The following is a 57031-nucleotide window of genomic DNA, read 5'->3' on the forward strand; positions in this document are numbered from 1 at the left end:
GGATCGTTCAGCCGATATTGTCGACCAGAACCAATCCAGCCCCGACCCGCGCTGCAGCACAACGCCCGCGCCTGTCGTACCGGGCAGTGACGGGGTCTTTGGAAACGTTGTGGCCGATGGTGCGCTGGGGTCGATCTGGATCGTCAGCCGCCGGGCACCGGTTTCAGGCAGCCCCACCCGTTTGAAAGTGAAATCGGGTTGCAGTCGATCCTGTGCGGTCAGGGGGCCAGCCAAACCTGAAACAAGCGCCACCACTGCCCATAGCTGCGTTACCGAAGTCATAAGATCGTCCTGCCTGCAATGCATTAATCTGCATTTATTAGCTCTTAGTTAACCACCCTGCGTCGTCGATTGCTACCGTGGTGGAAACAGTCCCCAACAAACGCGGCATATTGGTCGCAAAACGGAATTCAAAGTCCGATCTAAACACGGCAATCTCAAAACCTTTATCAAACAAAACCAATATCTTAAAAGAATTTATAAACAAAGTTAACCGAAGCCAAAAAAAGCACCAGACAGGTCCAAATGATGACGCATTCGGACGGCTATATCTCCTTATCCAAGACGGGGAGCGGGCCAATAAGAGGCCGGTCCGCAATGAGCCGGCAAGGGATGCAAACCAGCTAAACCCCTGAGGAGGGACTATACATGATGAACTTTATCAAAGCTTTCTACAACGACGAAGACGGTGCAGTGACGGTTGACTGGGTCGTTCTGACCGCAGGTATCGTGGTTCTGGGCGTCGCAGTTGGCGCCAAGGTTGCAGGCGGGGCAAACGCCATGGCCGACAACATCGCCGCCGAGCTGTCCGGCACAGCTGTTCCCGACATCACTTTCCCCTAAACCCCGCAAAGTAGACTCTATTGTCTTGCAGAAGGGCCGCATCGTTTCGGTGCGGCCCTTACTGCGCAGTTTGTGCAAATATGTCACCGGATCGTGGCGATCTACTTGGCAATCACCATACCTGTGCCATCGTCATGACATGAAGACCATTCAGGCTGGATGGATAGCAAATGAGGTCGATTGTGAAGAAATTTTTCAATGACGAAGATGGTGCAGTCACCGTAGATTGGGTCGTCCTTACAGCCACGCTCGCGTTATTTCCGGCAGCCATTTTTATCTATTTGTCGGGCGGTGTCAGTGATCTGACCACCAACGTGGTGTCAGCCATCACAGCTGAAGAATAGCACGTCAAAATTCCTTTTTGACGTCCAACGGAACGAGGCAAAGCAATGCGTATAATTTTTGGAATGGTTCTGATCCTTGGCATAGGGCTGGCAGGTTTTGCCGTCTTCATGGTTCAGGGTTACATGGGCGACCAGCAAGCCGCCCTGCAACAAGAACGCGAACGGGCCGCCGAAGTGGTCGAAACCGTCAACGTACTGGCAGCGAAAAAGCAACTGGCTTTCGGTGACGCATTGACGGCAGACGACATTCAATTCGTGAAATACGCCAAGGATTTTTTGCCAGAAGGCACCTTTGCCGACGTTGAAGCGCTGTTTCCCGAAGGCCCGAACGTGGTGCGGAGCTTGCTACGCCCGTTAGAGCCGAACGAGGTCATCCTGCTGACCGATCTGACAGAGCCAGGACAGATCGCCAGCATCACGCAAGAATTGAACCCCTTGATGCGCGCGTTCACCATCCGCGTCGACGCGTCCACCGGCGTATCGGGATTTCTGCGACCGAATGACCGGGTCGATATCTATTGGACAGGTACCGTCGGCGAACCTGGATCAAACGAACAAACCAACGTGATCGGCAGTTCCATCCGACTGATCGCCGTAGACCAGAGCATCGACAGAAACCGGGCGTCAACATCCATTCCCAGCACCGTTACCGTTGAAGTCATTCCCGGCGATGTGGCCCGTCTGGCAGAAGCGCAGTCCAAGGGGCGGCTTAGTTTGGCACTGGTTGGGGACGGCAACGAAAACATGGCCGTCGCAATCGGCGAACAGGCAATCTTTTTGCCGCAGCCGCCAGAAAAGCCTGTTCAGGTCGTTCAGGCCCCGGTTGTTGCACCCACGCCACCGCGCGAATGCTTTACAACTGTCCGTCGCGGCACAGAGGCCGTTCAAGCGCAAATCGCCTGCACAGACTGATATAAATCAAGTGGCCACTCGGTGTAATCGGGTGGCCGCTGCGTGTTCTGGACTGGCAAAAATGCTGTGATGTTGCCGCCAACCCACATGAAGGCAGCACCTCAAGCCATTGATTCTTGCAATAATCGCAGGGGTCGGTCATAGATGGTGTCAATGACGGAATATAATTTCCGCTGGGCGTGATCCGAGGGGCAGGTCACAATGAGCTATCGCAGGACGTTAAAGGCCGTTTTAACAGGTCTGACTTTATTTACGGGTGCGGCACCAATGATGGTGGACGCACAAAATCTTCGTGTTTTACGCGGCGCGCCATCCAGTGCATTGGCGGTTCCGATGAACCGGGCCATCGTGGTGGAAAGCGACGAACCTTTTACCGAACTCTCGATCGCGAACCCCGGCATTGCCGACATCCTGTCGCTTTCGGACCGCACGATCTATTTGCTGGGTAAGGAACCGGGTCGTACGACGATGACCATTCTGGGCGTGGATGGTCGATTGATCAGCAACGTCGAAGTGCAGGTCACCCCTGACATCGCGGAATTCAAGGAACGTCTGGAACAGATCCTTCCGGGTGAACCGATCGAAGTGCGGACCGCCAACAACGGGATCGTGCTATCCGGCACCGTCAGTTCCATTGCACGGCTGGACCGGGCATTGGAACTGGCCGAACGCTACGCACCAGAACGTGTGTCCAACCTGATGAGCGTCGGCGGCACACAGCAGGTCATGCTGAAAGTGCGCTTTGCCGAAATGCAACGCTCTGTGTCCAAATCGTTGTCATCGTCCATCGCTGCGCAAGGCACCGGACTGGGTGGCGATCTGGGGCTGTCCGGCGGCACCGGTGCGCTGGTCGGCGGCAACGCAGTCACCCGTACATTTACAGGGTCCACCCCGGTCACAAATGAAAACAACGGTGCATTCTTGTTTGGGTTCAACGCAGGCGGCGTCGAAGTCGGCATCTTGCTGGAAGCTTTGGAAAGCCGTGGGGTTGTCCGCACATTGGCCGAACCCAACCTGACCGCCCTGTCGGGACAGGAAGCAAAGTTTCTTGCCGGTGGCGAATATCCCGTCCCCGTCGCCCAAGAAGGCGGTCAGATTTCTGTCGATTTCAAACCGTTCGGCGTGGAATTGAACTTTACCCCGCGGGTTGTGGATGGTGACATCATCAATCTGGAACTGGTCGCGGCCGTGTCTTCGATTGATCCTTCTAACGGGTTCACATCTAACGGATTTACCGTCGACGCATTCCGTCGCCGCGAAACATCGACGACCGTTGAAATGCGTGACGGCGAAAGCTTTGCCATCGCCGGCCTGCTGTCTGACGATTTCACCGATCTGAAAGGTCAGGTGCCTTGGCTGGGCGATATTCCGGTGCTGGGGGCCCTGTTCCGTTCTGCGGAATATGCGCGCCAACAGACGGAACTTGTTATTATCGTAACGCCACATCTTGTCACACCGACCCGTGGCGAAGCACTGGCGTTGCCGACAGACCGGATTCAGCCCCCATCGGAACGCGATCTGTTCCTGTTCGGTCGTGTTTCTGCGTCGAATGCGCCCAAAGCGGGTGGCGCGGGTGAAGTCGCGCGGCAAGACTTTTCCGGCTCTTACGGCTATGTGATGGACTGATGGGACATACTGCGATGCGAAGCTCTCTGACCTTGGGCGCATTGGCGCTTACCCTTGCCGGCTGCGCCACTCAGGGCGGCTTTTCCATCGATTCACCCACGGCCCTTGAAACGACCGCGCCCGTGTTCGGCACTGCAACGGCGACAAACCTGCAGGCCATGACGAACCCGCAACAGGCCACTGACGCGCTTGCCCTTCGGTTCGCATCAGAAGTCGAAAGCACCGTCACCTTTGCGTTCAATTCCAGCGTCCTGACACCGCTGGCACAGGCCACGCTGCGTCAGCAAGCAGCGTGGATCATGCAGTTCCCGGAAATTCGTTTCCGCGTCTATGGCCACACCGATCTGGTCGGATCAGCGGCCTACAACGAACAATTGGGCCGCGCCCGCGCCAATGCGGTTGTGTCATACCTTGTTTCTTTGGGCGTCAACCGATCCCGTCTGGAAGCTTTGGTGTCGTTTGGCGAAACACGTCCAGTCGTGCCAACCCAACAACCAGAGATGCGCAATCGGCGCACCGTGACAGAGGTATCCGGGTTTGTTTCGGGATCACCCATGTTGCTGAACGGCAAATACGCGCAGGTCGTGTTCCGCGAATATGTCAACAGCGCGACACCGGAAACGACGGTATCCGAAACACAGGGCGCTGGCGGCGAATAAAGAGCCGCAGCGACCCGAACAGTCGCACAGATGGCAAGGCATCGTCGCCAAATACCGCACAATGACGATGAATTTGACCTAATCTCGCCCAGATTGACCCGCATATCTCTGTTGACGGGATCGTTCCATCACCCAGATGGGACGATTGCCTGAGGCAGGCAACACGCGAAAACGCAAGTGTCATGGCTCAGGCAGTCCCCATAAAAGAGGACGGCAGGCATGATGACAAACGCAGCAGCACAGATCGACAGTTCCGAATTGATCGCATGCACAGTCAGTCGCGACGTGCAGATTTTTGATCTTTTGATTGAAGATATGGAAACCGCCTTGGGCGAACGCTGGGGCGACCTGCGATTCGATGAAGCCGCCGCATTTCTGGGCCAACCCGAAGCGGCAGAGCTTCAATTTCTGGCCGTTGCCATGGATGCCGAAGACGAAGAAGACATTGACCAGATCGCAGGCGTCGTCCGTGCCGCCAAAGAGCACGGGATAAAGGTGATCTTGATCACCGAAGATGTGCGTCCCGCCACGCTGCATCGTCTGTTGCGCGACGGGGGCGACGAATTTGTCCCCTACCCCCTGCCCGAAAACGAACTTGGGTTAGTGATCGACCGTATCATGCACGCGCCCGCAGAAGCGGTTGAACTGGCGGATAAGCCACCCACCCTGAAGCCCACAGGCACGCATTCGGCCGTGGTAATCGCCGTTCACGGCATGGCGGGAGGTACAGGGGCGACCACGTTTGGCGTGAACCTGGCCTGGGAACTGGCCAACGTAATAAAAAAGGGCGACCAGCCGCGCGTCTGCCTGCTGGATCTTGACCTGCAATACGGCAGCACCTCGACCTATCTGGATCTGCCGCGCCGCGAAGCGGTGACCGAACTTTTGTCCGCGACAGACGTGATGGACAGCACGGCGTTCATGCAGGCGCTGGTGACGTATGATCAAAAACTACACGTCCTGACGGCCCCCAGCGACATGGTTCCGCTGGACCTGATCGGACCGGACGACGTATCGCGTCTACTGGAAATGGCGCGGACGAATTTCGATTACGTTGTGATCGACATGCCCGCGACAATGGTGGAATGGTCGCAAACCGTGCTGGAAGCAGCGCACGTCTATTTTGCCACGCTGCAACTGGACATGCGGTCCGCCCAGAACACACTGCGGCTGAAACGGATCTTGCAATCCGAAGACCTGCCTTTTGAGAAACTGCAGTTCATCATGAACAAAGCGCCGGGGTTTACCGATCTATCGGGCAAGGCGCGGGTCAAACGGATGGCCGATTCACTGGGAATCTCGATCGCGGTGATGATGCCCGACGGCGGCAAGCAAGTGTCCCAGATTTGTGATCACGGCACACCGCTCGCTGTTGGTGCGCCCAAGAATCCCCTGCGCAAGGAAATTGCAAAGCTCGCAGGTTCGATCCACGCCCTTAATCAAGCCGATGTGGCTGAAGCCTCCTGAAAGGCAAATTGATGTTTTCCAAGTATAAAAAGCCGGGCGACGTCAAATCCGGGATGATGAAGCCCGCAGCAGGTTCACCTGCTCCGGACATCGCGCCCGTGGCCGCGCCGGCAGCGGCACCCGCGACAGACCGCGTCAGCCTGATGAAGCCACGGGCCGCCCGCCCTGCAGAAGCCGCCCCCGGCGACCGCGATAAAAAGCGCAAGGAACGGATGGGCGAAATCAAGCTGGAGCTGCACAAGGCGTTGCTGGACAACCTGAACCTTGCCGCGCTGGAAAACGCCAGCGAGCAGGATCTGCGCAACGAAATCAACGCCATCGCTACGGAATCGCTGGAAGAAATGGGCATCGTGCTGACGCGCGATGAACGCGTCACACTGTCCCAGGATCTGTATTTCGAGGTGACGGGCCTGGGTCCGCTGGAAACGCTGCTCAAGGACGACACCGTCAACGATATTTTGGTCAACGGCCCGCAGCAGATCTTTGTTGAACGCGCGGGCAAGCTGGAACTGACCGATGTCACGTTCAAGGACGAAAAGCACCTGTTGCGGATCATCGACAAGATCGTGTCTGCCGTGGGACGTCGCGTGGATGAATCCAACCCCTACGTCGATGCCCGTCTGGCCGATGGGTCGCGTTTCAACGCGATGGTGCCGCCTGTTGCCGTGGACGGCAGCCTTGTTTCGATCCGTAAGTTCAAAAAAGACAAATTGGGCATCGAAGATCTGGTACAATTCGGGGCTTTTTCAGAAGAAATGGCCGCATATCTGCAAGCCGCAGTCGCCACGCGGCTGAACGTCATCGTGTCAGGCGGGACCGGTTCGGGTAAAACGACCACGCTGAATGCCCTGTCGTCGTTTATCGATAACAGCGAACGCATCCTGACAATCGAAGACACCGCCGAACTTCAGCTTCAACAGACCCACGTGGGCCGCATGGAAAGCCGCCCCCCCAACGTCGAAGGCAAGGGTGGCGTCAGCCAGCGCGACTGTCTGAAAAACGCCCTGCGGATGCGACCTGACCGGATCATCGTCGGTGAAACCCGTGGCGAGGAAGTCATCGACATGCTGCAAGCCATGAACACCGGCCACGACGGGTCCATGACGACGATCCACGCCAACAGCGCCCGTGACGGCGTTTCACGTCTGGAAAACATGATCGCAATGGCCGGGATCGAAATGCCGATCAAGGCGATGCGAAGCCAGATTTCATCTGCTGTGAACCTGATCGTGCAGGCCAGCCGCCTGCAGGACGGATCACGTCGCATGACCTCGATCACCGAAATCACAGGCATGGAAGGCGACGTGATTTCGATGCAAGAGGTGTTCAAGTACCAGCGCGTCGGCCTGACACCCGAAAACAAGATCATCGGGCATTTCACAGCGACCGGCGTCCGCAGCCACTTTTCGGATCGTTTCAAACTGTGGGGCTACGATTTGCCGCCGCAGATCTTTGAACCCATGGCAGCAGAGTAATCACAATGATTTCAATGGAACCCGTCATCTACATCGTGATTTTCATTGCCGTTCTGGCCGTGGTTCAAGGTGTGTATCTGGTGATTTTTGGCAAATCCATTTCGATGGATGGCAAGGTCAACCGACGGCTAGACATGCTGGAAAAAGGCGGCAACCGCGAACAGGTGCTGGAACAACTGCGCAAGGAGATGACGCAGCACATTCGATCACAGCGCATTCCACTGTATTCCATCCTGGCCACCAAGGCGCAAAAAGCCAACATCGCATTTACCCCGTCGCAGATCATGATGCTGATGGTCGGCGTCAGCATCATGGCGTTCATCGGGCTGTCGGTCGCAACCAAAGTTGAAATTGCAACCCGCGCGCTGGTCGCTACGGGGATGGGCATCGGTGCGGTCTATGTCTGGATCAACGGCAAGGCCAACAAGCGCATGGCCATGATCGAAGAACAGCTTCCCGAAGCAGTCGAATTGATGGTGCGGTCCTTGCGCGTCGGGCATCCGTTTGCCTCTGCCGTGGCTATTGTCGCACGCGAAGTCCCCGATCCGCTGGGCACCGAAATGGGCATCGTTTCGGACGAAGCCGCCTATGGCCGGGACATGGGCGAATGCCTGAAAACACTCGCGGAACGGCTGGACATGCAGGACATGCGGTTTCTGGCGGTTGCAGTCACGATCCAGGCGACATCGGGCGGCAACCTTGCCGAAGTGCTGGAAGGCCTGTCAAAGGTGATCCGCGCGCGGTTTCGCCTCTTCCGCCGGGTCAAGGCGATCACCGCAGAAGCGAAATGGTCCGGCAAGCTACTGTCCGGATTCCCGTTTCTTGCGCTGGTGGGCATCAATCTGGTGCAACCCGGATATTATGACGAGGTCATGGACAAGCCGATCTTTATCCCGGCCTGTCTGGTCGTCGCCGCGTTCCTGATCGTGAACCTGTTCGTGATGAAGACGCTTGTGAACATCAAAGTCTGAGGTGCGCCAATGAATTTTCTGAACACATTGAATGTCATGATCACGGACACGCTTGGTCCGTTCGGTCCCATCATGCTGGTCGGCGTGCTGGGCGTCGTGATGATACTGGCGACGCTGCCGGTGCTTTTGAAAAAAGAAGTCGACCCACTGGATCGGCTGAAAGCATCGACACAAAAAACAGAAACCCTCAAAGCTGGCGACATGAAGCAGCGCCTGCGCGAGGAAAAGAAAAAGGACCAGCTGGAAAAATACGCGACGTTTCTTGAACCGCAAAATGAAGCCGATTATTCCGCAATCAAGCTGAAGCTGCTTCAGGCGGGCTATAAAAGCCGCAACGCCGTGCGCAACTTCTACTTTGCGCAATTCGCCCTTGCCATCATCGGTCTGACTCTTGGCTGTATTTACGCGTTTCTGGATTCCCTGACGAACGAGGAATTGACCGGACAGGCGGTCGCTTTCATGGTCGTGATCCCGGGCGGTGCTGGCTATATGTTCCCGAAATACTGGGTCACACGACGTCAGGCGTCCCGGCGCGAAGCGATCGAAAATGGGTTTCCCGATAGCCTTGACCTGATGCTGGTCTGCGTCGAAGCAGGTCAATCGCTGGATCAATCCATCATGCGGGTCGCCAGAGAGCTGAAATCAGGCTTCCCCGACCTGTCCAGCGAATACGAAATGGTCAGCCAAGAATTGAAAGCGGGCAAGGACAAGGAATCCGTGATGCGCGACATGGCTGAACGTTGCGGCACCCCGGATATCACCAGCTTTGTCACCGTGCTGATCCAAAGCCAGCAGTTCGGCACATCCATCGCAGATGCGCTGCGGGTCTATGCGGGCGAAATGCGTGACAAACGTGTTATGCGGGCCGAAGAAAAGGCCAACAAGCTGCCGACCAAGATGACACTGGCGACGATGATGTTGACGGTCCCTCCGCTTCTGCTCATCCTGATTGGACCCTCGGTTTACAGCATGGGGGAAATTTTGGGGTCGACCGGCGGCTAAGGAACACGCGACATGAACAACTGGCGCAATCTGATGATGGTGGGCGCCATGATGGGGGCGACAGCCTGCGGATCGCTTGATCGTGCTGAACCTGCGGTATTTGCCCCCGGTATTGCGGGCAAGGCACAGACAGACGGTTTGATTGTCGGGCATCGGTTGATGGCTGCGGGTGAACACGAACTGGCGCTGCGCGCCTATACGCGGGCCGCAGCCCAACAGGGATTGAACGTCGATACCTTGTCCGCACTTGGGTCCGCCAATCTGCGTCTGGGGCGGTTGGGTCAGGCGGAAAGCCTGCTGCGCCGCGCGGCAGAGGATACGCCGGATTTCCCACCGGCATGGAACAACCTTGGCGTTTTGCTGATGGAACAGGGCAAATACCCCGAAGCAGCAGAGGTTTTCCGTCGCGCTTTTGCCACGGATGACGGGAATTCAGATGCGATTCGGCAGAACCTGGCCTTGGCGCTCGCAAAACGCGATGGTGCGCTTTACGCTGACAGTCAACAGAACCAGCTTCAGCTGGTCGTCAGGGACGATGGGGTGACCGTCGAACCGCTCTGAGGCAGTAGCAGCAAAAGGACGCAAAATAATGCGCCACCCTATCTTGATCGCCCTTGCAGGGACCCTTGTTTTGTCAGCCTGTGCCAAAAATGGCGAGGCCGAAGTGCAGCGCGCACTTCGGGATTTGAATGTCGTAGACGAAACCAACCTGAACGATGTGATGCTGACGGTCGGTGACCCGGACGCAGCCGTAGATTATTTCGCCAGCGCCAATGCCAATGACCCCGGACGTTCTGATCTGCAGCGCGGTCTGGCCAAATCGCTGATGCGTGCCGGTCGCGCGACCGAAGCGATCAGCGCGTGGCAGAACGTCATCGCCCACCCCGAATCCAACAACGACGACCGGGTCAATCTGGCAGAGGCGCAGATCCGCGCGAACCAGTGGGATGCCGCATCCGCCACGCTGAACGCGATCCCCCCGACGCACGAAACCTTTAATCGCTATCGGCTTGAAGCGATGGTTGCCGATAGTAAAAAGCAGTGGGAAAAGGCTGACTCTTTCTATCAAACCGCAGCCGGACTGACGACGACACCGGCAGGTGTCGTGAACAACTGGGGCTTTTCCAAGTTGACGCGCGGCGATTACGCAGGCGCTGAACGCCTGTTCAACGACGCGCTTCGGCAGGACAGCACGATGTTCACCGCCAAAAACAACCTTGTGCTGGCCCGCGGCGCGCAGCGCCGCTACGATCTGCCGGTCATTCCGATGACGCAGGTCGAACGCGCGCAACTGCTTTACACGATGGCCCTGACGGCGATCAAACAAAACGATATCACCATCGGCAAAGGCTTGTTGAACGAGGCCGTCGAAACGCACCCCCAGCATTTTGAAGAGGCCGCGCGTTCGCTGCGCGCGCTGGAAGCATGATTTTGGAACTGACTCCCTTTGCCGCGCTGCTGTTCCTGATCCCGGCAATTCCGGTGGCGCTGTGGGTCGCCTACAAGGACGTCGCCACGATGAAAATCCCCAACAAGGCGGTGATCGCTTTGTTTGCGGGTTATGCCGTGCTGGGGCTGATCGCGCTGCCACTGGATGTTTACCTGTGGAATTACGTGCATCTGGCCGTGCTGCTTGTGATCGGAATTCTGCTGAACATGACTGGCTGGCTGGGCGCAGGCGACGCGAAATTCATGGCGGCTGCCGCCCCCTATGTCGCTGCAGGTGATATCAGCGCGATGCTGATGTTGCTGTCGGCGGCGATGCTGGGCGGGTTTGTGTTGCATCGTGCGCTACGTTTGACCCCGCTGCGCCGCACCTATCCCCACTGGGAAAGCTGGTCATCGGGCCGTCGGTTCCCCATGGGCCTGCCACTGGCCATCGCATTGACAAGCTATCTGTCACTTGCGGCCTTTGGCTAAGCCGATGCCCCGCGTTGACAGCAATTTGTCCATTATTCGGCCATAAATTTCAGACATCCTTATGCTTAACGAACGTGGGGTCATCGCCCCCGTCAGCAGTCAGGGTCGAATGATGAACATGCAGGCTAACGGCGTCATGGCGCCCCCCCGTCCGAAAACGTTGCAGGACATGCTACTTGCCCTGCCGATGATGCGCGACATCCTGATAAAAACGATGTTCCGCACGAACCTGACAGAAGCCGGTGCCTTGGCCAGGGTGATTTGCCTGCCGATCAACGTCACGCAGGAACTGATCGACATGGCGCGCAGCCAGCTTTTGCTGGAAGCGACCGGTACGATGTCTGCGTCATCGGGCACCGAAATGGGCTATCAACTGACAGACGCCGGGCGCGCCCGCGCAGGCGAAGCATTGAAGCAATCGGAATACTACGGTGCGATGCCGGTGCCATTGCCAGTCTATCACGAACAGATCAAGCGTCAGTCGATCCGCAACATTCAGGTCACACGCGATCAACTGATGGGCGCGATGGGCCACCTGATCCTGCCACCGACACTGATCAGCAACCTTGGCCCGGCCGTCAGCTCTGGTCGGTCGATCCTGATGTATGGGCCACCGGGAAACGGCAAATCCTCGATTTCGAACGGGATCAGGGATGCGATGGGCGACAAGATTTACGTGCCGCGCGCCGTCGAATATTCCGGCCAGATCATTTCTGTCTATGATCCCATCGTGCATTCGGCCGCCGAAGCCGATGAACAGGACCCAAATTCGCTGCGCCGGACCAGCGGTATGTTCGACACACGCTATGTCCGCTGCGAACGCCCCACCGTCATCACCGGCGGTGAACTGTCACTTAGCATGCTTGACCTAGTGTATAATCCCGTCGCCCGAACCTATCAGGCGCCGCTTCAGATGAAATCGACAGGTGGCATTTTCATCGTCGACGACCTTGGCCGTCAGGCTGAACCACCACAAAGTCTGGTGAACCGCTGGATCGTCCCGCTGGAAGAAAACAAGGATATTCTGGCCCTGCAATCGGGCGAAAAATTCGAGGTGCCCTTCGACACGCTGGTGATCTTTTCCACCAACTTTCACCCCAACGCGATTTTCGACAAAGCCGCGTTGCGCCGTATCTTTTACAAGATCAAGATCGACGGCCCAACCCAGTCGGATTTTCTCAAGATCTTTTCGCTTGTGGCCCGCAAGAAAAAGATGCCGCTGGACGAAACGACGTTACTGCACCTGCTCAACAAGCTCTACCCGACGATCGACAACGTCTATGCCAACTATCAGCCAGTCTTCCTGATCGATCAAATCATTTCGATCTGCGAATTCGAAGGCATCCCAAACCAGATGACACCGGAACTGATGGACCGTGCCTGGGCGAACATGTTTGTCGCGGACGAAGATATCGTGCGCTGACTTGACGCCCGCCCACCAGCGGCCCACTTCGGGGGAATGGAATTACCCCCGATCTTTACCGACTGGTTCACGTCCCGTGGCTGGTCGGTGCATCCGCATCAGCAGGACATGCTGGACCGGTCGAATGCCCCCGCCCTGCTGCTGATCGCACCCACAGGCGGCGGCAAAACGCTGGCAGGGTTTCTACCCACGCTGGTCGAACTGGCCGATGGCGCACACCGCGGTCTGCATACGCTCTACGTTTCACCGCTCAAGGCGCTGGCGGCGGATATTCGGCGCAACCTTGGCACGCCGATCGCGGACATGAACCTGCCGATCCGGGTCGAAGACCGCACCGGCGACACCACGGCCACCGCCAAAAGACGCCAGCGCGCAGACCCGCCCCACATCCTGCTGACCACGCCCGAAAGCCTTGCGCTGCTGACATCATACGAAGACGCGCCGCGCATCTTTGCGGGCTTGCAGCGCATCGTGATCGACGAAATCCACGCGCTGGCAGAATCCAAACGTGGCGACCAATTGATGCTGGCCCTGTCGCGGCTGCAAGCCTTGTGCCCCGATCTGCGGCGCGTCGGCCTGTCCGCCACCGTCGAAGACCCCGCCGCCATCGCGTCGCAACTGGCCTGCCACCCCGACCCTTGCGACATTCTGTATGCGGACCCCGGACCCGCCGCCGATATCAGCATGCTTGTCACCGCAGAACGCCCCCCGTGGGCGGGCGGCAACGCACGCTATGCCATCCTCGCCGTGCTGGAACAGGTCAAACAGCACAAGACGACGCTGATTTTCCACAACACCCGCGCGCAGGCAGAGGTGTTTTTCCACAACCTTTGGCTGGCCAACGACACCGATCTGCCCATCGGCATCCACCACGGCAGTCTGGACCGCGAACAGCGCCAGCGGGTCGAGGCCGCGATGGTGCGCGGCGATCTGCGCGCCATCGTCTGCACCGGCAGTCTGGATCTGGGCATCGACTGGGGCGATGTAGACCTAGTGATCCAGATCGGTGCGCCCAAGAACGTCAAACGCCTGATCCAGCGGATCGGGCGCGCCAACCACCGCTACAACGCCCCGTCAAAGGCGCTGCTGGTGCCCGCCAACCGGTTCGAGGTTGTCGAATGCATGGCCGCACTGGACGCCGCGCGCGAAGCTGATCTGGACGGCGATCCAAAGGGCGCAGGCCCGCGCGATGTGCTGTGCCAGCACATTTTGATCCGCGCCTGCGCCGGACCGTTCGACGCCGACGCGCTGTTTGCGGAAATCCGCACGGTTGGCGCCTATGCCGCGCTGACACGGGCCGAATTTGATGATTGCCTCGATTTTTGCGCTACTGGCGGTTATGCGTTGCGGGCCTATGACCGCTGGAAACGGCTGTTGCTGCGCGACGGCTGCTGGCAATTGCGCGACCCCCGCGCTGCCCGTGACATCCGCATGAATATCGGCACCATTCAGGATACGGACACGTTGAAGGTGCGCCTGAAAGGCGCCTACAAACCGCTGGGCGAGATCGAAGAAGGCTTTGCCGCGCAACTGACGCCGGGCGACACATTCCTGATCGGTGGTGAGATTGTCCGCTACGAAAGGCTGCGCGAGCTAAGTGTCGAAGTGACGCGCCGCGCGGACAAGCCGCCCAAGATCGCGACATTCATGGGCACGAAATTCGCCACATCGACCCAGTTGTCGCAGCGCATCCTGCGGATGTTCCAGCAGGACGACTGGCCTGAATTGCCAGACCACACCGCCGAATGGCTGCACCTGCACCGCCAAATCTCTCACCTGCCGCAGGCCGACCGCATTCTGGTGGAATCCTTTCCCCATGACGGTCGTGCACAGACGTGTTTTTACGGCTTTGCGGGGCGCAACGCACAGCAGACGCTGGGCCTGCTGCTGACCAAACGGATGGAAGAGGAAAACCTTGATCCCTTGGGGTTTGTGGCCACCGATTACGCCACGCTGGTCTGGGGATTAAAGCCTGTGACAGACCCGGCGCCGCTGTTCGATGATGTTGCGATGCGCGCGGGATTCAATGACTGGCTGGCTGGCAATGCCGTGATGAAACGGACATTTCGCGCGTCTGCCACTATCGCAGGACTGATCCAGCGCAATCTGCCACAGGCCCGCAAATCCGGGCGACAGGCGACGTTTTCGTCCGACATTCTGTATGACACGCTGACCAAATACGACCCTGACCACCTGATGCTGGACATCACCCGGCAAGAGGCCTTGCGCGGTCTGGTTGATTTTGGCCGGATCGAGGAAATGCTGACCCGGACGGCAGGCCGCGTCGATCACGTGACACTGACACGCCCCACGCCGCTTGCCGCACCCCTGCTGCTGGAAGCCGGGCGCATACCCGTCGCCGGTAAGGGGCGCGAACGTCTGATGGAGGAAACCGCCGCCCAACTGATGCGCGATGCGGGTATCGCGGATCTGTAGCCTCTTGCACATCACGCCAATGGGCGGCAGGAACGGATCATGAACGCCTATGACTTTACCATTTGTGACGACAGGCTAACCGCGCTTCCATCTGGTGCGCTGTGGTGGGCTGCGGAACGGTTACTGTGCGTGTCCGACCTGCATCTGTGCAAATCCGACCGCGTGGCCCGCCGGTCCGGGCAGATGCTGCCACCCTATGAGACACGCGAAACGCTGGCCCGCCTGTCAGCCGACATCGCCGCGAACGAACCCGCGACAGTGATTTGTCTGGGTGACAGTTTCGACGATCTGGATGCCGCGCGCAGCCTGTCCGACGCTGACATCGCCACACTGACCACCCTGCAAGCCGGCCGCGACTGGATCTGGATCGAAGGCAACCACGACCCCGGCCCCGTCGCCTTGGGTGGCTCTCATCTGGCGGATCATCGCGTCGGCAGGTTGGTTTTTCGCCATATTGCCACCCCTGATAAGGGCGAGGTGTCGGGCCATTACCATCCCAAACACGCGATCCCCGGCGCAGGCGGTGCGCGCCCTTGCTTTTTATTCGACGATCAGCGTTTGATCCTTCCCGCTTACGGCGCCTACACGGGGGGTCTGCACGCAAGCCATCCGGTGCTGTCCCGTCTGTTCGGGCCACAGGCCTGCGCCATCCTGACCGGACGGCGCGCGATCTGCGTTCCGGTCAGGCCGTCAGCCCCTCTGGCTCGGCCAGGTCATTGGCGCGGCAACAGGCGGTGACGGTATTGGCCAGCAGGCAGGCAATTGTCATCGGCCCCACACCACCCGGCACCGGGGTAATGGCCCCTGCCACCTGCGACGCACTGGCATAATCGACATCACCGACCAATCCGTCATCGGTCCGGTTGATACCCACGTCGATCACCGTCGCGCCCGGCTTGATCCAGTCGCCCGACACCATCTTGGGTCGTCCGACCGCCGCCACGACGATATCGGCCCGGCGGACGACGTCGGCCAGATTTTTGGTCCGCGAATGCGCGATCGTCACTGTGCAGCTGTCACCCAGCAGCAGTTGCGCCATCGGTTTGCCCACGATGTTGGACCGCCCGATCACCACCGCATCCAGTCCGGATAGCGACCCATGATGGTCACGCAGCATCATCAGGCAGCCCAGCGGCGTGCAGGGCACCATCGCCTTTTGCCCCGTGCCCAACAGGCCCACGTTCGAGATATGAAATCCGTCCACGTCCTTGGCCGGATCAATCGCGGCCAAGACGTATGATTCGTCCATGTGGCCGGGCAGTGGCAGTTGCACAAGGATGCCATGTACCTCTGGATTCGCGTTCAGATCGGCGATCAAAGCGAGCAGATCATCCTGCGCTGCATCCGCGTTCAGACGATATTCGAGCGACAGCATCCCCACCTGCTTGGTCATCTTGCCCTTGGATTTGACATAGACCTGACTGGCGGGGTCTTCACCGACCAGCACCACGGCAAGCCCCGGTGTGATGCCGTGCTCATCCTTTAGACGCGCAACATGTGTCGCAACCTTATCGCGCACCCGGCTGGCAAAGGCTTTGCCGTCAATCACAGTCGCCGTCATGGTATCTCCTTATGGGACGGTTTCGGGGCGCAGCCCCCCTTGCAGTGGCGCAATAACGCCGAAAGGCGTTAGAACAAACCTCCAATTTCGCCTTGCAGCGATGTCTTAAAGTGTCTCCTGCGCACCCGCACAGGCAATCCTGGGATCGGGTTGACGGGTCAGTCCACCTGCCCCCTGTTGCGACAGACCCTAGGCAGAGCCAGTGCGATTACAGGCCCGAATAGCGACTGAATCAGTCGGAAACCGCCCCCGAATTTGAAAACCATTTCACAGCCGACAGCTGGCGCCCTTAGCCTTGCCAAATCCGCTGTGTCGGGACGTGCAGACGCAAAGTGTCCCCCATGTGAAGCGTGCCGGGCCGTTCGACCCATGCGGTCACACCGCGGCGCCCCTTGGCCGCTGCCTTGAACCCTTTACCGTGGCCGGGCCGCTGTTCTTCGATGGTCTTGGACACAAGCGTGCAAGGGGCGTTCTGCATATCGACGGTCAGCGTCGTGCCATCCGGCCCCTGCAGGCGTGATGATGGCGGGATATGACTGAAATCCGCGATCCCCTTGATCACGATGGACGCCCCCAGCCATAGCGGGTCAATCTGCGGCAGGTCCAGATCACGGGCGATCAGATCAAGTTCTTCTGCGCTGACAATCGACACCTGACGCACGTTTCGGATTTCCGTGCCACGTGGGTGCTGGGTCAGAACCCGACTGCAAGATGGTCGTGTCAGTCCTGCGTGAAACTCTGTCTCATACCCCGCAAAGCTTAGCGGCATCCGGTCCAGCGGCTCTGAAACAATTTCCTGTCTGTCGCGATGGGGCACACGCCCCATCCAGACGATCTGGCCCACATGCGCGGTTTGTTCCAGCATCGGCATGGCATTCGTCCTTCATAAAAAAGCCCCCCGCACCATTGATGCGGGGGGCATGTTCGTCAATATCGGCAAGCTATCAAGCGGTCGGTTCGGGTTCCATACCGCCTTCGGCGCGTGGCTTCTTTTTCGTTTTGGGCACCGACGGGATGGCATTGCCACCGGACGGCGGCAGATCATCCGCATCATCGCCACGGTTCAGCGTTTCACCTGCGATCACGCGCGTGATTTCGTTGCCGGTCAGTGTCTCGTATTCCAGCAGACCCTGTGCCAGACGTTCCAGATCGTCGCGCTTTTCCGTCAGAATACGTTTCGCCGTCTGGTAGCCGGTGTCGATCAGTTCCTTGACCTTATCATCGATGATCTTTTGCGTGTCAGCGGAATGGTTCGTGCCGCCACCATAGTTGCCCAAGTAGCTATTCTGCTCGTTCGCATAATCGACATAACCCAGCTCTTCTGCAAATCCGAACTGCGTGACCATCGCCCGGGCGATTTTCGATACCTGCTGGATGTCGGACGCCGCACCAGAGGTGATGTTCTCTTTACCAAAGACCAGCTCTTCTGCGACGCGGCCGCCCATCGCCATGGCGATTTTCGACGTGTACTTCGTCCAGCTTACGCTCAACTGGTCACGCTCGGGCAGCGACAGCACCAAACCCAGCGCGCGGCCACGCGGAATGATCGTCGCCTTGTGAATTGGATCATGCTGCGGAACGTTCAAACCGACGACGGCATGCCCGGCTTCGTGATAGGCGGTCAGTTTCTTTTCATCTTCGCTCATCACCATGGACCGGCGTTCGCTGCCCATCATGACCTTGTCCTTGGCCGATTCGAAATCGGTCATGGTCACAAAACGGCGTCCGACGCGTGCGGCGGTCAGCGCGCTTTCGTTCACCAGGTTTGCAAGATCCGCACCGGAAAAGCCGGGTGTGCCGCGTGCGATGATCCGCAGATCGACGTCAGGACCCAATGGAACCTTGCGGGCATGCACGCCAAGAATCTTCTCGCGGCCTTTAATATCGGGGTTCGGCACCTGCACCTGACGGTCGAAACGACCGGGCCGCAACAGGGCGGGGTCCAACACGTCAGGACGGTTGGTCGCGGCGATGATGATGATGCCTTCGTTCGCTTCAAAGCCATCCATTTCCACCAGCAGCTGGTTCAGCGTCTGTTCGCGTTCGTCGTTGCCACCGCCATAGCCTGCGCCACGCGACCGGCCTACAGCGTCAATTTCGTCGATGAACACGATGCAGGGTGCATTCTTTTTCGCCTGCTCGAACATGTCGCGCACACGGCTTGCACCGACGCCGACGAACATTTCGACAAAGTCGGACCCGGAGATTGTGAAAAACGGCACGCCTGCCTCACCCGCGATGGCACGGGCCAGCAACGTTTTACCGGTGCCCGGAGGGCCGACAAGCAACGCACCCTTGGGGATTTTGCCGCCCAGGCGGCTGAATTTCTGCGGATTGCGCAAGAATTCGACGATTTCTTCCAACTCGTCCTTGGCTTCGTCAATGCCGGCCACTTCGTCAAATGTCACGCGGCCATGCTTTTCGGTCAAAAGCTTGGCTTTTGATTTGCCGAAACCCATCGCACCGCCTTTGCCGCCACCCTGCATCCGGTTCATGAAGTAGATCCAGACCCCGATCAGCAGAACGAAGGGCAGCAACCCGATCAGGAACGACGTCAGGCCAGATTGTTCCTGACTTTGCGCTGTGACGGGGATGTCCTCTGCGATGAGCAGGCTGGTGACTTCGGCATCGCTGGGTTTGATCGTGACATAATCGCGCCCGTCGGTTCCGCGATACCGGACCTGTTCGCCATCCAGCGTCACGCTTGCCACCCCATCGTTTTCAACGGCAGAAACGAATTCGGAATAGCTTTTGGCGTTGTTCATGCCTGTTCCGGGACTGCTGAACAGATTGAACAGCGTCAGCACCAGCAGGAACAGGACGACCCAAAATACGATATTACGTGCGTTGCCCAAAACGAGGCTCCTTCGAAGACGAGAGGTGCGAGACGCGGGAGCGCGGATCGCTGTCGGTTTAAAATAGACGTTCTTGGCTTATCTTCAATGCACAAGCAGCGACTGGGGAAAACTTCCGCTTCTTGTGTCCACCAATCGGTACGGCAGGCCAAAACCCAAAGCAGGACAGGCGATCAGGGCATCACCGTCCCAAATTCCCGGCGTGGCTGTCAGGCACAGCGTCGGGGCCGCGTCGACGGGCCGCACCGGCACCTGCGCCAACCCGGCCTGTCCCAGCGACCGGATCAGCAAGTCGTTTGAATCGCATCCTTTGGCCACCCAACGCCCGTCCCATGGGACATCATCCCCGACGCGCGTGATCAGGTCAGTGACCGCCTGCAATTCGCGACCAATCACCAGCAGGTCGCGTTGCGGAACCACAACCGCGCCCTGAATTGTCGCACGTCCACCCGCCAATACGGTATCCAGCGTGCGTTCCAGCGCCGCCAGCCGCGGCCGATAGCGCACCCCTGCGACATGCCCAATCGCACCGGCAAGCAGCCGCAGCTGCGTTTCTTTTTCGATCCGTGCCAAACCGTCGCGATCCAGCGCGATACAGCCCGGCGTCGTCGGGCGCAGCAACGCCTGCGCCACATCATATGCCCGTGCCGCCAGCGCGACCTGCGCACGTGCCATCGCGTCAGCGGTTGCGGCCAATCGCTGAATGTCCAATCCTTCCTGCCCGATCAGATGGCGCATCCGCACCCGTGCATAATGCGGATCATCGTTGCTTGGATCATCGACATAAGGAATGTTCAAAACCTTAAGATAATGCCGCAATTCGCCACGACCCACGTCCAGCAACGGCCGCACGATCTGCCATCCATCCGCGTTTCGCAGCCGCTGCATGGCGGCCAGTCCATCGACCCCAGACCCCCGCGCCAAACGCATCAAAAGCGTTTCGGCCTGATCGTCGCGGGTATGTCCAAACAGCACTGGGCGGCCTTTGGCCCATTGACCGATGGCCGTCATCCGCGCCTCGCGCGCCGCATTCTGCAGATTGCCGCTACCGTCCCATGTCCAATGCAATGTCTTATGGGCCAGACCCAAGATAGCGCATTCATCTGCGACCATCCGGGCCTCCGCCGCGCTGGCGTCACGCAAACCGTGGTCGACCGTCACGACGCCGACAGTCACCCCGTAGACTCGCGCCCAGGCGGCCGTCAGGTGCAGCAACGCCATGCTGTCACCCCCGCCCGAAACAGCAATGCCCAAGGTTGTGGGGAAATCAGGCCCCAGCGCCTGCCCCAGACTGTCGGCAAAACGCTGCGACAGCAACGTCAGGAACAGCCCAGACTGGTGCGGGTGTTGGCGGCTTCTGACACGAAATCGCTGGCAGGGAACCGCACCCCGACTTCGGCCAAGGTCACGCAGGCGTCGGGCACCTGTCCCACATCACCCAGCGACTGACCCAGCCGAAACAGCGCCTCTGGCGCGAACGTGCTGGCAGGATCGGCGGAAAACGCAGCAAGATATGCGCGTGCCGCCGCCGCACTTTGTCCCAATTGACCCAACGCCTGCCCCAGCAACAGGTTCGCCTGAATTTCCAGCGGTGACCCCGGATAGGTGGTCGCAAAGGCCGACAACCTGTCCACCGCAGATTGATACTCACCTTCGGCCAGCGCCTGTTGTGCGGCTTCGAAATCCTGCTGTTCCCCCAACGCCAGATTGGGGGTCTGCGCGACGGGTGCTTGGGGTGCAGGCGCGTTTGTAACAGAATCCACGCCACCCAAGGACGGCGTGTCACCCAACAGCGCGATATCGCAGGACGGTTCCAGTTCGCAAAGACGGAATTCCAGATCACCGACCCGGTTGGTGCCGTCGACGGTGATCCGGTTAATGCGGAATTCCAGCTCTTCGGTCCGCGACGTCAGACGCTGCAATTCGGATTCAATCGCGTTCAGGCGATCCAGCGGCGTATTGCCTGCCACGCCTTCGGACAGCGCACCTGTCGCGCTCAATTCGCCACGCAGGTTTTCGATGTCGCCGTAAAGCACCGTCAATTCCTGACGGATGTCGGCAAGCGTTGCGTCGTCCTGCGCCAGCGCTGGCCCCGCGGCCAGCGCAAGAACCAGTGCCAGCGCGCGCATCAGCTTAGCTGCCCGATAGAGATGACGGTCACGGCACGGCGGTTTTTGGCATAGCACGCTTCGTTCGAACACACCTCGATGGGGCGTTCCTTGCCATAGCTGACGGTCCGCAAACGGTTCGACGGAATACCTTTTGACATCAGGTATTCACGCACGGCGTTGGCACGGCGCGCGCCAAGGGCCAAGTTGTATTCGCGTGTGCCCTGTTCGTCGGCATGACCTTCGATGATGGCCAGGTAGTCGGCATTGGTCTGCAACCAGTTGGCCTGACCGTCCAGCGTCGCAATACCCTGCGGCGACAGGGTGCTGGTATCGACGGCAAACAACACACGATCACCAACGGTCTGCTGGAAATACTGCGGGCTGCGCGGATCGGATACGCCACCCGATACACCACCGGCATTTTGCCCGGCCACGGGGTTGGTGCCAATCGGGTCCGTGCCGCCGAAACGGTCCGGACGCGTACAGGCCGAAGTGGCCAGCGCCAAGCCGATCAGCGCGATTTTCGTCATCATGTGCATCTTGTCAAAGTCCTTGTTGATCCGCTTTTGGTAAAGCCTAGCATGGCACGCGGTTTTTGTGAATCACGGTTGCAGCGGTCCCCAGGACGGATCAGAAGCCCCACCCACAAGGTCCACAGGTTTCAGGTTCCGGCCAGAGATATCGACCGAATACAACTGACTGGTGCCTTCGGCACCTTGGGTTTCACGGGTGAACATCAGCACACGACCGTTGGGCGACCACGTCGGCCCCTCGTCCAGAAAGCTGGAGGTCAGCAAACGTTCTTCTGATCCGTCAGTGCGCATCACGCCGATGTGGAACCGGCCCGCGTTCTGCTTTGTGAACGCGACAAGATCACCGCGCGGCGACCAGACCGGTGTGCCGTAACGCCCGTCACCAAAACTGATGCGGCGTGGCTCACCGCCGTTGACCGGCATGATGTATAGCTGGCTGCCACCGGACCGATCGCTTTCAAACACGATCTGGCTGCCGTCAGGGCTAAAGCTGGGGGCCGTTTCGATCGACGGGGCAGAGGTCAGTCGCGTCGACGCGCCACTGGCAATGTCGCCGATATACAGGTCCGTATTGCCGCCGTTCGCAAGGCTGTAGATCACCCGCGATCCGTCACGCGAAAACCGGGGGCTGAACGCCATTTCGCCCGGTGCGGTGTCGAGTTGGCGGCTCGTCACCGAACCCACGTCCAGAATGTTGATCCGTGGAAAGCCGGATTCGTAGCTGGTATACAGCACCCGGTTGCCATCGGGCGAAAAGCGCGGCGCCAGAACCAGCGACGAACTGTCGGTCAGGAACTGCACATTCGCGCCGTCGTAATCCATGATCGCCAGCCGCTTTTGGCGGTTATCCTTGGGTCCGGCTTCGGACACGAACACCACGCGGCTGTCGAAATAACCCAGCTCTCCGGTGATGCGGGAATAGGCGGCGTCCGCGACCTTGTGCGCCATACGACGCCATCCCTGCGTAGTGCCAGCGAATTGCAGACCCTCGCCCAGTTCAGCACCGGTAAAGATGTCGTAAAGCCGGAATTTAACCGTCAGCTGGTTTCCGTTGACAGCAACAGCACCCGCGATCACCGCCTGCGCGTTGATCGCGCGCCAGTCGGGATAGGACGGTGGCGTGCCAAACGGACCCATCTGGCTGATAAAGGCGCTGGCTGGAATTTCGCGAAACAATCCCGTGCCCGTCAGATCCTGCGCAACCAGATTACTGATATCTGCGGCCAGACCTTCGGCCCCGGCGGTTTCGGCGGTAAAGACCGGCACCGCAAAGGGCAGCGGTTCAATCACGCCATCCGTGATGGTCAGCCGCAACGGACCGCCCTGCGCCAGCGCCGGAAGCGCTGATCCAAGCGACGCAAGGGCCACAAGCCCCGCAATCACAACTGCCTTCAAAGTCATAGCCTCATCCTCAGCCACGGGCGTTTGCCGCCCTTCTGCGTCATTGTCAGCACGTTAACAGCGGTCATGTTCGGTTTCCATCACGTCTTGGCGATTTCCCGCCTACCGCAGTCGCATGCCCGACGGATCAAAGGTGATTTCCACCTCTTTCCATTGGTCGTATTTTTCCGCTGGCAGATCATATCCGCCCTGCCCCTGACAGCGCAGGATCGCCCGGCGCGCGGCCTGAAACGCGATCTCGGTAGCATTTGCATCACCGCCCATGGCACCGACCTGCCGCACATCGCCCTGCACACGTCCGCCTTGATCAAGGTCAAAGGCGACCGTCATCGTCACCATTGCAGCCTGCGACCCGGGATCAACATTCCAGCAGGCGTTGACCGCGACGCGGAATCCTTCTTGTTCGGCACCCGTCATCGGGGGGCCGGGCGTCAGCGCAGGTTCGGCGGGTGCCTCCACCGCGGCCGCTGCTGCCAGCGCCGCAGCGATCGCATCTTCGTCCGTTTGCGGCGCGGGCTCTGGTTCCGGCTCTGGCGTTTCCTCTGCCAGCTCTGTCTCTGGTTCCAGTGCGGGCGCGGGTGTCGGACGGTTCGGGCGCTGCGGCGGGCGCGGTGTTTCGGTGACGCGACCTGACGGCGCTTCTGCCTCTGTCACGATCTCTGTTGCCGCTTCTTCGGGCGCGGTTTCTTCTTGGGCCTCTTCCACGACGGGGGCGTCGGGTGCGGGTGCGGGGGCCGCTTCTTGGCGCACGACCTCATCGGGGGCCGCATCCGGCGGCGGCGGGGCCACGGGTTGCGCCATCACACGGGCAGACGGGCGCGGGATCACCCGGTCGCTGTCCGATACATTGGGCGCATTTACCACTTCGTCTTGTGGCGGTCCGGGTTCCACTGGCGCCTGTGTGTCGGGGGGCACCGGCAACGCGTCCGGTGCGGGCGGCGGCGGTGCATCTGCGGCGGGCGGTGCCACGGGGTCCGGCGGTGGTGGCGGTGCTGTTTCCGGTTCGGCCACCGGAGTGTCCGGGGCTGTTTCGACGGCAGGGGCCACGGGCGCATCGGGCGCGTTTTCAGACGGGGCGGGCGTCGTTGCGCTGACGATGGCGGCGTATTCTTCGGATGTGACAATCGACACGTCCGAGACGTCGAACGGCAGCGGTTCGGAATCAAACCCCCAGCCCATGATCAACCAGACCAAAAGCGCCCCATGTCCCACCGACGAAACCGTGCTGCCCGGCGTCCATTGCATGGCGTCAGCCGTCCGTTCCCGTCAGGTCCGGTCCGCCGATATCCGTGACCAGACCGATGTTGGTAAAGCCAGCAGCGTTCAGCGCGCCCATGATCTGCGCCACGCGGTTCCAGTCATTCGCACCGTCTGCACGCAAGAAAATACGGTCGCTGGTCCGTTCCGCCGCGATCCCCTGCAAGCGCGGGATCAGATCGCTCGGCTCGACAGGTGTGTTTTGAATGGACAGGCTGCCGCCCGCATCTATGGTGACGGTCAGCGGTTCTTCGTCATCGCTGGGCAATGCGTTGGCCGCCGTTCCCGGCAGATCGACGGGCACACCGACCGTCATCAATGGGGCCGCCACCATAAAGATGATCAGCAAGACCAGCATCACGTCGACAAAGGGCGTGATGTTGATTTCCGCCATCGGCACGGCACGCGACCGCCGCCGCCCCCGACCACTGCCCCCCTGTGCCGATTTCTGAACCCCTGCCCCCATGTCAGCTATCCAACTGGCGCGACAGGATGGTGGAAAATTCGTCGGCAAACGCTTCGTAGCCAGCGATGATACGTTCTGCATCCGCGCTTAGCTTGTTGTAATAGATCACAGCCGGGATCGCTGCCATCAGGCCCAGTCCGGTGGCCAGCAACGCCTCTGCGATGCCGGGGGCCACGACGGCCAGATTGGTATTTTGCGATTCCGCAATTTCGATAAAGGCGTTCATGATCCCGAACACCGTCCCGAAAAGACCGACAAACGGCGCGGTGGCCCCGGTGGTCGCCAGCACGGGCAGACCCTTTTGCAGCTTTGCCGCTTCTTTGCCGATGGCCACGTCCATACTGCGGTCGATCCGCGCCTGCGCGCCTGCAATCAGATCACCATCCTGTTTGTGGCTGCGTCGCCATTCGGTCATCCCGGCGGCAAATATCGTTTCCGCCGACCCCTGCGGCGCGGCCCCGATATCGTCAAACAACTGGTCCAGTGGCTCGCCGGACCAAAACAGGGCGTCGAACGCCTCTGCCTCGCGGCGGGCGCGGCGGTATTGCAATGTCTTGTCAACGATGATCGCCCAGCACCAGATGGACACGACGACAAGCGCCAGCATCACGAGTTTCACAAGGATCGTCGCGCGGGCAAAAAGCGCCCACATCGTGTAGTCGGAGACTGTTTCCATTGGCCTGCTCTGATTGCCGGTCCGCTCGTTGCGGCTCTTGTTCAATAGCGTAACGCAAAATGCCCAGACTTGCCAAGCAATGCGGCGTGATCGGGCGATCCTTCGCGCAACGCCGCGCTTATCCCAAATTCTGCGTGAACGCGGCTTTCAACAACGCTTCGGCGTATTCGTCGGCTGCCGTGCTGTCATATACAACACCGCCACCCACATTCAGCGTCGCCTGCCCGGCTGTCGCACAAATCAGTGTTCGGATCGCCACGCTGAATTCCATCGCACCGTCCGGGGCGATCCAGCCAATCGCGCCTGTATAGCTGCCGCGCGGCGCAGGTTCGAGGTCTGCAATAATTTCCATCGCGCGGATCTTTGGCGCGCCGGTGATCGACCCGCAGGGAAACACCGCCCGAAAGATATCGGCCAAGGTCTGATCGGGCAGCAATCGCGCCGTCACTTCGGACGTCATCTGATGCACGGTGGCATAGCTTTCGATGGCGAACAGTTTGGGCACCTTGACGCTGCCGATTTCCGCGATCTGGCCAAAATCGTTGCGCAACAGGTCCGTGATCATCAGGTTTTCCGCCTGGTTCTTTTCCGAATCCGCAAGCTGTGCGCGCAGGGCGGCATCCTCTGCCGGACCATTGCCGCGCCTGATCGTGCCTTTCATCGGCCGCGTCCGCAGGTTGCCATCGGCGGTCAGCGCGAAAAACAACTCTGGCGACCGCGACAACAGTTGCACGTCACCCAAATCGACAAAGGCCCCATAGGGCACAGGCTGCCGCCGTTTCAGATGCTGGTAGAGATCGGATAACGCACCTTCGACGGCCAGCGTCAGTGGAAAGGTCAGGTTCGCCTGATAAATGTCACCACTTCGCAGATACGCCTGAACCGCATCAAAGGCGCTGGTATAGTCCGCCAGCGTCCATTCAGGCTGCAACGGACCCAACCGCGCCGGTGCTGCCACCGACGACGGGCCCGATGCGGCAACCCCGGCGAACACCCCAAAGCGCAACAAGGGTTCTGTCCGATCCGGCGGCATCCGCGCCGCCAACCGGGGGATCAACGCATAGCCCAGTTCATAGCTGGCACTACCCGCAAGCCACATCCCATCGGCCTGCGCCTGCTGCATTGCGATCAGGGCGTCATCAACCTCTGCCGCGTGCCATGCTGTGATGATGCCGACGGGGTCACGGAACACGGACCCGGTCAGCAATGGCCCTACATCGAACTGGACAGATGCGCCTGGCATCGGCGGTTCCTTCAGAAATCCGCAGCGATACGCATATCGCGCAGCGGACGCACGATATCGATGCAGGCGTCATAGATCGGATGCGCGCGATAGGCCCGCAGCGCAGCATCATCGGCGAATTCTGCGTAGACGATCACGTCGACATCGTTGGCAAAACGATCCTGTGCGCGATTGCGACGGACCTCGAAATGGCTGACCGCAGGAATATCGGCCAACATCGACAAACCATCGACGACCCTGTCTATATCCGCTGGATCCTTGCAGCTGAAAAAAACGACATGACGGATCGGGATTTGGGTCGCTGGCTCATCGGTCATCTGACGGCTCCTGCACGCTGTGGTTCGGTCCTTTGGCGGTCTAGCAGATCGGCACGCTGCCACAAGCGCATCACGTGGTCGCAGATGACACACGGAACAATCTGTTCACGCTGGCGTTACCTCGCCAACAAATAAGGGCCTTTGCCACGTATGACAGAACTTCAGGAAAGCCGGCATAAAAGCGCCCGGATTGTCGCCCGCGAGCGGCCCGAGTTGTTGATGTTCTGCGGCGCAGTCGCCCTGATCGGCCACATTGTCCCGCTGATCACCATTGTCTGGGCCGATATCGCCACTGGGAATCACGACTTCATCGCGGATTCGATCTCTGATCTGGCACGCGGGCCGCATCGTTACATCATGGATGTCGGGTTTTATGCTGCGGCCGGTGGACTGATGGCATTGGCCATCGGCTGCGCCCACGCCCATCTGGGCCGCACCGGGTGGTCGCTGGGCATTCTGACGCTCTCTCTTTGTGCGCTGGTAGAGGTCATGCTGGGACTATGGGACGCCTTTGGCGCGACAGCCAATGGCGACGGCATGTCGGTGCATACGCAGCTTAGCTTCGGGCTTGCGCCGCTATACGTGGCCGGTCCTATATTCATGGCTTCTGCCGTCGGCGAACTGAACCGCTATTTGCGGTGGTCGTTCTGGGCCGCTGCGTTCATCTGGCTCGTATTTGCGGCCCTTTTTAAACTCACGCCGACCAATATGGACGGTATCTTTGAAAAGATCGCCTTTGCCGGAACATACCTGTGGACCTTACCTCTCTCTTGGGTGCTTTGGGTGCGCGGTTACGAACGGTCCCACCGACTGACCAGTGATTAGCCCCGCAATTCAGACGGCAGGCGGGTTGGTTTGCCATCCAGCGTCATGCAGACAGCTGTTACCTCTGCCCTGAACAACACCTCGTCACCGCGCCACACCTCTTGGTCGAAAACCCAACGCACCGGGCTTTGCGCACGATGCTCCGTCTTGACTGTCAACCGATCATCCAGCCGCGCGGGCGCCAGATAGTCGGCCACCACCCGCGTTACCACGAACACAATCCCACGGTCGCGCATGTCCCGCTGGTTCATGCCCAGATCCTCGACCATTTCCGACCGGGCGCGTTCAATGTATTTGAAGTAATTGGCGTAATACACGATCCCACCCATGTCGGTGTCTTCGTAGTAGACGCGCACAGCCAACCGATGTGTCATTGCAACTGTCCCATGCGTGCGCGCAGGCGCAACGCATGTGCTGGATCATGGGCGACCACCGGCATGACCGGATCATAGGCCGCCCGGATCAGCTGCGCCACCTCTGGCCGGATCACGGCCGCCCCGTCGATCAGCGCCAGCGGCGAGCTGTCCATGAATGCCCGATCTGACCAGAGCAAAATGGTCTGCACAGCTTGGCTCAGCGCCAATGTGTCGGCTGACACGGCTTCCAGATGTTGATCCATCCGCAAGAACACAAAAGCCGCCTTGACTGCGCCGTCATCATCAAAACGAAAGATGCGGTATTGGTTGGCGTCGGCCCGCTTCAGTCGCCCGACCAGCCCGTCCAGTTCCGGCACCAGCCTGTCCAGATGCGGCACGCCCGACAGTTCGTCCCACTCGCGGCAGAAAAATACCATCAGGTTCGCCCCCAGTTCAGGGTCGGTCTCGGCCATCTTGTGCCCTGCCAGTGCCACGACCGCCTCGATCGCGCCCTTGAACACGGATAGCGTCGCATCATCGACACCGAACACCACCGGCACGATGGGCCGTCCCCAGCGCGCGCACAGATAGGTGCCATCGCTGCGTGTGAAATAGTCCGCTACGTCCGTCATCTTGCCTCTCGCATCATCTTGCCAAAAATACTCCCGCCGGAGGCTCCCACCGTGTCAACCGAACAGATCGTTATGCCCCTTGGGCGCATCCAGTCCCAGATGCCGCCACGCAGCCTGCGCCAGCATGCGCCCGCGCGGGGTGCGTTGAATCAAACCTTGCTGCAGCAGATAAGGCTCGATCACGTCCTCCAGACTGTCGCGGCTTTCGGACAGGGCCGCAGACAGGGTTTCGATGCCGACCGGACCACCGGCATAGCTTTGGGCGATCAGCCGCAGGTAACGGCGGTCGGCATTGTCCAGTCCCAGATCGTCAACGCCCATGCGGGTCAGCGCCCGGTCCGCGATCCCCTTTTCAACCGTCCCGTCCCCTTCGACCAGGGCGAAATCCACGACCCGGCGCAGCAGCCGGCCGGCGATCCGGGGTGTGCCGCGCGCGCGGCGGGCGATTTCACGGGCGCCATCGGGTGTTGCGGGTGCGCCCATCAGTCGTGCGCCACGGGTGACGATTTCGTCCAGTTCTTCGACGGAATAGAATTCCAGCCGCACCGGAATCCCGAACCGGTCCCGCAGCGGTGTCGTCAGCAGGCCCATCCGCGTTGTCGCCCCCACCAGCGTAAAGGGTTGCAAATCGATCCGCACCGTTCGCGCAGCCGGCCCTTCACCGATCACCAGATCCAGTGCGAAATCTTCCAGCGCAGGATACAGCACTTCCTCGACCGCCGGGTTCAAACGATGGATTTCGTCGATGAACAACACGTCCTTAGGTTCCAGATTGGTCAGGATCGCCGCCAGATCACCGGCCTTGGCCAGCACAGGGCCGGACGTCATGCGAAACCCGACGCCCAGTTCGCGCGCCATGATCTGCGCCAGCGTGGTCTTGCCCAGACCGGGTGGTCCGTGAAACAGCACGTGGTCCATCGCTTCGCCGCGCATGCGCGCGCTTTCGATGAACACTTTCAGGTTTGCGCGGGCTTCTGCCTGTCCAATAAAGGCGCCCAGCGTCTGCGGCCGCAACGCGCGGTCGGAATCTTCGGGCAGAGGTTCGGGCCGCATTAGCGGATCGGGTTCGGACATGCGCCTTCCCTATCCCTTTGGAGCCAGCAGCTTCAAGGCGGCGCGAATGACGTCCCCGGTTGCCATGTCGGGGGTGATGACCTCCATCACCGCACCCGCCGCATCCCCCGGACCGTAGCCCAGATTGACAAGCGCCGATAGCGCTTCGGACTGGGCGGGATTGGCCTTGGGGGCTGCACGTGCGGATTTTGGCACCCCGCGCGGGACCGTATCACTGTCGTCGATCACGGAAGGATCCAGTTCCACCGATGCACCCGCACCCATTGCCATGACGGCAGGTGCCTTGTCTTTCAATTCGTTAACCACGCGTTGCGCTGTCTTTGGACCGACACCACGTGCCTTTGCCAGCGCGTTCCAGTCGCCCAGCGCGATGGCGCGACTGACACCATCCGCGCCCAGCGCGCCCAAGATGGACAATGACGCCTTGGCCCCGATGCCCTGCACCGATGTCAGCAGCCGGTGCCATTCCTTTTCCACCAGCGTCGTGAATCCGAACAGCTGCAAGATATCTTCGCGCACCAGCAGATCGGTATAAAGTGCTGCCGCTTCGCCATTCGGCGGCAGGCTGGCCATGACACGGTCGCTGACATAGACGACGTAGCCGACACCCCGCACGTCGATCAGCACGTGATCCGTGCCGCGATAGTCGATCCGCCCCGAAATTTTGCCAATCATGATGCAGCCTTTGCAATAGCGCGGGACAGATGCCCCGCCGATTGCAGATGATGCGAATGGGTGATGGCGATGGCAAGCGCATCGGCGGCATCTGGCCCGGCAAGCTGCACACCGGGCAGTTGCAGCCGTACCATGTGGTCGATCTGCGCCTTGGCGGCGTGGCCGACACCGACAACGGCCTTTTTGACCGCATTGGGTGCATATTCGCCCGCGATCAGCCCAGCCTGTGCAACGACCAGCAGCGCGATCCCCCGCGCCTGCCCCAGCTTCAGCGTGCCGACCGCGTCCTTGTTAACAAAGGTCTGTTCGACCGCCGCGTGATCAGGCGCGTAGGTCACCATGACCTGCGTCAACCCGACGTGCAACGTCAGCAAACGTTGCGCCAAATCATCGCCCGTGCCGTGACAGATGCCATTGGCCACATGCGTGACCCGACTGCCGACCACATCGACGATGCCCCAACCCATGTTCCGCAGCCCGGGATCGATCCCCAATACGCGCATCTGACGTCCTGCCTGTTATCCTTGTTAGGGACCGGGCTAGCACAAAACAGGAACAAAGACCAAGCAGAACCATGATTGTCCTTTGCGGACGTAACCCCGATAATTTTTTGCATGGATGCCATGCAAAAAATGGGGGTTCCGGGCAGCACATTGCACAACTAGGTGGCAATGCTGATATCGCTCGCCGCCGTATTAGGCGGTGTATAAACCTGACAGGATACCCCCATGGCTGTAATTTCCAACTCTCGCACGTTTTCCCTGCCCACATCCCTGCGTTTCATCGGTGCCTTGTTCGCATCGGTCGCGACATGGAACGACGCCCGCGTCACGCGCAAGGCACTTTCCAAACTGACCAATCGTGAACTTGATGATCTGGGCCTGTGCCGCAGCGACATCGATTCCGTTGCACGCGGCACGTTTCGCTGACCTGCCGCAAAAGCATGATGCAAAAAAACGGCCGCGCCTGATAGCGTCGGCCGTTTTTTGTATTATGAAGCGCTGCGCTGCCAGATCTGCACAATCGCAGCGGACACAGGATCGGGCGTCATCAGCCACGCGCCCACGCGTTCGACCGTGGCGCCCTCGCTCAGACGGGCAAGGCGGTCGGCATAGTCGGCTTCGCCGATCAGCGTCATTAAAAACGCTTTCATGCTGAAGCAGCAAATCACAACGATCACCAGACCACGCCACGGGAACGCCGGACGGTATTTTCTGCTATGCGCAACGATCAGATTATTGCCGTCGATCGAAAATGTCCGACCGTATTGCAAACGACGACGCTCAACATGAACGACTTTCCGGCTGTCGCCCGAGCCTTGGTTCGATAAAAACATAATTCAATCCCCAGGCCCCCACCCAGCGATACACCCTTTTATCGCATCGGATTGGAATGGGGCAAGAGATTCACACAATTAAGCCATCTTTGCGCCTCATTTCCGAAGCGTTAACGTTGTCCAGTCACCAATACTGTCGCGACACTGCACATTGTATCCGGATTCTGCATAAACCCCGGCGACGCTGTCGGCCTGTTCATTCAGGATACCTGACAGGATCGCATAACCGTCCTTTGCGGTCGCGCGGAACATGTCCGGCGCCATGGCGATCAACGGCCCTTTCAGGATGTTGGCAAATACCAGATCGAACGGCGCGGCCGCATCCAATGCTGCCTCATCGAAACCGGCGGCGATCAGACTGTCGACCCGGCCGGTCAAGCCGTTTGCGATGACGTTGGCGGCGCTGACCTCGACCGCGGTGGGATCAATGTCGGTCGCTATCACACGGTTCGGGCTGACGTGGGCCGCCGCCATCGCCAGCACAGCGGTCCCGGCGCCGATATCAACGGCATTCTGCGGCACAAACCCATCGTCCAGCAAACGGTCAAAGGCCAGCAGACACCCCAATGTCGTGCCGTGATGGCCCGTGCCGAACGCCATCGCCGCTTCGATCAACAGCGGGATCTTGTCGTCCGGCACCTTGTCGGCATCGTGGCTGCCGTACACAAAAAAGCGCCCTGCCGCAACCGGGGGTAGATCGCGCCGCACCTTGGCGACCCAGTCTTCGTCGGGCACTTCCGAAATGTTGAAATCGGCGGCTCCGGCGACTTTGGCCAGAACGGCCAGTTGCACCGCATCGGGTGGATCGGTGAAATAGGCCGCGACCTCGAACAGACCTGAACCGTCCTCCACCTCGAACACGCCGATTCCCGTCGCTTCGGGGTCCAGCGATTCCAGCGCCTGCGCCAGATTTTCGGCGGGTGCGCGGCCCTGTGTGGTGGTCAATGCGGTCCAGGTGGTCATGGCGGTGTCTCCTTTGCCGCATCGCCTAGCTTGGTTGCTTGCAAAGAAAAACCCCCGCCGGTCAGGGCAGGGGTTTATCGGATCAGGCGGCGGTGCCAATCGGACAAGTCACGCCTGTCCCGCCGATCCCGCAATAACCGTTCGGGTTCTTCGCCAGATATTGCTGGTGGTAGCCTTCGGCAAAATAGAACGCGGGGGCATCGACGATTTCGGTGGTGATCTGACCATAGCCCGCCTGCGTCAGGCGCGGCTGAAAATCGGCCTTGCTGGCTTCTGCCGCCACCCGCTGGTCATCGTTGGCGACGTAGATGCCGGACCGATATTGCGTGCCCGCGTCGTTGCCTTGCCGCATCCCCTGGGTCGGGTCGTGGCCTTCCCAGAACACCTGCAATAGTCGATCATAGCTGATCTGCGATGGATCATAGACCACGCGCACCACTTCGTTGTGACCGGTCTTGCCGCTACAGACCTCTTCATACGTGGCGTTCGGGGTATAGCCACCAGCGTAACCGACAGCCGTTGAATAAACACCGTCCAGCTTCCAGAACATGCGTTCCACACCCCAGAAACAGCCCATCCCAAAGACGGCGACATCCATTCCGGCGGGGACATCCTGTATATCTGTGTTCAGCACAAAATGCTGACGTTCGGTCGGAATAGGCGCGTCGCGTCCGGGCAGCGCATTTTCCGGGGCAACCATTTCAGACTTGGCACGGGACATGAAAAACATGTGAAAGCTCCTTTAGCGGTGTAGCTGGATATAGGCACGCAAGCTGCTCATTTCTAGGCCCCGACCGCCACCACCATCCGCGACAAACGCGTTTCATGGCCGGGCACGGGATGGCGTGGAATCAACAGGGCCAGACAGACCGACACCCCTGCCATCCCTGCCGCCAAGCCAAAAACAAGCCCCGGCGATATCAGCCACAACAGACCCAACAGCACCGGCAGAAATACCGCCGCGATATGGTTGATGGTAAACGCAACCGCAGCCGTGGGTGCGATATCCTGCGGATCGGCAATCTTCTGGAAATAGGTCTTTAGTGCCAATGCCAGCCCGAAAAAGATGTGATCCAAGACGTATAGCGTTGCCGCGACGACCACACCCCAGCCGAACACATAGATCCCACCGTAGGCCATAAAGACCAACATCAGGCCAATATATTCGAACAGCAACGCCCGTTGTTCACCAAATACCGCCACGATCCGCCCCAGCAGGGGCGCGATCAGCATGTTCAGGACCAACGTGATCAGGAACAACGATGTGACCTGATGCACGTCGAACCCAAAGCGTTCCACCATCATGAATCCGGCAAAGACCACAAATATCTGACGCCGCGCGCCCGCCATGAATTGCAGTGCGTAATACAGCCAATAGCGTTTGCGCAGGACAAAGGTTTTCAGTTGCGGGTGCGGTGCCTCGAACTGCGGATAGGCCAGCAATGCAAACAGCGCGACCACAGCACAGAAGCCGCCAGACACCAGATAGACAAAGTTATAGGACAAGCCGAATGTCTGCCACGTCATGACGATGGCCAGATAGGCCACCAGCGTCGCACCCGACCCTGCCGCCATGATCCAGCCCAGCATTTGCGGCGCGCGATCCTTGCTGATCCATTGCAGTTGCAGCGACTGGTTCACCGTCTCGAAATAATGAAATCCGATCGACGACAGCATCGTGATCGTCAGGATACCGCCCATCTGGGGGAACCACGCCGTCACGGCTGTCGACACACCCAGCAGCAGCAGCGCGACCAGCCCCAGTACCTGTTCACGGATGAACATGATTAACGCGATCACGCCAATCGCCAGAAACCCCGGAATTTCGCGCACCGTATGCAACAGACCGATGTCGGCCCCATCGAATCCGGCGACCTCTATCACGAAATTGTTCAGCAACGCCGACCATGTGGCAAAGGCCACGGGCATGGCCATCGCCATCAGAAACAGCAGGGTGAAGGGGCGACGCCAGAACGGCAGAGTACGGGCGTGTTCAAGTTTTACGATTTGCATGACAGGTTTCTACTGCCGCCCGCCGGGGTTGGCGAGGGGGAACACATCATGCGAACCAGACGTGCGATCCGGACTGTTCTGTTTCGGCCTATCTGGACAAAAGCGCGCGCCTGCGGGTCGGCGGGCGGGGCGCCTTTGCCTGGACCGGGCAAACAGCGGGGCACGGCGACGGGTGCTGCGGCGGGTGCCGATCAGTAGAAACTCTGCGGGTCGATATCGATCGCCATCCGCAATTCTCCGCGCAGTTTGAATTGCGCAGCCCATTCGGCCAGTGCCTTTTGCAATGGGGCGCTCTTGTCCGCCTTGACCAGCAGCCGGACGCGGTGCCGCCCCCTGATCCGCGCAATCGGCGCGGGGGCTGGCCCGAACACCTGCGCACCGATCCGCCGCAACGGCGCATCCTGCCGCGCCATCGCTGCACCCAGATCGAACACCTCTTGGACATCGGTGCTGGACAGGACCACGCCGGCCATACGGCCATAGGGCGGCACGCCCGCCGCGCGGCGCTCAGCAGCCTCTGCCGCCCAGAACGATTCTTCGTCCCCGTCCAGCGTGGCGCGAATGACCGCATGATCGGGCTGATAGGTCTGCAACAATGCCTCTCCGGGTTTTGCGGCCCGGCCCGCACGGCCCGCAACCTGTCGCATCAGTTGGAATGTGCGTTCCGCCGCACGCAGATCGGACCCCTGCAACCCCAGATCGGCGTCGATCACCCCCACCAGCGTAAGATTGGGGAAATTGTGCCCTTTTGCCACCAATTGCGTGCCGATCACGATATCCGCCCCCCCGGCTGCGATATCCGCGATATGCGCCTTCATCGCGCGCGCACTGCCGTAAAGGTCGCTGGACAGGACGGCGACACGCGCATCAGGAAAAAGCTCTGTCACTTCCTCTCCCATCCGCTCGACGCCGGGGCCGACGGCGGACAGACGATCCTCTGCCGCGCAATGCGGGCAGACGTTGGGCATCGGTTTTGTCTCGCCACATTGGTGGCACATCAGGCGTTTCAGGAACCGGTGTTCGACCATCCGCGCGTCACAGTGATCGCATCCGATCTGATGACCGCAGGCCCGGCACAGCGTCACCGGCGCATAACCACGCCGGTTCAAAAACACGAGACTTTGTTCCCCCTTGTCCAGCCTGTCCTGCATCGCGGCACGCAGGGTTGGGGACACCCATTTACCACCGGGCAGGTCTTCGGCCCGCATGTCGATGGCACGCATGGTTGGCAGCACCGCATCCCCAAAGCGCGATGTCAGGTCCAGCCTGCGGTATTTGCCCGCCTCGACGTTTGCCCAGCTTTCAAGACTGGGGGTCGCACTGGCCAGCACGACCTGCGCACCCAAGCCCGCCGCGCGCAAAACAGCCATGTCCCTTGCATTATACAGAACGCCATCTTCTTGTTTGTAGGATGTGTCGTGTTCTTCATCGACGACGATCAACCCCAAATTTTGATAGGGCAGGAACAGGGCCGACCGCGCGCCCACAACCATCTGTGCATGCCCTTGACCCAGCATACGCCAGACCCGGCGGCGTTCGGTCTGGGTCACGCCGGAATGCCATTCTGCCGGACGCGCTCCGAACCGCGCCTCGACCCGTTCGATGAATTCGCCGGTCAGCGCAATTTCGGGCAATAGCACCAAGGCTTGACGTCCTTGATGCAAGCACGCCGCGACAGCTTCCAGATACACCTCTGTCTTGCCTGATCCGGTGACACCTTTCAGCAACGTCGTGCCATAGGTTTGCGCTTGGAGTCCGTCACGCAATACCTGTGCCGCGCGGTCCTGATCGTCGGTCAGCGTCTTGCCGCCATGATCTGGGTCCAGCGCGGGAAAGGGCGTGTCGCGGGGCGCTTCCTCCTCGCGGACGGCACCCTGTTGCGCCAGCCCTTTGACGACGGATGTGCCGACGCCCGCCATGTCGGCCAGTTCCTTGCCCGTGAACGACAGCCCCCCATATTCGCGCAGCACATCCAGCACGCGGTTGCGCGCGTCGGTCAGCCGCATAGGTGCGGTATCGCCCAGACGGTAAACCTTGCGGGTGCCGGGCGAATCACCCAGCCCCGGCGCGCGGCTCGCCAACCGCAGCATCTGATACAGCGGCGTCAGCGTGTAATCCGCAGCGCGGGTCAAAAAGGCGCGCATCTCTTCGCGCATCGGTGCGACATCCAGCACCCGCATGATCGACCGGACCTTGGCATAGTCAAAATCGCCCGCCCCCGCCTGCCAAACGACCCCCAGCACCTTGCGCGGGCCCAGCGGCACCTCGACGAATGCGCCAAGAAAACAGCCACCTTCCGGCGCTTTATAGTCAAGGATGCGGCCGAGCGGCTGTGCCGTCAGCACACCGACAAGCTGGCCTTCGTGAAAATGCGACGGTGTCATGGCGACCTTTGGCGAAAGAGCGTCCTAGGTAGTCGCTTCGGTCGCAAACGCCAAGCGGTGTCCGCTGTGCCGGGAAAAGGTCAGCGCGCCCCGTTTCCGGGACGCGCTGTGAGGGTGATCATCCACTCACATTTTTCTTTACGCTTGCGACACGACAACGCAATCCAGACTTTTTCCAGAATGGCGATAATTGCCGACCGTGGCAAAACACCTTCACTTTCCGCCACGATTGGCGGGTTTGTGCCGACAACGCGACCATCGGCACAGCAGTTTATAAACATTCTTCAATGTCACCTCGCAGCACCACCTGCCCAGTCCATGCGCTTTCAGGCTGTCCCAATGCAGCACCGGTCTGCTAGGCTTATAAAAAACACACTGTCAAAGCAGGTGACATGAGCAGTAATTTACAAAGCAACGGTCCCATCCGGGACCGAATCCTGTCCGATCCCCAGCTTGTGCTGGAAGATCAGGACATCATGCGCGCCCTTGTGGCGGCGAACGAAAAAACCATGGGCAGCAATATCGTCGACCTGCGCGGTATCGCCATGGAACGGCTGGAGGCACGACTTGATCGGCTGGAAGACACGCATCGGTCCGTCATCGCCGCTGCCTACGATAATCTAGCCGGCACAAATCAGGTGCATCGCGCGGTATTGCGCCTGATGGATGCCACCCGTTTCGAGACGTTTCTTCATGATCTGGCAGGCGATGTCGCCGACACCATGCGCGTCGATGCGATGCGGCTGGTGCTGGAAACGAAAGCCACGCCTGACGATCCCGCAATTCAAACACTTGGCGAAGTTCTGGCCGTCGGAGAGCCTGGGTTTTGCGACACCTATATCAGCCGTGGCCGCGATATCCCGGTGCGTGCTGTCACCCTGCGGCAAGTCCAAAGCCATGGCGCCGAGGTTTACGGCGACGCTGCCCACTACATCCGGTCAGAAGCCTGTCTAAAACTTGATCTGGGTCACGGGCGTCTGCCCGGTATGCTGGTGATGGGGTCCGAAGATCCGCATCTGTTCACCGCCCAGCAGGGCACCGACCTGCTGACATTCTTTGGCGGTGTGTTTGAACGGGCGATGAAACGCTGGCTGGAAATGGGCGTCGCATGATCGCCCCGCAGCTGACCCACGCACTGGAACAATGGCTGGACCATTGCCGGGCACTGGGCGGGGCTGCAGCAAACACGATCACGGCCTATCGCGGCGATGTTTTGGGCTTTTTGGCCTTTATGCAGATGCATCACGGCGACCGCGTAGGGCTGGGCCCTGTGTCCCGGATCACGACAGGCGACATGCGGGCGTGGATGGCGCATGAACGCGGGCGCGGCGTCGGCGCGCGCAGCCTTGCGCGCAGCCTGTCGGCGGTCAAGACGTTCTACCGCTGGCTGTCAGACCGCGAAGGGTTCGAACCCACCGCCGTGCTATCGATCCGCGCACCGAAATTCACGGCAAAGTTGCCCCGCCCTCTGGAAATCGACGCGGCCCGCGCAATGATCGACCGTGTCGAATGTCAGGCCACCGAACCTTGGGTTGCCGCACGCGATGTCGCTGTCGTCACCGTGCTTTACGGCTGCGGATTGCGTATTTCCGAAGCACTGGGCCTGACCGGGCGTGCGCTGCCGTTGCCGAAGGTGCTGCGGATCACCGGCAAGGGCGGCAAGGACCGCATGGTGCCCGTCATCCCCGCCGCACGCGATGCCGTCGATGCCTATGCGCGGCTGTGTCCACATGACCTGACCGGCAATGCGCCGCTGTTTCGTGGTATTCGCGGCGGCGCGCTGAACCCGCGCGCCGTGCAAAAGGTCATGGAACAGTCACGCCTGCAACTGGGTCTGCCAGCCAGCGCCACGCCGCACGCCATGCGCCACAGCTTTGCGACCCATCTGCTGACGGCCGGGGGCAACCTGCGCACGATTCAGGAACTGCTGGGCCACGCCAGTCTGTCCACAACACAGGCCTATACCTCTGTCGATAGTGCGCGGCTGATGGAAATATATGACGCAGCGCATCCCCGTGCCTGAACGTCGGTCAATCACAAACACTCGCAGCATCGCCCAGATGCACCCCGGTCGTGCCGTTCCTGACGTGCGCCATTTTCTCGACTTCAAAGTGACGGCATTGGTTTAATTTAGGTTGCTGACGCCCGCTGCGCGCTGGCCTTCCGCTGCCTGACACGACATGATGCCGCATCACCAGCCCGAAAGGTTCCCCATGTCTGCCGCCCAAAAAGCCCTTGGAGTTCACTTTCTGACCGCGACAGGCGCCGTGCTTGCCATGCTCGCGATGTTGGAAGCTGTCCAGATGGACTGGTCGATGATGTTCGTTTGGCTGGTTGTTGCATTCGGGGTCGATGGAATCGACGGGCCGCTGGCACGCAAATACGATGTCCACACCCATGCGCCGCAGTTTGACGGCGTACTGCTGGACCTGATCATCGACTATCTGACCTATGTGTTCATCCCGGCCTATGCGCTGTACGGGTCGGGTCTGATGGACGGCTGGTCGGGCTGGGTCGCGATAATCGTGATCACCTATACATCGGCGTTGTACTTTGCCGATACGCGGATGAAGACCAACGACTACAGCTTTCGCGGGTTTCCCGGATGCTGGAACATGCTGGTGCTGGTGCTGTTCGCACTCGCGCCGCCATGGTGGGTCTGTCTGATCCTTGTGTTTGTGCTCGCGGTTGCCATGTTCGCGCCGGTCAAGTTCGTCCACCCGACGCGCACGGCGCGCTGGCGGGTGATCACGCTGCCCATGTCGATGGCATGGGTGTTCTTTGCGGGATGGGCGGCGGTCGCAGCATTTCAGGACCCGCTTTTCGTCAACATCGGGTTGGTCATCACCAGCGTCTATTTGACCTTGGCGGGCGCCGTGCAGCAGATCCTTTACGGCCCTGACGGCTAAATCCGGGTCATCACCACGCCGCCCACGATCAGCACTGCGGCCACCAGCTTGGCCCGGTTGATGCGTTCACCGAACACCGCGATGCCCAACGCCACCGCAAACAGGATAGAGGTCTCGCGCAGGGCCGCGACCAATGCGATGGGCGTGGTCTGCATCGCCCAGACCACGATAGCATAGGCAACGAACGACATTGCCCCGGCCACCAGCCCCTTGGCCCAGATCGCACCGCTGCGCGGCACGACGGCGTTGCCCCGCAGGGCCAACACGATCGGCACATAAAAGACCGCCGCCATGATCAGCAGCCAACCGGTATAGGCCAGCGCATCGCCGCCCACCCGGACACCCAGCCCGTCAACCAACGTGTAACCCGCCGTCGAACAGGCAGCGCCCAGCGCAAATGGGATCATCCGCGCCGATTCCCGGTCGGTAAAGATTCCGCGCGTCATGACCGCCAAACCCGATCCCAGCAACAGGACGCCCGCGATTTCCATCGGCGTAACCGGGTCCAGCGCAAACACAAGCGTGACCGCCAGCACGATCATCGGCGCGGCCCCCCGCGCCAGCGGATAGACCCGGCTAAGATCACCCTGTTCGTAGGCATAGGCCAGAAACAGCTGATAGGCTGCGTGAATGGCACCCGACAGGGCGATCCAGACCCAGACCTCTGGTTGTGGCCATGGCCGGGTCGCCACCACCAGCGCCCCCGTGACGGCGTTCCCCAGGCTGAGGACCAGCATCGCGGTCTGCTTGTCCGCGCCAGTCTTGATGACCGCATTCCAGCCTGCGTGCAGCAAGGCGGCACCCAGCACGGCCACAAAGACCAGCGGTGTCATATCAGCAATCCCCCCGCCCCTTCGAGACGCAGAAGCGCGACCTTGCCCTCGACCCCGCCGGGCCCTGAATATCCGCCCAGTGTATCGGCCCCCAACACGCGGTGACAGGGCACAAGGATCGGCAGCGGGTTGGCGCCGCAGGCCTGCCCGATGGCCTGCGCACTGACCCCAAGTTGCCGCGCCAGCGCGCCATAGGTCCGCGTCTGTCCAAAGGGAATGTCACACAGCGCGCGCAGGAAAGCCTGCTGAAACGTGGTGCCGGGCAATGCCATCGGCACGGTAAATCGCTGCAACCGGCCTGCGAAATAACCCGACAACTCATCGCGCAGATGGTCCGCCAGATCACCATCGGCCAGCGACCCCGCGCCCCAGATCAGCCGCGTGATCTGACCGTCCGTCGCATCTGCCCCCAGCGGCCCGACAAAGCTGTCCGCCAGAACAGCAGTCTTTCTCATCATTCCCGCCGCAGCGCAGGATTCCGCACTGACATCATCGTGGCCGTCAGGGTCGCAATCAGCGTCTCGCCCCCGTCCGTAACCGCATAGGCGCGTGCTTCGCAGAATGTCAGGGTGCGTCCGGATTTCAGCACCTCGCCCACCATGCGAAAGCTGTCGCCGCGTGCGGGGTTCAGAAAGCTGGCCTTGAATTCCGCCGTCAGCACCTCTGCATCCGCGTCCATCAGGGTAAACGCGGCAAATCCCGCAGCACTGTCCATCGCCGTAGTTACCACGCCCGCGTGCAAAAAGCCGTGGTGCTGGGTCAGGTCCGCGCGAAACGGCAAAACCAACGTCACGCGCCCCGGCTGCACATCCGCCACCGACACGCCAAGCGTACGCATCACGCCCTGCCGGTCAAAGGCATCGCGCATCTGTTGCAGGGCGGCAGGGTTTCGCAGTTCGGTCATTTCCGCACCGTCCACCGGACGATGCGGGAATGCAAGATCATGACAACGCGTCGTCGCAGCGCCCGCAGACGCCCGCATGGGCGTGCTGGCCCACATCCGGCTCGATCTTCCAGCAGCGCTGGCATTTCTCGCCTTCGGCGCGCACGACACGCACGGCCACGCCCGGCACTTCGTCGGACCGGTAAGCATCGTCCGGCGCCGCATCCGTCGTCAGTTCAATGTCGGATGTGATGCACAGCGTCGCGAAATCATCGGCATCGCGGACAACGTCTGCCATGTCGGGCGACAGATAGACGATTGGCTTTGCTTCCAGCGACGATCCAATCTCCTTGGCCGTGCGCTTGACCTCGATCGCGCCCGTCACGACACGGCGCAGCGCGCGCAGGCTTTCCATCCGGTCGGCCAGCGCCTGATCTTTCCAGACGTCGGGGGTAACGGGGAAATCCTGCAGGTGAACAGAGGATTCGTCGCCCGGGTTCACTTCCAGCCAGACCTCTTCCATCGTGAACACAAGGATCGGCGCCAGCCACGTCGTCAGCCGTTCAAACAGCAGTTTCAGCACGGTGCGCGCCGCCCGCCGTTCCAGCGTGTCGCCGTCGCAATACAGCGTGTCCTTGCGCACATCGAAATAGAACGCCGACAGATCCAGTGTCGTGAAATCAAAGATCGCCCGCAGCACGCCCTGAAAATCATAAGCGGCATAGCCGGTCCGCACCCGGTCATCCAACACCGCCAACTTGTGCAGGATCAGCTTTTCCAGATCAGGCATGTCCGCGTGATCGACGTGATCGGCATCGGTGACATCCGTCAGTGATCCCAGCATGAACCGAAGCGTGTTGCGCAATCGGCGATAGCTGTCGGCCACGCCTTTCAGGATCTCGTCCCCGATGCGCTGGTCATTGGTGTAATCGACCTGTGCCACCCACAGGCGCAGGATATCCGCACCGTATTGGTCGGTGACTTGCTTTGGCGGGATGATGTTGCCCAGCGATTTGGACATCTTCATGCCCTTGGAATCCAGCGTGAACCCGCAGGTCATCACACCACGATAAGGCGCGCGTCCCATCGTGCCGCAGCCTTGCAACAATGATGACTGGAACCAGCCCCGGTGCTGGTCGGTGCCTTCCAGATACAGATCGGCCAGACCGTCCTCTGACCCGTCCTTGCGGTCGCGCAACACGAATGCATGGGTTGACCCGGAATCAAACCAGACGTCCAGCACGTCAAACACCTGATCGTAATCGTCAGGGTTCGCATCAGCGCCTAGAAACCGCGCTTTTGCCCCATCTTCATACCAGGCATCGGCACCTTCGGTTTCGAACGCTTGCAGGATGCGGGCATTGACCGCCGGGTTGCGCAACAGGAAATCGGGGTCCGTCGGCAGTGTGCCTTTCTTGACGAAACAGGTCAGCGGCACACCCCATGCGCGCTGGCGCGACAGCACCCAGTCGGGACGCTGCGTGACCATCGCGTGCAGGCGGTTGCGCCCCCGCTGTGGCGTCCATGTGACCAGTTCGTCGATGGACCGAAGCGCGCGTTCGCGGATCGTGGTGCCATAGTCGTCCTGCCCGTCGCCGACCGGTCGGTCGATCGCGGCAAACCACTGCGGCGTGTTACGAAAGATGATCGGCGCCTTGGACCGCCACGAATGCGGATAGGAATGGGTGATCTTGCCCCGCGCAAACAGCCCGCCGACCTCTGCCAGCTTTTCGATCACGGCGGTGTTGGCGTTGCCCTCCTTGCCGTTGGGCTTCAGGATCGCCTTGCCGCCAAAGAACGGCAGATCGTCGCGGAAACGGCCGTCTTCGTTGACGTTATAGGTGATGACCTGCGCCAGCATCCTCAGATCACGGTACAGCTCGAACTCTTCCATCCCGTGGCTGGGCGCGCAATGGACGAACCCGGTGCCTTCGTCGTCGGTGACAAAATCCGCAGCCCGGAAATCGCGCGGCTGGTCCCATTCGCCTTCGCTGCCTGCGACCCCATGCAACGGGTGCGACAGCGTGGTGCCTGACAGATCACCCGCATCACCGATCCGGCTGAACGCCGTCACCCGTGCCTTGGCAAACACACCCTCCGCCAGCTTGTCCGCCAGCAGGAACCGTTCGCCGGTCGTGACCCAATTGTCCGCCGGTGCATCCGTGACCTCGTACAGCCCATAGGAAATATCGCTGGCATAGACGACCGCCTTGTTTGACGGCATCGTCCACGGCGTCGTTGTCCAGATCACGACGGATGCGCCCTTGATCGCATCGTTGTCGGTGTCACGCACGGCGAACTTCACCCAGACCGTGTGGCTTTCCTTGTCGTGATATTCGACCTCAGCCTCGGCCAGCGCGGTCTTTTCAACGGGCGACCACATCACGGGCTTTGACCCCTGATACAACGTGCCGTTCATCAAGAAGGTCTGGAACTCCTCTGCGATCACACGCTCTGCATGGAAATCCATCGTCAGATAGGGATCGGCCCAATTGCCGGTGATCCCCAACCGCTTGAATTGTTCGCGCTGGATATCGACCCATTCGGCGGCGAAATCACGGCACTCGCCCCGGAATTCGTTGATCGGAACGTCATCCTTGTCACGACCCTTCTGGCGATACTGCTCCTCGATCTTCCATTCGATCGGCAGACCGTGGCAATCCCAGCCGGGGATATAGCGCGCATCACGGCCCATCATCTGCTGGGACCGCACGACCATGTCCTTCAGGATCTTGTTCAACGCGTGCCCGATATGCAGATTGCCGTTCGCATAGGGCGGACCGTCATGCAGCGTAAACGGCGTGCGGCCCTGCTTTTCACGCAGACGGTCATAGACGCCGATGCGCTCCCAGCGCGCCAGCCAGTCGGGTTCGCGTTTCGGCAGACCCGCGCGCATCGGAAAATCGGTGCGTGGCAGGTTCAGCGTGGATTTGTAATCGGTGGTCTCGGGCGTATCGGCGCACATGTCTGGCGTCCTCTTGGTCAATCGGTTTGAAAATAGCGTGACCCGGCAGCGCCGAAGGTTCAGCGCGCCGGGAGACTAATTCGTATGATCCGAAATCCCGTCATCGCGGGCGCTTATAGAACCCGCACCCAGCGGCGGCAAGCGGGCCCTTGTTCTTCTTGCCTTAAATATCCCGGGGGAACGCGCGGCACGCGCGTGGGGCCAGCGCCCCCACAGCGCCCGGCACGGGCGCGTGTCGTCAGCGGCAATAACTGCCCGTCCGGTAACTGGCCGTATCGACGTGGAAATGGTCGCGATGGGCTGCATTGGCATTGGGGCCCAGCACCGTTCCGAATATGCCACACGCGCTGCGCCACATGTCAGCCAGTTGTGCGCCTGCCTGCCCCTTGTTCCAGTCGGTCAGCACCGTGATCTCGCGCCCCGATGCCAGCCCGATCCCGCCAATATCCACGGCGCGTCCAAAGGCATGTTCCGACATCCGGTTGTTTGCGGAACCGCCGCCGACGCGGCTACGGCAGGCATAGTGCCCGACGATCCGCAACCGGGACACGCCACCGCCGGTCGTGCCCACTGCAGGCTTGATTCCCGTCGCGACCCAGTCCTTCAGCGCACTGGCAGTCCGGCAGTCGATCGTCGGTGCAGGTTGCATCGTGACCCCGACGACAGATCGGACGAGCACTGCGCCTTCGACACCGCAGGCCCCCGGACCGCCGATGTTGCCCATCGTCTCACCCTGAATATCCGGATCACCGCAAACCGCGCCCTTGATTCGGGCCGCCTGTCGTTCAGACGCCTGTGTCACAATCCCGGCGGGCCGCAGGTCCGGCCGCGCGACAAGGCGCGGCGCATAGGCACTGACATCCGCCGTTGCTGGCACCTGCGGCACAGTTTGCGCCGTCACCGCCGTGGTTCCAGCACGCGCAAGCGGACGTTTCGTGCTGTCGGGTGCCTGCGCCCAGGCCTGCCCGGCGCAGACCAGCAACAGTGCCAATGCAACCCGCATCAGCGGACCTTGTGCGACCGGCCGAAATCCGGTGCATCCGTGTCCTGCCCCGCTTCGACGATTCCGCGCCGGATCGCACGGGTGCGGGTGAAATAGGCATGCAGATGATCACCGTCTTCCGTGCGGATCGCGCGCTGCAACGCGAACAATTCTTCGGTAAAGCGGCCAAGAATTTCCAGCGTCGCTTCCTTGTTGGACAAGAATACGTCGCGCCACATGGTCGGATCGGACGCCGCAATGCGGGTAAAATCGCGAAAACCCGCAGCCGAATACTTTATGACCTCGCTATCGGTGACGCGGGACAGGTCATCGGCCACCCCGACCATCGTATAGGCGATCAGGTGCGGCGTATGGCTTGTTACGGCCAGCACCAGATCGTGGTGGTCGGCGTCCATCTCGTCGACGTTGGCGCCCATGCCGCGCCACAGATCGATCAACCGGTTGACCGCGTTGCGATCAGCCCCTTCGGGCGGCACCACGATGCACCAGCGGTTATCGTAAAGTTCCGCAAACCCCGCACGCGGCCCGGAATGTTCGGTCCCGGCCAAGGGGTGTGCCGGCACGAAATGCACATCATCCGGCACAAAGGGCGACACAGCCTCGATCACCGCCTTTTTGACCGACCCAACATCCGACAGGGTCGCGCCGGGTTTCATCGCAGGGCCGATGTCCGCCATCACGGCGGCCATCGCGCCCACCGGCACGCATAGCACCACCAGATCGGCGTCGTGCACCGCTTCAGCCGCACTGTCGCACACATCACACAGATCCAGCGCGCGCGCCGTTGCGCGTGTGTCCGGCGTGCGGGCGTACCCGGTGATTTGCCGGGCCAGACCGGCCCGCTTCATCGCCAGCGCCATCGACGACGCGATCAGACCCAGACCGATCAGCGCGACCTTGTCGTAGATCACTGTCACGCGGTGCCAGCCTTGAATTGCGCAATCGCATGGACGGTACGGCGGCAGGCAGATTCGTCGCCGACCGTAATGCGCAGGCAGTGCGGCAGGTTGTAGCCCGCTACCCGCCTGACAAGGATGCCTTCGGACACCAGATGTTCGTCGCAGGCGTTGGCTTCTTCGGGGGATGTGAAACGGGCCAGCACAAAATTGGCCGTCGAAGTATCTGACGGCACACCCAATTCCGCCAGCGCATTGGCCATCCAGTCGCGGCAGCGCGCGTTTTCTGCCCGGCAGCGCGCGACGAAATCGGTGTCACGGACCGCTGCTTCTGCTGCGGCCAGTGCGGGTGTCGACAGATTGAAAGGCCCGCGCACGCGGTTCAGCACATCAATAATCGCCCGCGGCGCATAGCCCCAGCCGACCCGCAAACCACCCAGACCGTAGATCTTGGAAAATGTGCGGGTCATCACCACGTTTTCGCGCGCTTCGACCATCGCGGCACCGGCATCGAAGCCTTCGACATATTCGGCATAAGCCCCGTCCAGCACCAGAATGGCCTGCGGCGGAATACCGTCGGCCAATCGCACAATTTCGGCCTGTCCGATCATCGTGCCAGTGGGGTTGTTCGGGTTGGCAATGAACACCAGCCGCGTACGGTCGTTACAGGCCGCGAGGATCGCATCCACATCCGTGACGCGTTCGCGTTCGGTAACCTGCACGGGCGTGCCGCCATTGGCCAACGCGCTGATGCGATACATCGCAAAGCCATGTTCGGTGTGAATCACCTCTCCGCCGTCGCCAGCATAGGACTGGCACAGGAAATGGATGATCTCGTCACTTCCGACCCCGCAGATGATCCGTTCAGCGTCAAGTCCGTGCACGTCGGCGATGGCCTGGCGCAAGGCCGCGTGATCGGTCGGGGGATAGCGATGCATTTCGTGCACCGCGCGCACCACGGCCTCTTTGGACCCGTCGGGCGGACCAAAGGGGTTTTCGTTCGACGACAGTTTCACGACGTTGGATTTACCCGCCGCGGAACTGGCCCCGCCTGTGTAAAGCGAGATTTCCATGATCGTCGGGCGGGGTGTAATGGCTATGGTCATCGGAATCGTCCTCTCGGCTCGCCCGTTCTAGCGACCTGCTGCACGACTGGCCAGTGACAAGCGCGCGCAGGGGGACGCTGAATTCTTGAACACGTGCGAACGCGCCCTGTTTTCCATAAATACAGGCGGGTCAGGGCACCAACGTATTGCGAAACGCCCAAGGCGTGTCACGGTCCAGTGCTTGCGGGAAATGTTCCGACTGATTATCCAGCGGCGTCCAGTCGGTATAATGCGCCTCGACCGGGCCCAGATAGGGCCGTTGCACCTGCAGGCAGCGCGCGTGGTCCATCTCGTCGGTTTCCACTATTCCTGCGTTGGGGTTTTCCAGCGCCCAGACCATCCCCGCCAACACGGCAGACGTCACCTGTAAACCCGTTGCATTCTGATACGGGGCAAGCTTTCGGGCCTGGGCATTGGACAGACGGCTGCCATACCAGACGGCGTTACGGGCGTGGCCGTACAACAGAACACCCAGTTCATCGATCCCGTCCACGATGTCATCGACATCCAAAATTTCGTGAGTGGTTTGCACCTGACCCGATCCAAACATTTCGTGCAGCGACAGCACCGCATCATCGCAGGGGTGATAGGCATAGTGGCATGTCGGGCGATATTCCGGCGCATGTGCCGGGCCGACGGTGTAGTAATCCGCGATGCTGACCGCTTCGTTATGGGTCACCAGAAAGCCGTATTGCGGCCCCGCCGTCGGGCACCATGTCCGCACCCGTGTCGCCGCACCGGGACGTTCCAGCCAGATCGCGGCCTGACAGCCGGTGTCGAACCTGTGCGCGTTGGCTGGCATCCATGGCTCAAATGTGCCCCAGCCCAGTTCGGCGGGTTGGAACCCTTCGGAAATGAAACCTTCGACCGACCATGTATTTACGAATGTGTCGCGCGGACGCGGCAGACGCCGGGCCTGCGTGTCACGTTCCGCAATATGCACACCCTGAACACCCAGATCCCGCATCAGCCTGCCCCAGTCTGCGCGGTCACTGGGGACCGGATCATTCCGGCCCAGATCACGCGACAGGGTCAGCAGACCCTCTTTGACGAACCAGCTGACCATGCCGGGATTGGCACCACAGCACGACACGGCCGTCGATCCGCCGGGGTTGGCTGCCGCTTCGTCCCGCACGGTCTGGCGCAGGGCATAGTTCGTGCGGGACGCGTTGTCTGCCGTGTCGAAATAGAACCCCTTCCAAGGTTCGACGACAGTATCGATATAAAGTGCGCCCAGCTCACGGCACAGTTTCATGATGTCGAGAGATGACGTATCGACCGACAGGTTCACGCAAAACCCGCCGTTTTCCAGCAAATCGCCCAGCACCTTCCGGTAGTTGTCCGGCGTCAGCGCCACCTGCAGATGCCGGTGCCCGTGCTGCGACAGAAAAGTATGCGTCGCGGGGTCGGGATCGATCACGACCAGCTTTGATGCGTCATAATCGAAATGGCGTTCGATCAGCGGCAAGGTGCCCTTTCCGATGGACCCAAAACCGATGATGACAACGGCCCCTTCGATACGGCCATAAACGGGATGCGACATGGTGGATCCTCCTGCGGTGTACCCCTGTCTACTTGCGCGGGTCCGGGCGTCAAGGCGCGGGGTCCGTGCGCAAAGACGGCGCGCCGCATACGTGGATTGCGTCCGTTTTGGTCGGACAAAGAAAAAGGCCGCCCACAGGGGCGGCCTTTGCCATCGAAAGCCTGAACCGAAAATCAGTTCTTGGCGTAGAATTCGACGACCAGATTCGGTTCCATCGTGACCGGATACGGCACATCGCCTAGCGTGGGTGTGCGCACAAAAGTGGCGGTCATCTTGGAATGATCGACTTCCATGTAGTCAGGCACGTCACGTTCCGGCAGTTGCGCTGCAACCATGACCATTTCCAACTGCTTGGACTTGTCGCGGACGGCGATCACATCGCCTTCTTTGACGCGGTATGACGGGATGTTGACGCGCTGGCCGTTCACGGTGACGTGGCCATGGTTTACGAACTGACGGGCGGCAAAGACGGTCGCCACGAATTTCGCGCGGTAGACAACGGCGTCCAGACGACGTTCCAGCAGGCCGATCAGGTTTTCACCGGTGTCGCCCCGGACTCGTTCGGCTTCGCCATAGATGCGACGGAACTGCTTTTCGGTCAGGTCGCCGTAGTAGCCTTTCAGCTTCTGCTTGGCGCGCAGCTGCAAACCAAAGTCAGAGACTTTGCCCTTGCGGCGCTGACCGTGCTGACCGGGGCCATATTCACGACGGTTGACCGGGGACTTTGGACGGCCCCAGATATTTTCGCCCATGCGGCGATCGATTTTGTACTTGGCAGACGTGCGTTTGGTCACGGCTGTTCTCCTTCGGTATGTGTCCTTTAGGGACGTGAAGGGCGTTGTCCTTTGGGTTTGAACCCTGACAGGAGTCCCCTTGCGAGGCCCACCAACACCAATGAGAGGCGCGCTTAGGTCATGCGCGGAATGAAGTCAACACATCGTCGTATCGCTTGTGCAAAACCACACACAACCAAGACTTGCACCCCCCCGCGCAAAGCGCCACAGATCGGCGCATGTCCGATCCCACACCAGACCTTTCGCCGCACCCGCTTAGCTTTCTGGCCGCATTTGGCGCGGGCGGGCTTCTGTCGCTGATGGTGCTGTTCAACGGCACGCTGGCAAATTACGGATCGCTGTTGTTTTCCAGTTGGGTGCCCCACACGACAGGCACGTTCGCGGCAATGGTGGCATTGATGCTGCTGCGGCCGGGCCGCAGGCTAAAGGTGCGCGCACCCCTCTGGGCCTATAGTGGCGGGTTGTCGGGTGCGGTGACTGTGATGGCCACATCCTATGCGCTGAACACCCCACTGGCGCTGTCGGGCACGCTTGCCATCGGTCTGGCGGGGCAGATGATATTCGGCCTGATCGCGGATGCACGCGGCATGTTCGGATTGCGGCAACGGATGCCGTCGGTCCGCGATTTCGCGGCCCTTTTGTTGATCGTCGCGGGATCACTGATCCTGATCTTTCTGGGGCGCGGATGATGCTGATTGCTGTCGTCACAGCCTTTGCCGCCGGTGTGCTGGTGATCCTGAGCCGACAGGTCAACGGGCGGCTCAGCCTGAACACATCCGCGCTGGAATCGTCGTTCTGGAATCACATTGTCGGCGCACTGGTCCTGACGGCGGCGGCACTGGTGTTCGGCGGATTGCGCGACGCGCAGGTCACGCAGGTGCCGTGGTGGGCATGGCTGGGCGGCACCGGCGGCGTCGTGTTCATTGCCGCATCCAGTTGGCTGGTCACACGGATCGGCGCGGCCCAGACCGCACTGCTGATCATCGCGGGGCAGATGGTGTCAGGCGTGGTGCTGGATGTCATCATGGGGGCACCCGGATCGCCGCTTGCCCGTATTGTGGGGGTCGCACTGATCCTGACCGGGATGTGGGTCAGCCGTGCGCCGAAAACACGGATCCGGCCCTAACCCCCTGCATAGGTCAGCGTCGCCTGCACCGCCCGCTGCCATGCGTCGTATTTTACGGCGCGCGTCGCATCGTCCATCGCCGGGGTAAAGGTCGCGTCCACTGCCCAGCGGTCAGCAAATCCCGCCTGATCGGGATACAGGCCCGCCCGATATCCCGCCAGCCACGCCGCCCCCATCGCAGTCGTTTCCAGCACTTTTGGCCGGTCGACCTGCGCGCCGATGATATCGGACAGGAACTGCATGGTGTAATCCGACGCGCTCATGCCGCCATCAACGCGCAGGGGCGCGTCGCCTTCGGCACCTTTCCAGTCGGCGCGCATGGCGTCCAGCAGGTCGCGGGTCTGATAGCCAACAGATTCCAGCGCTGCACGCGCCAGTTCCTGCGGGCCTGAATTACGCGACAGCCCATAGATCGCACCCCGGCATTCCGCGTTCCAATAGGGTGCGCCAAGGCCTGTGAACGCCGGCACTAGCATCACCGGCTGATCGGCGTCGGACGCTTCGGCCATCGACTGCGTGTCTGCGGCATCCGTGATGATCTGCAACCCGTCGCGCAGCCATTGCACAACCGCACCGGCAACAAAGATCGACCCTTCCAGCGCATAGGTCGGCTTGCCGTCCAACTGATAGGCGATGGTGGTCAGCAGTCGCGACGTGCTCGCGACAGGCTTGTCGCCCGTGTTGAGCAGCGCAAAACACCCCGTTCCATAGGTCGATTTCAGCATCCCCGGCTTGAAACACGCCTGCCCCAGCGTTGCCGCCTGCTGGTCACCCGCCACACCAAGGATCGGAATTTCAGCCCCAAGCAGACCCGCCTGTGTGACGCCGAAATCGGCGGCGCTGTCCATGACCTGCGGCAGAATCCCCATCGGCACGTCCAGCAGGCCGCAGATGGTGGACGACCAGCACCCCTTGTGGATGTCATACATCATCGTGCGGCAGGCGTTTGTCGCGTCCGTGACATGGGCCGCACCGCCCGTCAGGTTCCAGATCAGCCATGAATCGACCGTGCCGAACAACAGATCATCCGTCCGGTCGCGCGCACCATCCACATGATCCAGAATCCATTTCAGCTTTGTCCCCGAAAAATAGGGGTCCAGCAGCAGCCCGGTCTTGGCCGCGACGGTATCGTTGTCGTCAGCGAGATCGCGGCAGATCGCGGCGGTGCGCCTGTCCTGCCAGACGATCGCATTGTGGATCGGCTTGCCCGTGGTCTTGTCCCAGACGACGGTGGTTTCACGTTGGTTGGTGATCCCGATCCCCGCGATGTCGCCCGCCGACAGTCCGGCCTGTTCCAGGGCCGCGCGGCAGGTGGACAGCGTAGTGGTCCACAGATCAACGGGATCGTGTTCGACCCAGCCCGATTGCGGGAAATGCTGGGGAAATTCCTCTTGTGCGCTGGCGATGGGCTGCATGTCGCCGTCAAAGACGATGGCGCGGGACGATGTCGTTCCCTGATCGATGGCCAGAATATGCGTGCTCATGTTGGTCCCCCGGATCGCAAAAACAGCACCCCGCAGGGTGCTGTTCCACCATCGCGCAAATCGGTGCGTGACGAAAGGCCGCGCGCGAAATCCCGCTAGGTCAGCAGTTGCAAAATCCGGCGTAGGGCAGCGGCGTAACCTTCGGTGCCTAGCCCCGCGATCACCGCATCGGCACGGCCCGACACGAACGAATGATGGCGAAACGTCTCTCTTTTGTGGATGTTCGAGATGTGCACCTCGATCACTGGCCCGTCAAAGGTGTTCAGCGCATCAAGGATCGCGACAGAGGTATGCGAATAAGCACCTGGATTGATCACGATGGCATCCGCCGTCTGCCGCGCGTCCTGAATCAGATCGACCAACGCGCCTTCGTGGTTGGATTGTTCGAACCGCAGATCGGCTGCCTGCCCCACCACGTCGCGGCACATCTGCGCCACGTCATCCAGCGTTTGCGCACCATAGATGTCAGGTTGGCGCTGGCCCAGCAGGTTCAGGTTCGGGCCGTTCAGGATCAGAATATCCGGCATGTCGGTTCCTTTTGTGTTCGCGCGATCATGTGTGTTTTGACGCATCACGCAACGCAAAAGGCGCGCCACACCGGCCGCGCCTGTGCAATTTGGCCGCAGGATCAGCGATAGTGCAGCGAACGGCCATCGTGAAAGATCTGCACCTTTTCAGGTTTGGCCGTCATTTTGACCGGTGTGCCGCGCAAACCGTTATGAATGCCCGGCAGTTTGCCGATCAACGCTTCGTTGTCGCCCTGCGGTTCGAAATACAGCAGCGTCACCTCGCCCAATGCCTCTGTGATGTTGACCTTGGCATCAAAGATGTAATCGCCGCCCTGCGCCTCGTACAGATCCTCTGGCCGGACACCGACATTGACCTTCAGCCCCTTGTCGGCGGCCTGCGTGGGCACAGCCGCGACAGCGATGCCGCCCCCGTCCAGTTTCACGGTGGTGTGCTGACCCGTTTCCACGATTTCGCCGGACAGTAGGTTCATTGCAGGCGACCCGATGAATTGCGCCACAAATTCGTTTTCGGGCCGTTCATACAGATCCAGCGGCGTGCCGACCTGTGCGATCCCCTTGTTCGCCAACACCACAATCCGCGACGCCAGCGTCATCGCTTCGACCTGATCGTGCGTCACATAGATCATCGTGCTGTCCGGCATCGATTCCTTGAGTTGCGCAATCTCGATCCGGGTGGCAACCCGCAGGGCCGCGTCAAGGTTCGACAACGGTTCGTCGAACAAATAAACCTTTGGGTCACGCACGATGGACCGCCCGATGGCAACCCGCTGGCGTTGGCCGCCTGACAGCGCCTTTGGCAGACGGTCAAGGTAGGGTTCCAACTGCAGGATGCGGGCCGCCTTTGATACGGCCTCTTCAATTTCTGCCTTGGATTTCTTGGCCAGCTTCAGCGAAAAGCTCATGTTGTCGCGCACCGTCATATGCGGATAAAGCGCATAGGACTGGAACACCATCGCGATGCCGCGCTGTGCGGGCGGCGTGTCGTTCACCACCTGCCCGTCAATTTCCAGCGTGCCGCCCGTGATCTTTTCCAGCCCCGCGATCATCCGCAACAGCGTTGATTTTCCGCAGCCGGACGGACCGACAAAGACGATCAGTTCGCCGGTCTTGATATCCAGATTGATGTTGCGCAACACATCGACTGTTCCGCCATAGGTCTTGGCGACGTCGGTCAGTTTGAGTGTGGCCATGACAGGTCTCCTTTATTTCACGGAACCGGCCAACAGGCCGCGGACGAGGTAACGTTGCAGGGTGAAAAACACCAAAAGCGGAATGGTGATCGACACGAAAGCAGCGGCGGCAAGAATGCCCCAATCGCCGCCGCGCGATCCCAAAAGATCGTCAGCGATCTTGACGGTCATCACCTTTGTTTCTTCTGAACTGGGCAGGAACACCTTTGCCACCAGCAGATCGTTCCAGGTCCAAAGGAACTGAAAGATGGCAAAGGCGGCCAGCGCCGGGAACGACAGCGGCAGGATGATTTTCATGAATATCTGAAAATCCGTGCCACCGTCGACGCGTGCGGATTCGATGATGTCGCGCGGCAGGCCGATCATGTAGTTGCGTAAAAGATAGACCGCCAGCGGCTGCCCAAAGGCCGCATGCGCCAGCCAGATCCCCAGGAACGACTGCCCGATACCCACCTGGTTGTGCAGCGTCAGCATCGGCACCAGCGCCAGCTGCAATGGCACCACCAGCAGACCGATGATCGCGGCAATCAGCCATGACCGTCCGGCAAAATCCATCCATGCCAGCGCATAGGCGGCAAAGGCGGCCATCAGGATCGGAATAATCGTGGTCGGGATCGTCACGGTCAGCGTATTGACGAACGCCTGCCCCATGCCACCCGCACTGAGCACCGTGCGGTAGTTATCCAGCGTGAAACTGGGCGGTGTTTTGGCCACGACATAGTATCGCGGTCCACGGTCGCCCGGATCTTCTGGCAGGGTAAAGACGTAGTCGCCGCTTCTTTCAACGATCAAGGATGCGCCGTCGCCCAGATCGGCAACTTCGCCCGCCGGAAATTCACCCGGCTCGCGTCCCGAATCCCCAAAGGCCGCGATCTTGCCTTCGCCGTTGGGAAAGCTCGGCGCAATTTCGGGGTCTAGAAACACATTGCCCGTCAGCACGACGCCCCCGTCCCCGGGTGTGACCGATTCCGTGTCGCCCCGCCCCCGGAACGTCTGTTCCGTGGCCAACGGTGCCAACCACCAGCCAGACGCGGAAATGGCGTCACGGTCGCGGAACGATGACACGAACAGGCCAACGGTCGGGATCAGCCAGATCAGCACCAGCAGGAACACCGTGATGTTCACAACAATGGAAAGACTGGATTTCTTACCTGCGATATTGTCCATGGTCAGTCCCTCCTCAGCGCATTTCGGCGCGGGCTTGGCGGATGTTCTGTATCATCACCGGGGTAACGATCAGCATGATGACAATCGCTACGGCTGTCGCGCGCCCGTCGTCGCGGAACATGAATTGCATCATGTAGCTGGGCAGGATCTGCGTGTTGAAATTGCCGCCGGTCATGGCATAGACGATGTCGAATACCTTTAGCACAAGGATCGTCGTCGTGGTGAACACCACGATGATCGTGTTCGTGACCTGTGGCACCTGTATGCGAAAGAAAATCTGGAATGGGTTCGCCCCGTCGATGATCGCCGCCTCGATCGTTTCTTCGGGAATGCCCCGCAGCGCCGCCGACAGGATCACCATGGCGAAACCGGTCTGTACCCAGATCAGGATGACCATCAGGAACAGGTTGTTCCAGAATGCGATCTGCAACACGTCCAGCGGGCTTGCGCCGAACATATTGACCCGGATGGCATTGATCACACCCAATTCCGGATCAATTGCGTAGACGAATTTCCAGATCAGCGATGCGCCGACGAAGCTGATCGCCATCGGCATAAAGATAAGGGATTTTGCGATATTGCCCCAGCGCAGCTTATCCGTCAGCTGCGCGATCAACAGGCCAAGGAACGTCGACACCGACGGCACCACCAGCGCCCACAGCACATTGTTCCAGAATGCCGTCCGAAATTCGGATGACGCAAACATCGTCGTGTAGTTGCTGAAGCCCACGAATTCGTCGCCGGAGCGGTTGAACAGTGACCTGATGAACGACCCGATGACCGGATAAACCAGATACAGCGACAGGGCGATGATCGTGGGCGCCATGAAAAGCCAGGGGCGGATCG

58 protein-coding genes and 1 pseudogene (1 of these 59 cut by a window edge) are annotated in these 57031 nt (G+C 60.4%); 22 read left to right on the plus strand and 37 right to left on the minus strand.

The genetic code is table 11. The annotated features are described in order from the left end of the window. Window positions 1–282: pseudogene (locus GZH79_RS18910) on the minus strand (hypothetical protein); the annotation flags it as partial. A 366-nt stretch (window positions 283–648) separates the two neighbouring features. Between GZH79_RS18910 and GZH79_RS00525 the strand changes: the two are divergent. The 15 genes from GZH79_RS00525 to pdeM all read left to right on the plus strand — a co-directional run bounded on the left by GZH79_RS00525 (window position 649) and on the right by pdeM (window position 15816). Beyond that, window positions 649–843 carry a hypothetical protein gene (locus GZH79_RS00525; protein WP_211641191.1) on the plus strand — a complete coding sequence of 65 codons (195 nt, stop codon included), beginning with the start codon at window positions 649–651 and terminating at the stop codon, window positions 841–843. A 182-nt stretch (window positions 844–1025) separates the two neighbouring features. Then, the gene (locus GZH79_RS00530; protein ID WP_211641585.1) at window positions 1026–1187 is read left to right on the plus strand and encodes a hypothetical protein; all 162 of its coding nucleotides are present in this window, start codon (window positions 1026–1028) and stop codon (window positions 1185–1187) included. A gap of 45 nt (window positions 1188–1232) precedes the next feature. Continuing rightward, window positions 1233–2099 (plus strand): Flp pilus assembly protein CpaB, encoded by an 867-nt coding sequence (cpaB, locus tag GZH79_RS00535; RefSeq protein ID WP_211641192.1) that lies wholly within the window; start codon window positions 1233–1235, stop codon window positions 2097–2099. A gap of 201 nt (window positions 2100–2300) precedes the next feature. Further along, window positions 2301–3725: a type II and III secretion system protein family protein gene (locus tag GZH79_RS00540; protein WP_211641193.1), complete on the plus strand. Its 1425-nt coding sequence runs from the start codon at window positions 2301–2303 to the stop codon at window positions 3723–3725. Between the two features lie 14 nt (window positions 3726–3739). Then, window positions 3740–4384 (plus strand): OmpA family protein, encoded by a 645-nt coding sequence (locus tag GZH79_RS00545; RefSeq protein ID WP_249218902.1) that lies wholly within the window; start codon window positions 3740–3742, stop codon window positions 4382–4384. 222 nt (window positions 4385–4606) lie between these two features. Next, window positions 4607–5851 (plus strand): AAA family ATPase, encoded by a 1245-nt coding sequence (locus GZH79_RS00550; protein WP_211641555.1) that lies wholly within the window; start codon window positions 4607–4609, stop codon window positions 5849–5851. A gap of 11 nt (window positions 5852–5862) precedes the next feature. Continuing rightward, window positions 5863–7326 (plus strand): CpaF family protein, encoded by a 1464-nt coding sequence (locus GZH79_RS00555; RefSeq protein WP_211641195.1) that lies wholly within the window; start codon window positions 5863–5865, stop codon window positions 7324–7326. 5 nt (window positions 7327–7331) lie between these two features. Further along, window positions 7332–8297, plus strand: coding sequence for a type II secretion system F family protein (locus GZH79_RS00560; protein WP_211641196.1), 966 nt, complete (start codon window positions 7332–7334; stop codon window positions 8295–8297). Between the two features lie 9 nt (window positions 8298–8306). Beyond that, window positions 8307–9299: a type II secretion system F family protein gene (locus GZH79_RS00565; RefSeq protein ID WP_211641197.1), complete on the plus strand. Its 993-nt coding sequence runs from the start codon at window positions 8307–8309 to the stop codon at window positions 9297–9299. Window positions 9300–9335: 36 nt separating this feature from the next. Continuing rightward, a complete protein-coding gene (locus GZH79_RS00570; protein WP_211641556.1) occupies window positions 9336–9860 on the plus strand; it encodes a tetratricopeptide repeat protein in 525 nt (174 codons plus the stop codon). A 28-nt stretch (window positions 9861–9888) separates the two neighbouring features. After that, complete coding sequence (locus GZH79_RS00575) at window positions 9889–10728, plus strand: tetratricopeptide repeat protein (RefSeq protein ID WP_211641198.1); 840 nt, start codon at window positions 9889–9891, stop codon at window positions 10726–10728. After that, a complete protein-coding gene (locus GZH79_RS00580) occupies window positions 10725–11219 on the plus strand; it encodes a prepilin peptidase (RefSeq protein ID WP_211641199.1) in 495 nt (164 codons plus the stop codon). The genes GZH79_RS00575 and GZH79_RS00580 overlap by 4 nt, the downstream gene beginning before the upstream one ends. A 112-nt stretch (window positions 11220–11331) precedes the next feature. Then, the gene (locus GZH79_RS00585) at window positions 11332–12642 is read left to right on the plus strand and encodes an ATPase (RefSeq protein ID WP_211641557.1); all 1311 of its coding nucleotides are present in this window, start codon (window positions 11332–11334) and stop codon (window positions 12640–12642) included. A gap of 36 nt (window positions 12643–12678) precedes the next feature. After that, entirely contained in the window at window positions 12679–15078 is a 2400-nt protein-coding gene (locus tag GZH79_RS00590) for a ligase-associated DNA damage response DEXH box helicase (protein WP_211641200.1), read from the plus strand. Window positions 15079–15117: 39 nt separating this feature from the next. Next, entirely contained in the window at window positions 15118–15816 is a 699-nt protein-coding gene (gene pdeM, locus GZH79_RS00595) for a ligase-associated DNA damage response endonuclease PdeM (protein ID WP_211641201.1), read from the plus strand. Here the strand turns inward: pdeM and folD are convergent. The 12 genes from folD to GZH79_RS00655 form a co-directional block, all read right to left on the minus strand. Continuing rightward, window positions 15761–16639: a bifunctional methylenetetrahydrofolate dehydrogenase/methenyltetrahydrofolate cyclohydrolase FolD gene (gene folD / locus GZH79_RS00600; protein WP_211641202.1), complete on the minus strand. Its 879-nt coding sequence runs from the start codon at window positions 16637–16639 to the stop codon at window positions 15761–15763. The genes pdeM and folD overlap by 56 nt on opposite strands. A 289-nt stretch (window positions 16640–16928) precedes the next feature. Continuing rightward, window positions 16929–17510 carry an MOSC domain-containing protein gene (locus tag GZH79_RS00605; protein WP_211641203.1) on the minus strand — a complete coding sequence of 194 codons (582 nt, stop codon included), beginning with the start codon at window positions 17508–17510 and terminating at the stop codon, window positions 16929–16931. 73 nt (window positions 17511–17583) lie between these two features. Further along, window positions 17584–19494 carry an ATP-dependent zinc metalloprotease FtsH gene (gene ftsH, locus GZH79_RS00610; protein WP_211641204.1) on the minus strand — a complete coding sequence of 637 codons (1911 nt, stop codon included), beginning with the start codon at window positions 19492–19494 and terminating at the stop codon, window positions 17584–17586. Window positions 19495–19578: 84 nt separating this feature from the next. Further along, entirely contained in the window at window positions 19579–20811 is a 1233-nt protein-coding gene (gene tilS / locus GZH79_RS00615) for a tRNA lysidine(34) synthetase TilS (protein WP_249218903.1), read from the minus strand. 2 nt (window positions 20812–20813) lie between these two features. Further along, window positions 20814–21623, minus strand: a complete 810-nt coding sequence (gene ybgF / locus GZH79_RS00620) for a tol-pal system protein YbgF (RefSeq protein WP_211641205.1) — start codon at window positions 21621–21623, stop codon at window positions 20814–20816. After that, window positions 21623–22144, minus strand: a complete 522-nt coding sequence (pal, locus tag GZH79_RS00625) for a peptidoglycan-associated lipoprotein Pal (protein ID WP_211641206.1) — start codon at window positions 22142–22144, stop codon at window positions 21623–21625. The genes ybgF and pal overlap by 1 nt, the downstream gene beginning before the upstream one ends. A 63-nt stretch (window positions 22145–22207) precedes the next feature. Next, window positions 22208–23539 carry a Tol-Pal system beta propeller repeat protein TolB gene (tolB, locus tag GZH79_RS00630; protein WP_211641207.1) on the minus strand — a complete coding sequence of 444 codons (1332 nt, stop codon included), beginning with the start codon at window positions 23537–23539 and terminating at the stop codon, window positions 22208–22210. 102 nt (window positions 23540–23641) lie between these two features. Continuing rightward, window positions 23642–24784 carry a hypothetical protein gene (locus tag GZH79_RS00635; protein ID WP_211641208.1) on the minus strand — a complete coding sequence of 381 codons (1143 nt, stop codon included), beginning with the start codon at window positions 24782–24784 and terminating at the stop codon, window positions 23642–23644. 4 nt (window positions 24785–24788) lie between these two features. Continuing rightward, on the minus strand, window positions 24789–25262 hold the full coding sequence (locus GZH79_RS00640) for an ExbD/TolR family protein (protein WP_211641209.1): 474 nt from the start codon (window positions 25260–25262) through the stop codon (window positions 24789–24791). A 1-nt stretch (window position 25263) separates the two neighbouring features. Next, window positions 25264–25938 carry a protein TolQ gene (gene tolQ / locus GZH79_RS00645; protein WP_211641210.1) on the minus strand — a complete coding sequence of 225 codons (675 nt, stop codon included), beginning with the start codon at window positions 25936–25938 and terminating at the stop codon, window positions 25264–25266. Window positions 25939–26056: 118 nt separating this feature from the next. Further along, a complete protein-coding gene (locus tag GZH79_RS00650) occupies window positions 26057–27181 on the minus strand; it encodes an aminodeoxychorismate synthase component I (RefSeq protein WP_211641211.1) in 1125 nt (374 codons plus the stop codon). A gap of 11 nt (window positions 27182–27192) precedes the next feature. Further along, a complete protein-coding gene (locus GZH79_RS00655) occupies window positions 27193–27498 on the minus strand; it encodes a Dabb family protein (RefSeq protein ID WP_211641212.1) in 306 nt (101 codons plus the stop codon). Window positions 27499–27648: 150 nt separating this feature from the next. On the opposite strand from GZH79_RS00655, the gene GZH79_RS00660 reads away from it, so the two are divergent. Further along, a complete protein-coding gene (locus tag GZH79_RS00660; protein ID WP_211641213.1) occupies window positions 27649–28323 on the plus strand; it encodes a DUF998 domain-containing protein in 675 nt (224 codons plus the stop codon). Here the strand turns inward: GZH79_RS00660 and ybgC are convergent. Genes ybgC through ruvC form a run of 5 tightly spaced genes read right to left on the minus strand, consistent with a single transcriptional unit; the run spans window position 28320 to window position 31563 of the window. After that, entirely contained in the window at window positions 28320–28697 is a 378-nt protein-coding gene (ybgC, locus tag GZH79_RS00665) for a tol-pal system-associated acyl-CoA thioesterase (RefSeq protein WP_211641214.1), read from the minus strand. The genes GZH79_RS00660 and ybgC overlap by 4 nt on opposite strands. Further along, a complete protein-coding gene (locus tag GZH79_RS00670; protein WP_211641215.1) occupies window positions 28694–29311 on the minus strand; it encodes a hypothetical protein in 618 nt (205 codons plus the stop codon). The genes ybgC and GZH79_RS00670 overlap by 4 nt, the downstream gene beginning before the upstream one ends. Before the next feature lie 54 nt (window positions 29312–29365). Further along, window positions 29366–30385, minus strand: a complete 1020-nt coding sequence (ruvB, locus tag GZH79_RS00675) for a Holliday junction branch migration DNA helicase RuvB (protein ID WP_211641216.1) — start codon at window positions 30383–30385, stop codon at window positions 29366–29368. A gap of 9 nt (window positions 30386–30394) precedes the next feature. Further along, the gene (gene ruvA, locus GZH79_RS00680) at window positions 30395–31060 is read right to left on the minus strand and encodes a Holliday junction branch migration protein RuvA (protein ID WP_211641217.1); all 666 of its coding nucleotides are present in this window, start codon (window positions 31058–31060) and stop codon (window positions 30395–30397) included. Then, on the minus strand, window positions 31057–31563 hold the full coding sequence (ruvC, locus tag GZH79_RS00685) for a crossover junction endodeoxyribonuclease RuvC (protein ID WP_211641218.1): 507 nt from the start codon (window positions 31561–31563) through the stop codon (window positions 31057–31059). Before ruvC ends, ruvA begins: the two co-directional genes overlap by 4 nt. Before the next feature lie 225 nt (window positions 31564–31788). Between ruvC and GZH79_RS00690 the strand changes: the two genes are divergently transcribed. Then, a complete protein-coding gene (locus GZH79_RS00690; RefSeq protein ID WP_211641219.1) occupies window positions 31789–31989 on the plus strand; it encodes a DUF1127 domain-containing protein in 201 nt (66 codons plus the stop codon). 62 nt (window positions 31990–32051) lie between these two features. Here the strand turns inward: GZH79_RS00690 and GZH79_RS00695 are convergent, their stop codons facing one another. From GZH79_RS00695 to GZH79_RS00715, 5 genes are all read right to left on the minus strand, one after another. Continuing rightward, entirely contained in the window at window positions 32052–32396 is a 345-nt protein-coding gene (locus GZH79_RS00695) for a hypothetical protein (RefSeq protein WP_211641220.1), read from the minus strand. 96 nt (window positions 32397–32492) lie between these two features. Then, entirely contained in the window at window positions 32493–33359 is an 867-nt protein-coding gene (locus GZH79_RS00700; RefSeq protein WP_211641221.1) for a 50S ribosomal protein L11 methyltransferase, read from the minus strand. Window positions 33360–33441: 82 nt separating this feature from the next. Further along, entirely contained in the window at window positions 33442–34089 is a 648-nt protein-coding gene (gene msrA, locus GZH79_RS00705; RefSeq protein ID WP_211641222.1) for a peptide-methionine (S)-S-oxide reductase MsrA, read from the minus strand. Window positions 34090–34142: 53 nt separating this feature from the next. Next, window positions 34143–35372 carry an MFS transporter gene (locus GZH79_RS00710; protein ID WP_211641223.1) on the minus strand — a complete coding sequence of 410 codons (1230 nt, stop codon included), beginning with the start codon at window positions 35370–35372 and terminating at the stop codon, window positions 34143–34145. 191 nt (window positions 35373–35563) lie between these two features. Continuing rightward, window positions 35564–37756, minus strand: a complete 2193-nt coding sequence (locus GZH79_RS00715) for a primosomal protein N' (protein ID WP_211641224.1) — start codon at window positions 37754–37756, stop codon at window positions 35564–35566. Window positions 37757–38148: 392 nt separating this feature from the next. On the opposite strand from GZH79_RS00715, the gene GZH79_RS00720 reads away from it, so the two are divergent. The 3 genes from GZH79_RS00720 to GZH79_RS00730 all read left to right on the plus strand — a co-directional run bounded on the left by GZH79_RS00720 (window position 38149) and on the right by GZH79_RS00730 (window position 40665). Then, window positions 38149–38868 (plus strand): DUF484 family protein, encoded by a 720-nt coding sequence (locus GZH79_RS00720; RefSeq protein ID WP_211641225.1) that lies wholly within the window; start codon window positions 38149–38151, stop codon window positions 38866–38868. Next, the gene (locus tag GZH79_RS00725; RefSeq protein ID WP_211641226.1) at window positions 38865–39779 is read left to right on the plus strand and encodes a tyrosine recombinase XerC; all 915 of its coding nucleotides are present in this window, start codon (window positions 38865–38867) and stop codon (window positions 39777–39779) included. Before GZH79_RS00720 ends, GZH79_RS00725 begins: the two co-directional genes overlap by 4 nt. 190 nt (window positions 39780–39969) lie before the next feature. Beyond that, window positions 39970–40665, plus strand: coding sequence for a CDP-alcohol phosphatidyltransferase family protein (locus GZH79_RS00730; protein WP_211641227.1), 696 nt, complete (start codon window positions 39970–39972; stop codon window positions 40663–40665). Here the strand turns inward: GZH79_RS00730 and GZH79_RS00735 are convergent. From GZH79_RS00735 to rpsD, 9 genes are all read right to left on the minus strand, one after another. Next, the gene (locus tag GZH79_RS00735) at window positions 40662–41498 is read right to left on the minus strand and encodes an EamA family transporter (RefSeq protein ID WP_211641228.1); all 837 of its coding nucleotides are present in this window, start codon (window positions 41496–41498) and stop codon (window positions 40662–40664) included. The genes GZH79_RS00730 and GZH79_RS00735 overlap by 4 nt on opposite strands. Further along, window positions 41495–41953, minus strand: coding sequence for a methylated-DNA--[protein]-cysteine S-methyltransferase (locus tag GZH79_RS00740; RefSeq protein WP_211641229.1), 459 nt, complete (start codon window positions 41951–41953; stop codon window positions 41495–41497). The genes GZH79_RS00735 and GZH79_RS00740 overlap by 4 nt, the downstream gene beginning before the upstream one ends. Beyond that, on the minus strand, window positions 41953–42402 hold the full coding sequence (locus GZH79_RS00745; protein ID WP_211641230.1) for a PaaI family thioesterase: 450 nt from the start codon (window positions 42400–42402) through the stop codon (window positions 41953–41955). The genes GZH79_RS00740 and GZH79_RS00745 overlap by 1 nt, the downstream gene beginning before the upstream one ends. Window positions 42403–42439: 37 nt before the next feature. Beyond that, the gene (ileS, locus tag GZH79_RS00750) at window positions 42440–45346 is read right to left on the minus strand and encodes an isoleucine--tRNA ligase (protein ID WP_211641231.1); all 2907 of its coding nucleotides are present in this window, start codon (window positions 45344–45346) and stop codon (window positions 42440–42442) included. Window positions 45347–45584: 238 nt separating this feature from the next. Then, window positions 45585–46349, minus strand: coding sequence for an extensin family protein (locus GZH79_RS00755; RefSeq protein WP_211641232.1), 765 nt, complete (start codon window positions 46347–46349; stop codon window positions 45585–45587). Next, on the minus strand, window positions 46349–47266 hold the full coding sequence (locus tag GZH79_RS00760) for a prephenate/arogenate dehydrogenase family protein (protein WP_211641233.1): 918 nt from the start codon (window positions 47264–47266) through the stop codon (window positions 46349–46351). The genes GZH79_RS00755 and GZH79_RS00760 overlap by 1 nt, the downstream gene beginning before the upstream one ends. After that, a complete protein-coding gene (gene hisC, locus GZH79_RS00765; protein WP_211641234.1) occupies window positions 47263–48351 on the minus strand; it encodes a histidinol-phosphate transaminase in 1089 nt (362 codons plus the stop codon). Before hisC ends, GZH79_RS00760 begins: the two co-directional genes overlap by 4 nt. A gap of 130 nt (window positions 48352–48481) precedes the next feature. Continuing rightward, window positions 48482–49894 carry a saccharopine dehydrogenase NADP-binding domain-containing protein gene (locus GZH79_RS00770; protein WP_211641235.1) on the minus strand — a complete coding sequence of 471 codons (1413 nt, stop codon included), beginning with the start codon at window positions 49892–49894 and terminating at the stop codon, window positions 48482–48484. 173 nt (window positions 49895–50067) lie between these two features. After that, a complete protein-coding gene (gene rpsD, locus GZH79_RS00775) occupies window positions 50068–50688 on the minus strand; it encodes a 30S ribosomal protein S4 (protein WP_211641236.1) in 621 nt (206 codons plus the stop codon). Window positions 50689–50906: 218 nt separating this feature from the next. Between rpsD and GZH79_RS00780 the strand changes: the two genes are divergently transcribed. Together GZH79_RS00780 and GZH79_RS00785 are read left to right on the plus strand one after the other, a co-directional pair. Then, window positions 50907–51377 (plus strand): DMT family transporter, encoded by a 471-nt coding sequence (locus tag GZH79_RS00780; RefSeq protein WP_211641237.1) that lies wholly within the window; start codon window positions 50907–50909, stop codon window positions 51375–51377. After that, the gene (locus GZH79_RS00785; RefSeq protein WP_249218904.1) at window positions 51374–51814 is read left to right on the plus strand and encodes a DMT family transporter; all 441 of its coding nucleotides are present in this window, start codon (window positions 51374–51376) and stop codon (window positions 51812–51814) included. The genes GZH79_RS00780 and GZH79_RS00785 overlap by 4 nt, the downstream gene beginning before the upstream one ends. Here the strand turns inward: GZH79_RS00785 and glpK are convergent. The 5 genes from glpK to GZH79_RS00810 form a co-directional block, all read right to left on the minus strand. Further along, complete coding sequence (gene glpK / locus GZH79_RS00790; protein WP_211641238.1) at window positions 51811–53298, minus strand: glycerol kinase GlpK; 1488 nt, start codon at window positions 53296–53298, stop codon at window positions 51811–51813. The genes GZH79_RS00785 and glpK overlap by 4 nt on opposite strands. A gap of 95 nt (window positions 53299–53393) precedes the next feature. Beyond that, the gene (gene aroQ, locus GZH79_RS00795) at window positions 53394–53825 is read right to left on the minus strand and encodes a type II 3-dehydroquinate dehydratase (protein ID WP_211641239.1); all 432 of its coding nucleotides are present in this window, start codon (window positions 53823–53825) and stop codon (window positions 53394–53396) included. A 101-nt stretch (window positions 53826–53926) separates the two neighbouring features. Continuing rightward, window positions 53927–55018: a sn-glycerol-3-phosphate ABC transporter ATP-binding protein UgpC gene (gene ugpC, locus GZH79_RS00800; RefSeq protein WP_211641240.1), complete on the minus strand. Its 1092-nt coding sequence runs from the start codon at window positions 55016–55018 to the stop codon at window positions 53927–53929. A 12-nt stretch (window positions 55019–55030) separates the two neighbouring features. Beyond that, on the minus strand, window positions 55031–56185 hold the full coding sequence (locus tag GZH79_RS00805; protein WP_211641241.1) for a carbohydrate ABC transporter permease: 1155 nt from the start codon (window positions 56183–56185) through the stop codon (window positions 55031–55033). A 13-nt stretch (window positions 56186–56198) separates the two neighbouring features. Next, a protein-coding gene (locus GZH79_RS00810; RefSeq protein ID WP_211641242.1) for a sugar ABC transporter permease crosses the window boundary here: on the minus strand, window positions 56199–57031 show its 3' portion. It continues 148 nt past the right edge of the window; only the last 833 of its 981 coding nucleotides appear in the window; the start codon falls outside the window, past its right edge; the stop codon is at window positions 56199–56201.

It is taken from the genome of Loktanella sp. SALINAS62 (assembly GCF_018263905.1).
GTDB lineage: Bacteria > Pseudomonadota > Alphaproteobacteria > Rhodobacterales > Rhodobacteraceae > Loktanella.

Bases quoted from the DNA above. Each gene is read 5' to 3' on its own strand.
- ruvA (WP_211641217.1), bottom strand. From the start codon at position 31,060: ATGATTGGCAAAATTTCGGGGCGGATCGACTATCGCGGCACGGATCAC.
- pdeM (WP_211641201.1), top strand. From the start codon at position 15,118: ATGAACGCCTATGACTTTACCATTTGTGACGACAGGCTAACCGCGCTT.
- GZH79_RS00740 (WP_211641229.1), bottom strand. From the start codon at position 41,953: ATGAGAAAGACTGCTGTTCTGGCGGACAGCTTTGTCGGGCCGCTGGGG.
- aroQ (WP_211641239.1), bottom strand. From the start codon at position 53,825: ATGCCGGATATTCTGATCCTGAACGGCCCGAACCTGAACCTGCTGGGC.
- GZH79_RS00770 (WP_211641235.1), bottom strand. From the start codon at position 49,894: ATGTCGCATCCCGTTTATGGCCGTATCGAAGGGGCCGTTGTCATCATC.
- GZH79_RS00745 (WP_211641230.1), bottom strand. From the start codon at position 42,402: ATGACCGAACTGCGAAACCCTGCCGCCCTGCAACAGATGCGCGATGCC.
- ruvC (WP_211641218.1), bottom strand. From the start codon at position 31,563: ATGCGCGTATTGGGGATCGATCCCGGGCTGCGGAACATGGGTTGGGGC.
- GZH79_RS00580 (WP_211641199.1), top strand. From the start codon at position 10,725: ATGATTTTGGAACTGACTCCCTTTGCCGCGCTGCTGTTCCTGATCCCG.
- GZH79_RS00660 (WP_211641213.1), top strand. From the start codon at position 27,649: ATGACAGAACTTCAGGAAAGCCGGCATAAAAGCGCCCGGATTGTCGCC.
- tolQ (WP_211641210.1), bottom strand. From the start codon at position 25,938: ATGGAAACAGTCTCCGACTACACGATGTGGGCGCTTTTTGCCCGCGCG.
- GZH79_RS00690 (WP_211641219.1), top strand. From the start codon at position 31,789: ATGGCTGTAATTTCCAACTCTCGCACGTTTTCCCTGCCCACATCCCTG.
- GZH79_RS00655 (WP_211641212.1), bottom strand. From the start codon at position 27,498: ATGACCGATGAGCCAGCGACCCAAATCCCGATCCGTCATGTCGTTTTT.
- GZH79_RS00725 (WP_211641226.1), top strand. From the start codon at position 38,865: ATGATCGCCCCGCAGCTGACCCACGCACTGGAACAATGGCTGGACCAT.
- GZH79_RS00695 (WP_211641220.1), bottom strand. From the start codon at position 32,396: ATGTTTTTATCGAACCAAGGCTCGGGCGACAGCCGGAAAGTCGTTCAT.
- ybgF (WP_211641205.1), bottom strand. From the start codon at position 21,623: ATGCGCGCGCTGGCACTGGTTCTTGCGCTGGCCGCGGGGCCAGCGCTG.
- GZH79_RS00590 (WP_211641200.1), top strand. From the start codon at position 12,679: ATGGAATTACCCCCGATCTTTACCGACTGGTTCACGTCCCGTGGCTGG.
- GZH79_RS00700 (WP_211641221.1), bottom strand. From the start codon at position 33,359: ATGACCACCTGGACCGCATTGACCACCACACAGGGCCGCGCACCCGCC.
- hisC (WP_211641234.1), bottom strand. From the start codon at position 48,351: ATGACCATAGCCATTACACCCCGCCCGACGATCATGGAAATCTCGCTT.
- GZH79_RS00730 (WP_211641227.1), top strand. From the start codon at position 39,970: ATGTCTGCCGCCCAAAAAGCCCTTGGAGTTCACTTTCTGACCGCGACA.
- GZH79_RS00550 (WP_211641555.1), top strand. From the start codon at position 4,607: ATGACAAACGCAGCAGCACAGATCGACAGTTCCGAATTGATCGCATGC.
- GZH79_RS00605 (WP_211641203.1), bottom strand. From the start codon at position 17,510: ATGCCGATGCTGGAACAAACCGCGCATGTGGGCCAGATCGTCTGGATG.
- folD (WP_211641202.1), bottom strand. From the start codon at position 16,639: ATGACGGCGACTGTGATTGACGGCAAAGCCTTTGCCAGCCGGGTGCGC.
- tolB (WP_211641207.1), bottom strand. From the start codon at position 23,539: ATGACTTTGAAGGCAGTTGTGATTGCGGGGCTTGTGGCCCTTGCGTCG.
- ybgC (WP_211641214.1), bottom strand. From the start codon at position 28,697: ATGACACATCGGTTGGCTGTGCGCGTCTACTACGAAGACACCGACATG.
- pal (WP_211641206.1), bottom strand. From the start codon at position 22,144: ATGCACATGATGACGAAAATCGCGCTGATCGGCTTGGCGCTGGCCACT.
- msrA (WP_211641222.1), bottom strand. From the start codon at position 34,089: ATGTTTTTCATGTCCCGTGCCAAGTCTGAAATGGTTGCCCCGGAAAAT.
- cpaB (WP_211641192.1), top strand. From the start codon at position 1,233: ATGCGTATAATTTTTGGAATGGTTCTGATCCTTGGCATAGGGCTGGCA.
- GZH79_RS00565 (WP_211641197.1), top strand. From the start codon at position 8,307: ATGAATTTTCTGAACACATTGAATGTCATGATCACGGACACGCTTGGT.
- ugpC (WP_211641240.1), bottom strand. From the start codon at position 55,018: ATGGCCACACTCAAACTGACCGACGTCGCCAAGACCTATGGCGGAACA.
- GZH79_RS00715 (WP_211641224.1), bottom strand. From the start codon at position 37,756: ATGACACCGTCGCATTTTCACGAAGGCCAGCTTGTCGGTGTGCTGACG.
- GZH79_RS00785 (WP_249218904.1), top strand. From the start codon at position 51,374: ATGATGCTGATTGCTGTCGTCACAGCCTTTGCCGCCGGTGTGCTGGTG.
- GZH79_RS00720 (WP_211641225.1), top strand. From the start codon at position 38,149: ATGAGCAGTAATTTACAAAGCAACGGTCCCATCCGGGACCGAATCCTG.
- GZH79_RS00755 (WP_211641232.1), bottom strand. From the start codon at position 46,349: ATGCGGGTTGCATTGGCACTGTTGCTGGTCTGCGCCGGGCAGGCCTGG.
- GZH79_RS00780 (WP_211641237.1), top strand. From the start codon at position 50,907: ATGTCCGATCCCACACCAGACCTTTCGCCGCACCCGCTTAGCTTTCTG.
- GZH79_RS00585 (WP_211641557.1), top strand. From the start codon at position 11,332: ATGAACATGCAGGCTAACGGCGTCATGGCGCCCCCCCGTCCGAAAACG.
- GZH79_RS00650 (WP_211641211.1), bottom strand. From the start codon at position 27,181: ATGCCAGGCGCATCTGTCCAGTTCGATGTAGGGCCATTGCTGACCGGG.
- GZH79_RS00805 (WP_211641241.1), bottom strand. From the start codon at position 56,185: ATGGACAATATCGCAGGTAAGAAATCCAGTCTTTCCATTGTTGTGAAC.
- GZH79_RS00670 (WP_211641215.1), bottom strand. From the start codon at position 29,311: ATGACGGACGTAGCGGACTATTTCACACGCAGCGATGGCACCTATCTG.
- GZH79_RS00735 (WP_211641228.1), bottom strand. From the start codon at position 41,498: ATGACACCGCTGGTCTTTGTGGCCGTGCTGGGTGCCGCCTTGCTGCAC.
- GZH79_RS00575 (WP_211641198.1), top strand. From the start codon at position 9,889: ATGCGCCACCCTATCTTGATCGCCCTTGCAGGGACCCTTGTTTTGTCA.
- ruvB (WP_211641216.1), bottom strand. From the start codon at position 30,385: ATGTCCGAACCCGATCCGCTAATGCGGCCCGAACCTCTGCCCGAAGAT.
- GZH79_RS00710 (WP_211641223.1), bottom strand. From the start codon at position 35,372: ATGCAAATCGTAAAACTTGAACACGCCCGTACTCTGCCGTTCTGGCGT.
- glpK (WP_211641238.1), bottom strand. From the start codon at position 53,298: ATGAGCACGCATATTCTGGCCATCGATCAGGGAACGACATCGTCCCGC.
- GZH79_RS00570 (WP_211641556.1), top strand. From the start codon at position 9,336: ATGGTGGGCGCCATGATGGGGGCGACAGCCTGCGGATCGCTTGATCGT.
- GZH79_RS00545 (WP_249218902.1), top strand. From the start codon at position 3,740: ATGCGAAGCTCTCTGACCTTGGGCGCATTGGCGCTTACCCTTGCCGGC.
- GZH79_RS00560 (WP_211641196.1), top strand. From the start codon at position 7,332: ATGATTTCAATGGAACCCGTCATCTACATCGTGATTTTCATTGCCGTT.
- GZH79_RS00640 (WP_211641209.1), bottom strand. From the start codon at position 25,262: ATGGGGGCAGGGGTTCAGAAATCGGCACAGGGGGGCAGTGGTCGGGGG.
- GZH79_RS00635 (WP_211641208.1), bottom strand. From the start codon at position 24,784: ATGCAATGGACGCCGGGCAGCACGGTTTCGTCGGTGGGACATGGGGCG.
- GZH79_RS00525 (WP_211641191.1), top strand. From the start codon at position 649: ATGATGAACTTTATCAAAGCTTTCTACAACGACGAAGACGGTGCAGTG.
- GZH79_RS00555 (WP_211641195.1), top strand. From the start codon at position 5,863: ATGTTTTCCAAGTATAAAAAGCCGGGCGACGTCAAATCCGGGATGATG.
- GZH79_RS00540 (WP_211641193.1), top strand. From the start codon at position 2,301: ATGAGCTATCGCAGGACGTTAAAGGCCGTTTTAACAGGTCTGACTTTA.
- ileS (WP_211641231.1), bottom strand. From the start codon at position 45,346: ATGTGCGCCGATACGCCCGAGACCACCGATTACAAATCCACGCTGAAC.